The sequence below is a fragment of the Chitinimonas prasina genome (genome assembly GCF_030160395.1).
GTDB classification, from domain to species: Bacteria; Pseudomonadota; Gammaproteobacteria; order Burkholderiales; family Chitinimonadaceae; genus Chitinimonas; species Chitinimonas prasina.
Genome location: NZ_BSOG01000007.1, coordinates 173,014 through 230,684, shown reverse-complemented (window position 1 = coordinate 230,684; position 57,671 = coordinate 173,014). Strand labels below are relative to the sequence as shown.

Genomic DNA, 57,671 nt, shown 5'->3' with positions numbered 1-57,671 from the left:
ACTCCATACCCGATGACAGCACACCCCGCAGCGAGCATGCATGAGTAACCATACAAAGCTGACTATTATCGCCAGCGGCGCTGTCACGCCACTGGGCTTGAGCGCCGCCAGTACCTGCGCCGCCATTCGCGCCTGCCTCAATAACTTTCGCGAAACGCACTTCGTCGACGGACAAGGAGCTCCGCTGCTCGGCGCCACAGTGCCTGCGCACGCCCTGCTTGGCAGCGACGAGGATGCCGTACAAGGTGGGCCAGATAAGCTCGCCGCTATGTTCGTACGCGCCGTGCGCGAATGCCTGCAGCAGGTACAAGGCTTCAACGCCGCCCAGACGGCTCTGCTACTAGTCGGCCCCGAAAGCAGCCGGCCAGGCATCACTGCCGAAAGCCTGCGTGAAGTCTTTGATGCCTGTCAGGCCACGCTCGGCGAGCACTTCCACGACGCCAGCCGCATCACGCAGATCGGAACCCCTGGGCTCGCTGTAGCACTTAAATACAGCCGCGAGCTCCTGGCCGACCCGAATCAAAGTGGCGTTCACGCGGTCTTGATTGTCGGCCTGGATAGCCTGCTCAACACCAGCGACATCCTCGCAGGCCTCCAACAGCGCCGACTCCTTGCCCAGAACAATAGCGACGGTTTCATCCCCGGTGAAGCATGTGCCAGCCTATTCATTATTGGCGAGCGCAGCAATATCACAGCCCCCAGCGGCAACCTAGTCGTGCGCGGCCTTGGTATAGCCCAAGAGACCGAAACCCTGCTCGAGCAAAAACCCAGCCGAGGCCAAGGCCTGGCGGCCGCCATCCGGCAAGCGCTAGACGAAGCCGGCCTCGGAGCCCACGACATGCACACCCGGCTCTCTGACGCCACAGCCGAAAGCTACTTCTTTGAAGAAGCCAGCTTCGCCTGGACCCGGCTACTACGGCAGCGCTCACCGGAGGGCTACGGATTTTTCACCCTAATGAACCGCGTCGGCCACATCGGTGCCGCCATGGGACCACTCACCCTCGTCGTCACCCTTGACCAGGTGCGCAAGCAATGGGCCACCGGCCCCCACACGCTCGTCCACCTCAGTAGTGCGCATACGCCCCGAGCTGCTGTAGTCGTGACCGCTGCCTGAGCCACAGAATCGAGAATCCGCCGTCATGTCCCACAACGTCTTCGCCAACAACAACGAGATCTGTGCCAAAAGTGCATCGGGTTCGTCGAATCTCGCCACGGATACCTGCTTCTCGCCCGGCGCCCCCATGCCCGGCGTGCCCGTGCCCTACATGAATAGCTGCAAAGCCAGTGACATTACCAAGGGCTCCAAGACAGTAGCCATCAAGGGTATGGAAGTCTGCATGGAGGACAAGAGTTACTTTGCCACCAGTTACGGTGATGAAGCCGCTACCCAGGGGCTCAAGCGCGGTGTCGTCTCAACCAGCGTCCAGGGCAAATGCCGCTTCATAGGCTGGAGTCCCAACGTATTTGTCGAAGGCTTGGCCGTTACCCGCCATCTGGACATGGTGACGCACAACCACAACAGCCCGGCCAATACCCCTCCCATGCATTACATGTCCAATGCCGACCCTTCTAACCCATGCAAAAAAGACTACGAACAGATCGCCAAGCGTTGCGCGCCTGACGATCACAAGGACAGGGCCAAGCGTGGCAAGGGTGTACCTAAGGACAAGCAAGGGAAGGTCGATAAGGCCGGTAATTGGGTCATGGATCATTGCGGTCCGCTTATGGTCCATCCCGGCGACAATTTTGAGGACTGGAAGAAGGATTTTGGGGACTTGGGTAGCCTGATGAAGAAGGCTTCAGATCAGCTCAAGAACGATGTGATCGCCAAGATGGAAAAGGAGATCGCCGAGTTCGCGGCAAAGAAGCTGACAAAGATGGCTGTAAGGCGCGGCCTGACGGGTTGGATACCTGTAGTCGGCTGGGTACTGACCGCAGTAGATGTTGCAGCAACGGGATATGAGATTGCCACAACGGTCAGCACCATGAAGGATGAATTGGCTGACCTAAAGAAAACCGTCGACAACCTCAAAAAAGAGTCAGACAACGTTACCAAAGCATTCAAGGATTACGAAGATAAGCTCAAGAAATACGGCACCATGAGCGCCGATGAGAAGAACAAAGCTGAGCGTGAAGTCATGGCAGCCGTTCAGGGTGCCTATGGCGCGGCCAACCCTTGCTTGCGTGCCCGTAAATGTGCCTTAGTTCCCTACAATAAGGCAGATAAAGATAATGGCTGGCTAGGCAAGGGCTGCTGCCCAGGTCAAACTGGCCACCACCTTTTGCCTGATGCCATGTTCCGCAGTGCTGATAAGCAAGAACAGGCGAAGGCGTTCGAGACCTGGAAGAAATCCTACGGTGGCAAGAAAGATAAGTCCAAACTCACTGCCAGCGATATGCCGCGTGATCACAAGGCAAATGCAAAGTGCTGGGACAAATACAAGGAAGGCCCAGCCCCGACCATCTGCCTGGAAGGCACCGACAATACCAGCGGCTCGCACGGTCTAGTCCACAGCGCGACCTCAACGTTGCTTGCACCGTTCAAGAGCAGTCCGACTATGGATTACACCAAAGCCCGGAGCCTGCTTGCCAAGGAAATTAGCGTCGCCTACGGTTGCGATGCCGACTGTCTGGAAGCGCAATTGGATGAAGCCTATTGCAAGATGTATACCTGCGGCGGAAACAAACCCTGCCCAGAGAAGCTAAAGGATGCCAAGGTTGTCCCACATGACGGCATGCCAAATGGCGGACCGAAAACCGGCGACGGTACAGTAAACACAGACATGGATGGTTAATTATGTTCGACGCAAAAACTTGGGAAAGATTCGGTTCAGGCTTCTCGTTCTACGACTGTGCAATCAGCACCGCTACCCGTTTCTGGTTGCTAGGGTACGAAATTCAGGAGACTCCACACCGTGACCCTTGGCCGCGGATGCGTGTCCTGTCAGTCAGTCTTAAAAAAGACATGGCTGAGCGCTTTTCTTACGATGAGTTTGGCAATTTTGATTTTGCACGCATGGCCTTTTACAAAGGTGATCAAACAGAAATCGTCGCAGCTGATCTCGGCGGCTTGATTTACTCATTCAATGCCCTTGGTACGCGCGAGGAAGCACCGCACCCAATCGGCTTGGCAGGAACCGAGCTACGTGCCACCGTCACGCAAATCGTTCGCATCGGACAGCATGCCTACACTGTCGGCGGACCGCGTCGCATGCACAAGCGCCTAGGCATGAATCAATGGGAAAACATGACTCAAGACCTCCCCATTCCGCTTGCCTATGCCAACGGCGATGTCACTATGGGCGACTATGTCTGGAAGAGCGCTGCCGGTTTTAGCGAATCCGACATCTATACCGTGGGCGGTGCTGGTGATGTCTGGCACTACGATGGCAAGCACTGGACGCAATGCAGCTTTCCATCCAACGAAAGGCTCTACAACGTCTGCTGCGCTGACGACGGCAACGTCTATATCGGTGGCAATATGGGCTCCCTCTACGTCGGGAAAGGCAATCAATGGACCAAGCTCAGCGACAGCAATTTCAGCGTGCCTTGGAAAGACATCGCCTGGTTTGCGGGCAAGCTCTGGTGTGGTTCAGATTACGGCCTTTGGGTCCTGCAAGACAAGGAACTGGTACGTGCAAATATCCCCGCCAACGTCCAACTCGTCTCTGGCGCCATTGATATCTCCCCCGACAGCAAGTGGATGCTGACGGCCGGCCGTGATGGGGCGGCCTTATTTGATGGCACCAACTGGGAAGTCCTGTTCAGCCGCCACGACCTTGAAGACTAAGTACTTGCAGGCCGTCAGCCACAGGCGGCCTGGACTGCCATCGATTAGGTATCGATAGCGGCACGGGAGCAAACCTTTTGAGGTGCCCCCTTGATCCATTGACCAGCTACATCTAGCTAGCCTGAACTCAGAAAGTTGATTGTAATGTCCGTAGTGAAACATCTTGTTGCACGCCACGCCGAGGATGCCGCCTTTTATTGGGCGCGCTGCCAGGAGGGACAGTTCAGCGCTCAGCAGGATATCGCCACACTGAAACGATTTAGCCATTTGGTGGAAGCCAACCTGGAAGGCTTGCGGGTTGCACAGCAGGAGTGCCAGGCCTGCACCCCATCTAATGGTGCAGGCTGGCAAGCCACCTTCTCGCGCACCCAAAAATGGCGTACTGCGGATGAAGCCTTTGTAAGCGGCGTACTGGCTTTGGAGACCGCCTTGGCTGCAAGTGCGCCGACACAGGCACTACTCGATGCGATGGCGCAATTAGCCACGAATCAGTTTGCAGAAACGGGCGAGAGGGAAGTAGCTAAGGGGCTGGCACTGGCAGCTAGTTGGTTGGGCTTGCCAGCAATCAACCTTCTGTCCAATCTCTGGCAACAATCTGCCGACCCCATTCAACGCTACATCACCCTTGCCGCCGCTGCAAAACATGAAAGCCTCAGCGATACCGTGCTGACCGCTTGGCTGCAGGATACCCATCCACTTGTGCGTGCCCATGCCATGCGCTGCGTGGGTGAGCTAGGTCGTACCAAGCTTGGCGAAACCCTGGTGCCAGCCATGGATCCACTGCAGGAGGCTGATGCCGATTGTCGCTATTGGGCTGCCATATCTCGCTGCCTGCTAGGCTATGTCGATGGTGCTCCCTTGCTGGGCAAGTGGGCGTCAGAGCACCCTGAACAGCCAAGGAGCAGACATGCGCTAGCCGTGCTGGCGCAACTGCTCCCGCCCGACACGATGTTCCGAACACTCAGCAACGCGCTAGGTCTACCCACCCATCAGCGCTGTGCATTGGATGCAATACGCTACACCGGGGATCTCCGGTGGGTACCCTATCTGCTTGATCTGGTGGACGCCCATACCCAACCCGACGCGCTACGTAGCGCCCTGCTCGAACCGGCCAGCAACCTGGCTCGGCTGGCCGCCGACGTACTAGCCCACCTGACTGGCCACCCGATTGGCGGCAACATGCAACATGCGGCCTTGTGGCAGGACACACCCAGTGCAGAAGACCTATGGGAACCAGACGAGGCCGGTAACTATCCCGATCCAGCCTCCGACCCTGCAATCCCTGTACACCGCAAGCAAGATCCTGACAGCGGGCTTTTATGGCCCGACCCGCTCAAGCTGCGCCCAGCCATGAGTACTTATGTGTCCCATGCTACGTTTGGCGCAGAGCAACTCCCCATACTGGGCGGCCAGACACTTACATCTGAGAGGGCACAGATCGTATTCGCGGATCCGGAGGCCACCCAGCTACAGCGTCGCCACGCCGCCCTGTTTTTACGATGCAAAGGCTATAGTGCGACCTTGTTGAGTAGCGGAGTATAACCCCCGCCTAATTGCCTTCGTGCGCAAAGTACCGTGGCGACAGCGGAGGCGCAACGCAGCCTGCAATACCGTCAGGTAAGGTGGAAGCACAGCAAGGCCCAAAAACAAGCCGCAGTGACTGGGACAACGTAAACGTGCCAGGCCGCCATCAGGACGGCGGCCGTCGCTGCGTATGTCCTCACAAGAAGAACAATCCAAACAGCCAAATGCGGCACCATGTGGTACAGGATCGTTGCTTCAAGCAGCTTGACGAGGCTTTGTTGCACAACTCCTCGCACCTGAGCCCAGTCGATAAACTACGGCCATGACCCAACCCGCTCCCGCCCAGTACAAGACCACCAACTGGCGCGACTACAACTCCGCCCTCAAGGCCCGGGGATCACTGTTGATCTGGCTCGATCCAGCCATGCAATGGTATGCGCCGGCCTGTGGAAAGCCCGGTCGTCAGCACACCTTCTCCGACGCCTCCATCCAGTTCTGCCTGTCGATCAAGGTGCTGTTCGACCTAGCATGGCGGCAGGCCATTGGCTTGGTAGAAGGGCTGATCAAACTAGCTGGGCTAGACTGGCGCGTGCCGAACTACAGCACGCTGAGCCGGCGCCAGCAGACGCTAACGGTGCAGATTCCGGCCCGGCGCAGCACGGCTGGGCTGCATTTGCTGATCGACAGCACCGGTATTTAGTTTCTCGGCGAAGGCGAGTGGAAGCGCAAGAAATATGGCGCAGAATACCGCAGGCAGTGGCGCAAGGTGCATCTAGGCATTGACGCCGAAACACTGGATATCCGCGCCATTGAAGTCACGGGCAGCGACGCACCGGTGCTGCCGGACTTGCTGGGGCAGATTCTGGCTGAAGAGGGCATTGCCAGCGTGTGTACCGATGGCGCTTACGACACCAAGGATTGCCATCGCGCGATTGCCGAGCGGGGCGCCGAGGCGGTCATCCCTGTACGCAAGAACGGCCGGCCTTGGAAAGCCAATCAAGCTGGCGCCGCAGTGCGCAACGAAACATTGCGCGCGATGCGTCGGCTGGGGCCGGCGATCTGGAAACGCTGGAGTGGTTACCACCGTCGGAGTTTGGTCGAAGCCAAAATGCGCTGCTTCAAGTTGCTGGGTGAACGGGTAAAAGCGCGCACCTTCGAGAGGCAGGTGGCGGAGTTGCAGATTCGCGCCGCACTGCTGAACCGTATTACCCAACTGGGCACGCCGCAGACGGTGAGTGTGGCATGAATCCGTCTGGGGTTTGGGGAGGCTCAATCTTCAGCTGCGTTGTGCAACAAAGCCATGGCGGCCCCAAAACATCTGACGGCGATCTGCAAGAAAATTACAACTTCCAGAAAGGTAATCCTAAATGTCAATTGCTGACAAAGAGCGCTGGGACCGCTTCTTCAATGGCTTCTCAATATATGACTGCGCATATGGCTATGAAGACAGGTATGTTTTCCTGGCCTACGAAAAGACTGACAGCCCTCACCGCGACCCTCTGCCAGAGTTGAGGATTGTTGTTGCTCGCATGGAACGCCCGATGGACAAGCGCTTCTATCGTATGCAATTCCCCTATTTCGACTTCGCCCGTGTTGCGTACACATCCTCACCAGAATCCGAATTTGTTGCGGTCGATATAGTTGGACAAACCTACGGCTACAACCCCCCGCGTAGCGACGAAGAAGAGCGCCATCCGACACAACTGAAAGGCACAGAGCCGGGAGCCACGGTTACTCAGGTCGTTCGGATTGGACAGCATGCTTACACAGTCGGCGGCCCGCGTCGCATGCATAAGCGCCTAGGTGTGAGCCAATGGGAAGACCTCACCAAGGATCTACCCATCCCCCCCGCCTACGCCAATGGCGATGTCACCATGGGCGACTATGTCTGGAAAAGCGCTGCCGGCTTTAGTGAATCAGACATCTATGCTGTTGGCGGTGCTGGCGATGTCTGGCACTACGACGGCCAACGCTGGACTCAATGCAGCTTTCCATCCAACGAACGGCTGTACAACGTTTGCTGTGCCGACGACGGCAAGGTCTATATCGGCGGCAATATGGGCTCGCTCTATGTGGGCAAAGGCAACCAATGGACCAAGCTTGCCGATAGCAACTACAGCGTACCGTGGAAGGACATCGCTTGGTTCGGGGGCAAGCTCTGGTGCGGTTCTGACTACGGCCTGTGGGTGCTGCAGGGCCAGGAACTGGCCCGAGCAGACATCCCCGCCAACGTCCAACTAGTCTCCGGCGCCATTGATATCTCCCCGGACAAGAAGTGGATGCTGACCGCCGGCCCTGATGGGGCGGCGCTGTTTGACGGCACCACCTGGGAAGTCCTGTTTAGCCGCCGCGACCTGGAAGAATAAGTACTCACTGGGCCACCAGTCATAAGTGGCCTGATTTGCTGTCACATCCAAATCGACCGGCAATCTACGGCTACGTAATTGGCTACGCGGCGGCATGACCAGCTTTATCGGCGGCGATGTCGTGGCTACGGGCTATCTTGCCCGCGGGTGCCTCAAACCAGAAATCCCCCTCCACATCCAGGTAACCTCCGGGGTTCCACGCCACCTCCCACAGATAGCCGTCGGGGTCGCTGAAATAGCCATTACGGCCGCCCCAGAAGGTATCGTCGGCGGGCTTGGTGATCGTGGCGCCTCTGCTGGCCAGCTCCAGCAGCAGGCTATCGACTTCGTCCCGCGTCGCCACGTTGTGCGCCAGGGCAATCCGGGCATGACCGCCCTCGCCTGCCAGCCCGGCGTCATGTGCCAGGGCATCGGCGGGGAGCAAGGCCAGCACAAAGCCATTGAGCTGGAAGAAAGCCACACCGGCCTGGCTCTTGGGCGAGAGCGGCCAGCCCATGACCTCGCAATAGAAGCGGCGGGCCCGCTCAAGGTCGCGTACCCCCAGGGTGATGAAGCTGATACGGGCTTGCATGGCGCGGGCTCCCATAAAAAACGGCGGCCACTGGCCGCCGCGTGATCTGCCGTGGTAGACCCAAGTCTACTTGACGGAAACGTTTTCGAAGTTGTTATTGGTGAACGGGCTGGGCTTGAAACCCACGACGTTCTTCTGGAAGGCCACGGTCGTCAGCGGCTCCACCAAGGTGGCCCAGGGCATTTCTTCGATAAAGATCTTCTGGGCGGCTTCGTACAGCTTGGTGCGCTCCTTCAGATCGGTTACCCGCTTGGCCTGGTCGATCAGCTTGTCGAATTCCTTGTTGCACCAGCGCGAGCGGTTCTCGCCCGATTCGGCGGCAGAGCAGCTCAGGTTGGGGGTCAGGAAGTTATCGGGGTCGCCGTTGTCGCCTGCCCAGCCGTAGATGGTGACATCGTGCTCACCGGCCTTGGTGCGCTTTTGCAGTTCTACCCACTCCATCACCGTCACCTTGACGTTGACGCCCAGCTTTTTCCAGTCGGCCTGCAGCATTTCGGCGGCCAGCTTGGGGTTGGGGTTGGAACCACTGCTGCCGTTACGCACCAGGATATTGATGTCGAAGCCATTGGGGTAGCCGGCTTCCTTCAGCAGCTTCTTGGCCTTTTCGATATCGGTCTTGTAGGCAGGGATAGCCTTGTTGTAGCCCCACATGCGTGAAGGCAGCGGCAGGTGGGCGGGCGAGGCGTTGCCTTCCCACACGGCCTTGATCATGGCGTTCTTGTCCAATGCCAGTGCCAGTGCCTGGCGAACGCGCTTGTCCTTGAGCTGGGGCTTCTGGGCATTGAAGGCCACATAGGTCAGCAGCAGTGCCGAGGTTTGCAGCACGGTCAGCTTGGGGTCGGCCTTCAGGCCTGGGATATCGGCCGGCTTGGGGTAGACCATGAAGTTGCACTCGCCACGCTTGAGCTTCTGGGTGCGCACGGCACCGTCTTCGGTGATGGCGAAGATCAGCTTGTCGCTGCCGGGCTTGCCGCGCCAGAAGGTCGGGTTAGCGTCGTAGCGTATCTGCGAGCCCTTCTCGTAACGCTTGAAAACATAGGGGCCAGTGCCAATGGGCTTGAGGTTGATATCGCCGGGGCGGCCAGCCTTGTCCAGCTGCATGGCGTACTCGGCCGACACGATATCGGCAAAACCCATGGCCAGGTTTGCCACAAAGGGCGCTTCGGGCTTGCTCAGGGTGAACTTGACCTTGTAGGGATCGAGCTTCTCGATCTTCTTGATCAAGGTGGGGAAGCCCATATCGGCGGCATAGGGCCAGCCCTGCAGGCTGGCCTTGGCGCCGGGGTGCTTGTCGTCGATCATGCGCTGGAAGGTCCACAGCACGTCATCGGCATTGAAATCACGGCTAGGCTTGAACCACTCGGTGGTATGGAACTTCACGCCACGGCGCAGATGGAAGGTGTACTCCAGGCCGTCCTTGCTGGCTTCCCACTTCTCGGCCAAGGCGGGTACGACCTTGGTGCCGCCTTTTTCGAACTCAGTCAGGCGGTTATAGATGGCCTCGGTGGAGGCATCATGGGTTGCGGCAGCGGTAAACATGCCGCCATCGAAGCCTTCGGGCGAGGCTTCGGAACAATAGACCAGGGTCTTGGCCTGGGCGCTTGTTGCCAGGGCCAGGGCAATAGCCGTGTATTTGATCAGTTTCATCGTATTTGCTCCGTGGTGCATGCGTATGCAGCAGGTAATCATCGTCTTACGCAAAAAAGGACGGGCGTACCCGTCCTTTCCCGATTGCCGAGGCAGGCTTACTTGATCGACACGCCGTAGAAGGCGAAATTGCCGAAGGGGCTAACCTTGAAGCCTTCAACCTTCTTGTTCATCGGCACATACACGGTAGAGTGGGCAACGGTAGTCCAAGGCACTTCGCGCTTGAAGATTTCCTGGGCCTTCTCATACAGCTTGGTGCGTTCCTTCTGGTCGTTCACCTGCTTGGCCTTAACCACAGCATCGTTGAACTCCTTGTAGCACCAGCGGGAGTAGTTGTTGCCACCCACGGCGTCACAGGAGAGCAGCGTGCCCAGCCAGTTGTCCGGATCACCATTGTCGCCGGTCCAGCCGACCAGCAGGGTGTCGTGCTCGCCGTTCTTGGCGCGCTTGAGGTACTCACCCCACTCGTAGCTGGTGATCACGCCCTTGACGCCGATCTTGGCCCAATCAGCCTGGATCATTTCGGCCATCAGCTTGCCGTTGGGGTTGTAGGGGCGCTGCACTGGCATGGCCCACAGGGTGACGCTCAGATCCTTAACACCGGCCTTGGCCAGCATGGCCTTGGCCATTTCAGGATTGTAGGCAACGTCCTTCAGGTTCTTGTTGTAGGACCATTGGGTAGGTGGCATGGGGTTGCTGGCAACCTGGCCCGCGCCCTGATACACCGCGTCGATGATGGCCTTCTTGTTGATGGCCATATCCAGTGCACGGCGCACCACCACGTTGTCGAGCGGCTTGTGCTCAACGTTGTAGCTGAGATAGCCCACATTGAAACCAGCCTGGTTCATCAGCTTCAGCTTGGGGTCCGCCTTCAGGCCAGCCAGGTCGGCCGGCTTGGGATGCGCCATCAGGTCGCATTCACCGGCCTTCAGCTTCTGCGCACGCACGGCACCGTCGGTGGTGATGGCGAAGATCAGGCCATCGAGCTTAACGTCTGCCTTGTTCCAGTACTGCTTGTTGGCCGTGTAACGGATCACAGCGTCTTTCTGGTAGCTCTTGAAGACGAAGGGACCGGTGCCGATGGGCAGGGTGTTGATCTGGGTGGGCTTGCCTTCCTTCAGCAGCTGGTTGGCGTATTCAGCCGACAGCACCGAGGCGAAGTCCATGGCGATATTCTGCAGGAAGGGGGCATCCACCTTCTTCAGGGTGAACTTGACGGTCAGGTCGTCCAGCTTCTCTACCTTGGCGATGTTCTCGTCCAGACCCATGTCGGTGGCGTAGGGGAACTCGGTTGGATAGGCCTTACGGAACGGGTGTTCCTTGCTGATCATGCGCTCGTAGGTAAAGACGACATCGTCAGCGTTGAAATCGCGCGTCGGCTTGAAGTATTCGGTGGTGTGTACCTTCACGCCACGGCGCAGCTTGAAGGTGTACTGCAGGCCATCGGGGCTGATAGTCCAGGATTCAGCCAGGGCGGGGACAACCTTGGTGCCGCCACGCTCGAACTGCACCAGACGGTTGTAGATGGCCTGTGCAGTGGCATCAAACGTGGTGCCGGCCGTGAACTGACCGGGGTCGAAACCCTCGGGGCTTCCTTCAGAACAGTACTTGAGTACGGCCGCCTGGCCGGCAGTGGCGGCAAAGGTGGCGGCAAGTGCGAACGACAACACGGTAAGACGCTTCATGTAGTTCATCCTCGTGGGTGAGTTTTGCAGACCGGGTCGGGAAGCCCCTGGATAAATCCCCGGCACACCTTACGAGAGATTTATCCAGAGACTCCCTAGGGTTTTCCCTAAGCAGCAACCCGGCAATGCGGCGATTCCGCATGGCGCGAGACGGTAACACAGCCGTAAACGTGAAAACAGCGGGGCGAGCCCGCTGTTGTACCTATTGCTTCCTTACTACAACGCTTCCGACCGAATATCCGGCTCCGAAGCTCGATATCACTCCCACCTCGCCCGGTGGCAGATCGCCATGCAGATGGAAGGCAATAATCGAACCGGCGCTGGAGGTATTGGCATAGCGATCCAGAATCACCGGCGCTTCCTCGGCCGTGGGGTCGCGCTCCAGCAGCCGTTTGGCAATCAACAGGTTCATGCTGAGATTGGCCTGATGCAGCCAAAAGCGGCGCACCGCTACCGGCGCCAGCCCCAATTGGCCCAGGTGGCTGGCGATATGCTCGGCCACCATGGGGCAGACTTCCTTGAAGACCTTGCGGCCCTCCTGCACGAACAGCTTGTCGCGCAGGTCGCCCGTTTTGTCCTCGGCCCGATTCAGGAAGCCGGCATTGTTGCGGATATTGTTGGAGAACACCGTGGCCAGGCGTGTACCCAGTATCTCGTAGCCCTTTACCTGGGCCAGCTCAGCACGTTCCACCACCACCGCGGTACAGACATCGCCAAAAATGAAATGGCAATCACGGTCACGCCATTCCAGGTGAGCCGAGCAGATTTCCGGGTTGAGCATCAGCACTGCACGGGCGCTGCCGGTACGGATGGCATTGGCCGCCTGTTCCAACCCAAAGGTGGCGCTGGAGCAGGCCACGTTCATATCAAAGGCCCAGCCCTGTATGCCCAATGCCTGCTGTATCTCGACCGACATGGCCGGGTAGGCCCGCTGCATATTGCTGGCGGCACAGATCACGCCATCAATGTCGGCAGCCGTCCTGCCTGCCCTAGCCAAGGCCTCGCGCGCGGCGGCCACAGCCATCTCGGCCATGACCGACAGTTCCTCATTGCCGCGCGGGGCAATCTGCGGGCACATCCGCTCGGGGTCCAGGATGCCGGCCTTATCCACCACGTGGCGTTGCTTGATGCCCGAGGCCTTTTCGATGAACTCCACCGAGCTCTCTGCCATGGGGTCCATTTCGCCAGCGGCGATGCGCTCGGCGTTGGCCGTGTTCTGCAGGCGTACATATTCATTGAAGCTGGCCACCAGCTCTTCGTTGCTGATGACTTGCGGCGGCGTATAGAGACCGGTGCCGGTGATGACGGCTTGATGCATGGCGGTAACCTTTGCTGTGTCGGGGTCGTGCAGCTTGCCGGGGCTGATGGAACAGGCTGTCCAAGCTACCTAGCAAGCGATTGAATCTGCGCAGTTTAGCAGATGCACCGGCAGCACCGCCTACTCATGCGGATTGGCCACTTCCACCAGTTCGGCCTGCAGCAGGGGCAGCAGGGACTTGGGATCCAGCCCTACCAGGAAACCCCGCTTGCCGCCGTTGAGATAGATGCGATCCAGCGCCATGATGGTCTTCTCGACATACACCGGCATGGCCTTGCGCGTACCCAGCGGCGAGGTGCCGCCCACCAGGTAACCGGTGTGGCGATTGGCCACCTCGGCACTACAGGGCTCGATATGCTTGCGACCCGTCTGCCGCGCCAGATTGCGGGTGGACGTCTCGCAATCGCCATGCATCAGCACGATCAGGGGCTTCCTGGCCTCGTCTTCCATCACCAGGGTCTTGATCACTGCGTGCTCGGGCACGCCCAGCTGGCGCGATGACTCGGCCGTGCCACCTTTTTCCACATAGTCGTAAAGGTGTTCGGTATAAGCCACCTTGTGCTGGCGCAAGGCACGAATGGCGGCGGTGACGGGGGCTTTTTCCTGGCTCATGGGGGCGATTTTAACCACGCAGCACGGGGTATTTCCATGATAATTGCCACATGGATATCCTGACCGAACGCCTGCGCCTGAGGCCGCTGACAGAACGCGACATGGCCAGCTTCATGGCCTACCGCAATGAGCCCGAGGTGGCACACTGGCAGAGCTTTGCCCTGCCCTACTCGCTGGACGAAGCGCAATCACTGTTCCGAGAATGCGACGCCAGCCTACCGCTGATGCCGCGCGCCTGGCGGCAGATTGCCATCGCCAGCCGCCTGGACGACACCCTGTTGGGCGATTGCGCCGTGTGCCTGTCGGGCGATGGCCAGCAGGCAGAGCTGGGCATCACCCTGGCGCCCAAACACCAGGGCTGTGGCTACGCCAGCGAAGCCTTCAGGGCCTTGTTCGATTGGCTATTCACCCAGCAGGGCCTGCATCGCGTGCATGCCGCCTGCGACCCGGACAACCATGCCTCGGCCCGCCTGCTGCGCCGCGTGGGCATGCGCCAGGAAGGCCACTTCAAACGTAGCCTGTGGCTCAAGGGGCAATGGGTGGATGACCTGGTATTCGGCCTGCTGCGAGAGGAGTGGCAGGCTCAGCGATAGCGCGCGGCAAAACCGGCGGCGGTGCCGTCCTGCAGCACCGATTGCACGGCGTTATCCAGTTTCTGGAACAAGGCATCCGACATGCCTGGGTTGCAAGCCAGCCACATCTGGGTGTCACCAGGGTTGCCCATGGTGATCACCACCCGCACCTCGCCCTGATAGCCCTCGCGATTGGCCTTGTACGCCCCGCTGATCACCCCAGCCACCCACAGGTCTATACGCCCGCTCATCAACTTGGGCAGGTTGTGCCTATCGGCTGGGGCCCTGTCCAGTGTCACGCCCTGGCGCTCCACGTAATCGCCATAGGCATCGGCCAGATAGCCGCCCACCTTGTACTGTTTGGCATCCGCCACGCTATCGAGCCGTATGGCGCTGCCGGTAAGCGCGAACAGGGCTATCTTGTCGTCCACCAGCGGCCCAATCCATTTGAACTGCGACTCTCGCTTGGCGCTGCGCACGGCGGAATAGACACAGGTATCACTACGGCTGGCAGCCAGGGCCAGCGACCGCGCCCAGGGCAGCAGATCGAACTGGGCGGACAAACCGGCCCGGTTCACCGCCTCCCGCAGTATCTGGGTTGAGATGCCGCTGACTCGTCCATCTTCCAACATGTTGAATGGTGGATAGTCCTCGGTCAGCAACACCAGCGCGTTGGCTCCTGGCATGGCCAGCAACAGGCAGAACAAGGGCAGGCAACGCATGCTGCTGCTCCCACACTGACAGGCGCCCGACCAAGCGGGCGCCGCCTGCGCGGCTATTTGTATTTGGTACCCAGCTTGCCGGCCGTGCCATCCTTGGCAATGGACTGGATCGCGTCGTTGAGCTTCTTCACCGTGTCATCCGGTACGCCTGGATTACACGCCAGGTACATCTGGCTGTCCTTGGGATCACCCACCGCCAGCACCGGCTTGATCGCGCCCTTCAAGCCTTCGCGTGCTGCCTTGTACGGGCCACTGTTGGCACCCGCCACCCACAGATCTATGCGGCCCGAAGTCAGCTTGGGCAGGTTCTGGGTATCCGTCACCACCCGCTCCAGCTTCACCCCCTGCTTCTCCACATAGTCGCCATAGGCGTCACCGTTATAGGCGCCCACCTTGTACTTCTTGGCGTCGTTGATACTTGCCAGTGTGATGTTGCTCTTACTGGCCGCAAACAGCGTGATCTGGTCGGCCGTCAACGGCCCCACCCACTTGAACAGCTTCTCCCTCTCCGGTGTACGTACCGCCGAATAGACACAGGTATCGGCCTTGGTCTTGGCCATATTGAGCGCACGCTCCCATGGCAGCAGCTCGAAATTGGCCGTCATCCCCGCACGCTTCAACGCCTCCTGCAGCATCTCGGTGGAGATCCCGACCACCTTCTTTTCTTCGTACATATTGAACGGCGGATAGTCTTCAGTCGTGAAGGTCAGCGCCTGCACCTGCAAGGCGGCAAAGCCTGTCAGGGTGGCGCACAGAAGGCTGCGGCGTAGCATCATGGTGGTCTCCGAAGAACAAAGAAGGGCATCGCGACGGCAGGCGATGCTGCCTTGACCTTAGACCACCCGCCCCTCTCTGCGCCAGCCAGCTACGATATGCGGCCTGCCGGGGTAGAATCATCGCCTGTCCCTCTGGAATCACCATGCCTACCATCACGCTTGATCAAGCCGGTTTTCGCGGGCTGGGGCCGGACTTCTACAGCGAAGTCACCGCCACGCCCCTGCCTCAGCCCCGGCTGGCCGCCTACAACGCCAGCCTGGCTGCCGAACTGGGACTGCCTGCCCACGCGGGTGACTGGCCTGATGCCGCCGCCATGCTGGCCGGCAACCTGCCCGCTGCCGATAGCGCCGCCATGGCCACGGTCTATTCCGGCCACCAGTTTGGTGTCTGGGCCGGCCAATTGGGTGATGGCCGCGCCCTGCTGCTGGGCGAGGCAGGTGGCCAGGAAGTACAACTCAAGGGGGCCGGGCTCACACCCTATTCACGCATGGGCGATGGTCGGGCAGTGCTGCGTTCCAGCATACGCGAGTACCTCTGCTCCGAGGCCATGCACGGCCTGGGCATACCAACCACCCGTGCGCTGGCCCTGGTAGCGTCACCCGAGACGGTCTGGCGCGAGACGCCTGAAACCGCTGCCGTCGTGACCCGGGTGGCGCCCAGCTTCCTGCGTTTTGGCCATTTCGAACACTTCTTCTACCGCGATCAACAGCCCCAGCTGAGCCAGTTGGTGGACTACGCTGTCCGCCGCTATTTTCCCCACTGCAGCGAGGCCGCGCGGCCGGCCCAGGCCATGCTGGAGGAGGTCATCCGCCGCACCGCCGCCCTGATTGCCGATTGGCAAGCCGTCGGCTTCTGTCACGGCGTGATGAACTCGGACAATATGTCGCTGCTGGGCCTGACCATAGACTATGGCCCCTTCGGTTTTCTGGACGGTTTTGACGCCGGCCATATCTGCAACCATTCCGATCACAGCGGCCGTTACGCCTATGGCGCCCAGCCCGAGATCGGCCTCTGGAACCTGCACTGTTTGGCCCAGGCCTTGCTACCCTTGCTGGACCGCGATGAGGCCATCGCCGCTCTCAAGCAGTACCAGCCGCTGTTCGAAACCGAGCTGACCCACCGCTTCAGCCGCAAACTGGGCCTCGCCACCCAGGAAGACGATGACTGGAGCCTGCTGGTGCGGCTGTTCGACCTGATGCAGGCCAGCCGCAGCGACTGGACCCTGTTCTGGCGGCAACTCAGCCGCTTCGACAGCAGCCCGGACGCGCTCAACCCCGCTGTGCGCGACATGGTGCTGGACCGCGAGGCATTTGACGGCTGGGCACAAGATTACAAAACCAGGCTGGCACGCGAGGCCAGCGTGGATGCGGCACGCCACACCGCCATGCTGGCCACCAACCCCAAGTATGTGCTGCGCAACCATCTGGCCGAGCAAGCCATACGGCAGGCCCAGGCAGGAGACGACAGCGAAATCACCCGCCTGCAGCAACTGCTGGCGCAACCGTTTGACGAGCAGCCCGCCTTCGAGGCCTATGCCAGCCTGCCGCCGGACTGGGCCAAGCAACTCTCGGTAAGCTGTTCGTCGTAAGGGGATGGTATTCCTGTCCCGATAAGCTAAGACCCTTAGTAGAAGACAGAGCATCGACAGCGGCATAGTGCCGCTAGTCGTGCCTACTCAACTATGAAAAGGGCGAATGATGAAACTGTTTATCCTGAGTGCCGTCATGGCATGCAGCGCTGCTGCATGGGCCGAAACCGTGACCATAGGTGCCGAAGACGATTGGGCGCCGTATTGTTCCAAGGTGGGCAACGACGCCAAGGGCTTTGCTGTTGATGTGGTTCGCGAAGCTTTCAAGGCGGCGGGGGTGGAAGTGAAGTTCGCCTTGGTGCCCTACGCACGCTGCATGAGCGAAGCCAAGGAAGGCAAGTTGGTGGGCTGCTTCAATGCCGCCCGTAACAGCCTGCTGGAGAACGACTACCTGTGGCACGCCAAGCCCATGTTCAATGCCCGCATCAATATCTACGCCCCGGCCGACAGTAGCGAAAGCGGGCTGACGCCCAAGAGCCTGGAAGGCAAGGATGTGGCGGTCACCAACAACTATGAGTACGGCGACGACTTTGATCGCAATACCAAGATCAAGCGCAGCGTCAGCAACCAGGATGAGCAGGGGTTCCGCAAGTTGCTGGCCAAGCGGGTGCAGTACATGGTGGCTTACGAGAAGGTAGCCAATGCCATCTTCAGCAAGAACAAGGCCGAATTCACCGGCAAATTCAAGGCCGTGGGCATGACCGCCGAGCCGGGCCTGTATATCGCCTTCTCCAAGAAGCACCCGGACAGCGCCAAGTTCGTGGAAAAGTTCAACCAGGGCATGGAAGCAATACGCAAGAGCGGCAAGTACAAATCGCTGGAGACCGCCTGGCCTTGAGAGCCTGTATGGACTCAAGGCATTGATGGTTTTTTCTGACAGCGCAGGCGCCAGGGTAACCCTGGCGCTGGGCGTCCACGCAGCCTGAACTAATTAATAGGCTCTCCCTTAATTGAGTCCCCCCGTCCGCGCCGCCGCGAGGTGAGGAATCTGATCTCTCATGGCTCCCCTTGCTGGTGCTTGTGAACATGGCGCAGTTCGGACTTGATCAATGTGATGGCAGTCATGACCAGTGATAAGGGCCGAATCTCAGCCAAAACGGCCTTTCAGTTATGCAAACTGACGAAAACCGCTTTACACGAAACTTCGGACATGGCCGCTCTCCTGCCGAAAATCTAAGCGGGTGGATTGAACGTGGGTCAATTATCAATGCGCGCCAACGCCCTCCGAAAATTTATCTAAGTTTATGGTTTTTGGGCATTTATGGCGCTTCTTGCCGGTACGTTAGCTCACTTCGGATACCTCGGTTCATGTTTCCCTGACAAGTGCCATCGCTGGGTAGTCATACAACGATAGCAAGTCAGGCTCAGCCTCACTGCTTGCCGACACAGTTCATGATGCGATCAAAGATGGATTGGCGGTCTAGGGCATCGTCGAGTTTGTTCAGCGATGCCACGACATCGCCCGCCTCGGCATTCAACTCAAGGGCCGCTTGATCAAATGCCGCCCATATCGGCTGCAGCTCGGCGACCAGTTTCTTGCCTGCGGCGGTGAGCATGATCTTCTTCTTGCGGGCGTCAACGGGATCGAACTCTGACGTCACCATTCCGGCTTTTTCAAGCGACTGCCGTGTCTGGCTCACAGATACATGAGTGATCCTCAGCGTCGTCGCCAGTTCACCCACAGTGGCAGAGCCTTTGATGACCAATTGATTCAGGACGCCAAACCAGCGTTGCTCGAACGAAATCCCCAAGGCTGCGTACACCCGCACCGAATCGGCATCGAGGTTTTCCGACAAGCGCCTTAGCCTGGCGCCGATAGCCGCCCCTCCGGCAGCGCGTGAGTAATCTTGCTGGTTCATGAGCAGGACTCTTTCGGGTTGACATTTGCGTAGGCGCCTACGAATACTAGCACGTCTACCCAGGAGAGAACGAAGACATGAGATTCCTTGATCCCACTCCGACATGCCAGATTTCGCGGCGTACGTTCCTCGGCGCGGGGTTGTCAACGCTGCTGCTGCCAAGTGTTACATCGGCAGGCAATCTCCTGCCGCCATCCCTGGATCTGGAGTCGTTCATTCAAAACGAAATGCGCAAGGCGAACATTCCAGGCTTGGCTGCCGGTTACGCTCGTGACGGCGTTGTGCAGTTTGCGGAAGGCTACGGCATAGCCGATATCGCGAAGCGCAGGGCTGTGACCGCTAGCACCATGTTCCACATTGCCTCGGTGACCAAGATTGTCACAGCGACCATGATTATGCGTTTGGCAGAAAGAGGAAAACTCGCACTAGATGAGCCCATATCGCACCATCTGGACTTTCCCGTCGTGAATCCGCGATTTCCCGACATGGCAATCACGTTCCGACAGTTGCTGACGCACACATCAAGTATTTCCGACGCTCGGTATTATGAGATCGACTTCCGTGAGAACGATCGCGATGCCGACCTGTCCTTGACCGACTTCCTCAAACAATATCTCGTGCCCGGGGGGGGCCATTATTCAAAAACGGGATGTTTTTCAGCTGCGCGTCCAGGCGCTGCATGGGACTATTGCAACGTCGGCTTCGGCCTACTTGGACATCTTGCCGGGCGTATCGGGGGGGTGGATATGCGCGAACAAACACGCAGGGACATTTTTACGCCGCTCGACATGGAGCACACAAGCTGGACAGTCAAAAACACGCCTCAGTTACACAGCGCTGTTCCGTATGACCGTGTAGACGGCGCACTTACGCCTGTGAAGCCTGTAGGCTTTCCGGATTGGCCAGCCGGCATGTTGCGCTCGTCGATCAGTGATTTCATGAAGTTCGTCGCCGCCTCGGCAAATGGTGGCCGGGCAGGCGATGTCGAACTTTTGGGTACCGCCACCATGGCGCAAATGCTGGATATGCGCGCGCCGGCCGGTCTACCTGAATGGCTCAGCGGCCAGGGTCTTGGCTGGATGGCATCCCCGTTGGCTGGACAGGTGCGGCCCAACCACTGGGGGGGCGACCCGGGCGTATTTACCGCTGTCTACCTGGCCCCGGCTACGCGCAGCGGCGTGGCGATATTCACCAATGCAGGGGCGTCGGCAGAAAACAGAACTGCCCTGAAGAATATCGCCGATCGACTTTTTCAGGCTGCCGCTGAGTTGACACGACCCAGTCGCTAAGCGCAACGTATGTGCGGTAAATGTCTAAGGCTGAAAGATCGGAGTGCCGACTGCCGCTTAGTAGTTGGCAACGGACGTAATCTAACAACCTATTCCATGACTGCTTTGGCCGAGAAACAGACAATTGATTGCTGATCAGATAACCAGTAGGTCGCGCATAACAAGCAGCTGGGTGATCACGAGTTATCAGCAAGGATGGTCAGTGTCCGCAGCGACGAAAGTCCACGTTGCACGGTGCGTGGAGGGAGCTTAACCGGCGCTCACCCACATTTTGAATGGCCCTCAGCGCTTGTATGGATCCGAGGTATAGAAGGGTGTTTCCGACAGCACAGGCGCCAGGGCAACCCTGGCGCTAAACGCCTGCACCACCTGAACCAATAGGCTCTCTGATTAAACCGTCCCCTGCCGCCATTCGCCGGCGCGGTCTCGCGCCCGGTGCCCCTCAGGCATGGGCCAAACGCCACCGCCTGGGCGACATACCCGTCCAGCGTCTGAATGCCCGATTGAAGGCGCTCTGTTCCGAGTAGCCCAGTAGCAGCGCCACCTCGGGCAGGGCCAGGCGACGGTCGCGCAGGTAGTTTTCAGCCAGGCAGCGGCGGCTATCCTCCAGCAGTGCGCGGTAGCTCCAGCCCAGCGCTTGCAAACGCCGACGCAGGGTACGGTCCGACAGGTTCAGCGCCTCGGCGCAGGCCTGCAGCGCGGGCTCGCCCTGTATCAGGTGCTGCGAGATAAAGCCCCGCACCGACTGCAGCAGCGCCTCCCGGGCCGGCATGGCGGCGAATAGCGCGGCAACCTGCTGCTCCAGCATGGCTGCCAGCGCGGGGTCGGGCTGGCGCAAGGGCATAGCCAGCACGTCGGCCGGCAGGTGGATGCGGGCGGCCGTCTGGCCGAACAGCACCGGGCAGCCAAACAGCTCGGCATAGGGGCGCATATCGGCCGGCGCGGCCTCCACGAAGTGCACCACCAGGGGGCGCAATGGCTGGCCGGTGATGCAGCGGGCGAAATGGACCAGGGCTGCCAGCCCACACTGGTTGGCCAGCAGCCCGATGGCGCGGGCATCGTCGCCCCACTCCAGCACCACGGCACCTTCTGCCGGGAAGTGCCGCACCGGGCTAACGTCATGCACCAGCCGCTGATAGCGCAGATAACGTTCCAGCGCCGTGGCGGATGAACCCGATAACTGCAGCACATAACCCAGTGGCCCCAGGTGGGCCGGGGTAATGGTTGCCCCCAGGCGCAGGCCCAAGGCCGGGTCGCCCAGATGCAGCGCGGCCTGGGTCAGCAGCCGGCGCCAGTGGGCGGCTGCCACAGTGCCATCCGGCCCCGGTGGTGCGGCAGCCTCGCCCAGCACGTGGCCAACGTCCTGCCCCTGCGCGGCCAGATAGTCGAACAGCAGCCGCACATAGGTGCCAGGCACATGGCCGGATACCGGCAGCGGCGGGTTTGCACGTTCGATTTCCAGCTTGATCATGGCCTGAAGTGTCAAAAAGCTGGCCCGACAAGTCAAGCCCCGCCCCTGCTCCAAGCCCTAGCATGGCCTCCCTACTTCAAGACGGAGCCTTGCGATGATTGCCCCATCTGCAGCCCAAGCGCAGGCGCTGCTGCGCGACCCCAGCCACTTTCAGTGGTATGTCATTCCCCTGTTGCTGCTGGTCATCCACGCCTATGGCGAGCAGGCGGCCGAGAAGCGCTGGAACGTGGTGCTGGGCGGGATCGCCTTCTGGCTGATGGACTGGATCAACGAAATCTGGAACGGCCTGCTGCTGCACTTCTCCGGCTACGCCCCCGCCTGGGCCACCCCGGGTGGCTCGGCCTACGTGATCCTGGTGGGGCTCAACATCGAGATCTGCCTGATGTTCGCCATCATGGGCCTGTATGCCGTGCGTACACTGCCGGCCGACCGCTCCCTCAAGCTGCTGGGCATCAACAACCGCTGGTTGCTCGCCGTGGTGAGTTCGGTGCTATGTGTGTTGGTCGAATACGGTCTCAACCATATCGGCGCGCTGACCTGGGAATGGCGCGGCTGGAATACCCAGGCGCCCTGGCTGATCTGGCTGATAGGCTATCTGCCTTTCTTCCTGGTAGCCTACTGGGTGCACGACATGCCCTCGCGCAAGCGCCAGTTGGCGGTGGTGGGCGGTCTCGCCACCACGGTGCTGTGCGCCCTGGTCTTGTTTATTGGGGTATTGGGCTGGATCTGATCCCCATATCACGCAGAACCTGGGCTAGCCTGACGGCTGCCAGCATGAGGCTGGCATCGTCCACCCCGGCATAGCCCAGCACCAGGCCTGGGAACGGTGGCTCAGCCGCGCAGTAGGCCGACAAAGGTGGCGCAGCGATACCTTGCTGCGCCAGGATGTTACTGACCCTGGCATCATCCCAGCCTGCGGGCAGGCGAGCCGTCACATGCATGCCAGCCTCGCCCCCCAGCAGGGGCAAGGCCTCTCCCAGCTCGCCCTCCAGCACCTTGCGCAGTTTGGCCTGGCGCCGGGCATAGACACCCCGCATGCGGCGCAGATGACTGCCAAAATGGCCCTCCTGGATAAAGCTGGCCAGGGCCGCCTGGGTCGTATAGTCCCCCTCGCGATACAGGCGCGCCTGCAGCTGCCGCAACGGCGCCACCAGCGCAGCCGGCACCACCAGATAGGCTAGCCGCAAGGCAGGGAACATGACCTTGCTGAAGGTGCCCAGATAAATCACCCTGCCGCTGCTGTCCAGGCCCTGCATGGCCGCCAGCGGCCGGCCAGCATGGCGGAATTCGCCATCGTAGTCATCCTCCACCACCCAGGCCCCCTGCCGTGCGGCTTCGGCCAGCAAGGCCTGCCGGCGCGCCAGGCTCATGACACTGCCCAGTGGATACTGGTGCGAAGGCGTCACATAGACCAGCCGTGGCACCGGCAGCGCCCGTCCTTGCCAGTCCAGGCCCTCCTCATCGACCGGCACAGGGCAAACCGACAGACCGGTTGCCAACCAGGCCATGCGCGCCCCCCGGTAACCCGGCTCCTCCATCCAGACGGTGTCACCCGCGTCAGCCAGGGCGCGTCCCAACAAATCCAGCGCCTGCTGCATGCCGCTACAGACCAGCACCTGCGCCGGTTCGCACACCACGCCCCGGGATAGCTGCAGATAGCCTGCCAAGGCCTGCTTGAGCGCCGGGTGGCCGCCTTCCTCGCGGTAGTCAAAGTCGCCCGCCTGCGCCCCGCGTTGCTGTGTTTGCAGCAAGCGCCACCAGACAAGCCAGGGGAAAGCCGCCAGGTCGGGCTGCCCCGGTGCAAATGCAGCGGAGGCCGATTCCACCCGCTCGCCCATCACGTCCAGCCAGGCGGCAGCCCGCCGCGATAGTGGCAGCGCCTCGCTGATCGCCGTCTGGCGGGTCGGCCAAGCCGCGGGCTCGGGCAGGTGCGCTGCCACGAACGTGCCTGCGCCCACCCTTGTTTGGCAAAAACCTTCGGCACAAAGCTGCTCGTAGGCATGCAGCACCGTATTGCGCGCCACCGCCAAGGACTGGGCCAGCACACGGCTGGCCGGCAAAGCGGTATCGCCCGCCAGCAGCCCCTGCTGTATTGCCTGCCGCAAGGCACGGTAGAGCTGGCGATGGAGCGGCTCCGCCACCTGGCGATCCAGCCTGGCCGCCAGGTAGTCCAGCAATGCTGGCAGATTGGTTCCATTCAACATTGTTCAATCGGCACCTTTAAAGGAACCAATATAGCTTTACGCTTTGCTGCTATCCCGTCAACACCGCCAATCCAGCAAGGACTCTCCATGCGCATTGCCCTAAACCAGCCTGTACGCCCCGAGCAGTTGTCCGATCTCTATCGCCGCGCCGACCTGGCCCGCCCCGTCGACGATCAAGCCCGTCTGGCGCGTATGCTGGAGCATGCCAATCTGCTGGTCACCGCCTGGGAAGGCGAGCGGCTGATAGGGGCAGCACGCTGCTTCTGCGACTACGGCTGGGTTTGCTATCTATCCGATCTGGCCGTGGATGCCAGCCTGCAGCACCAGGGCCTGGGGCGCGCGCTGGTGGCCGCCGTGCAGGCAGAGATAGGTAGCGAATGCCAATTGGTGTTGTTGTCGGCACCCACGGCAATGGATTACTACCCCAGGCTGGGATTTCAACGTGCCAACCATGCCTTCTATATCCCTCGCCCCGTCCACTGAACCTGATACAAGCCGACAAGGATCACGCCATGAGCCACTTCACGCCTACCGACCTGACCCGCGTACGCCGTGTTGCCCAGCGAGCCAACTATGACCAAGCTACCGTGCATGCCATCGTGGACCATGCCTGGATCTGCCACATTGCCTTCAGCCTGGATGGCCAGTCGCACTGCATTCCTACCGCTCACTGGCGGGTGGGTGAGGCCATCCATATCCACGGCAGTAATGGCAGCCGCCTGTTGCGTGCGCTGGCCACCGGCATCCCTGCCTGCGTCTGCATCACCCACCTGGACGGCCTGGTGCTGGCACGCTCGGCATTCAACCACTCCATGAACTATCGCTCCGCAATGGTCTACGGTCGATTTGCACCCCTGACAGCAGCAGAGCGTAGCGCTTCACTGGATGCCTTCATGGACAAGCTGGAACCCGGCCGCCGTGCCCAGGTACGCATGCCCGACGCCAACGAACTGGCCGCCACCACGGTGCTGGCCCTGCCCATCATCGAGGCCGTAGCCAAGATACGGCAAGGGCCGCCTGAAGACGATGAAGCAGATCTGTCGCTGCCGGTTTGGGCCGGAGTGTGGCCACTTGAGACCCGCTTTGGCGAACCCATCACCCACCATGCCAGTGCAGCACTGGCCTGATGCAAACTCTGCAGGGAAGTCCACCATGTACCAACCCAAGCACTTCCGCGAAACACGGGCCGAACCGTTGCAGTTGTTGATCGCCAGCTACCCGCTGGCCACCGTGATCGCCAACCAGGAGTCAGGCCTGGAAATCAACCTGCTGCCCATGTTGCTGGACGCCGCAGCAGGCGAGCACGGCACCTTGCTGGGCCATGTCGCCAGCGGCAACCCGCTGGCGCAACTGGATGGATTCCCGGCCACCGTGCTGTTCCATGGCCCTGACGCCTATATTTCGCCCAACTGGCTTCCCATCAAACAGCAGCATGGCAAAGCCGTACCTACCTGGAACTTTGCCGTGGTACAGGCACGCGGGCGTATTCAAACCTATCGCGACCCCGCCCGTCTCACCGCCCTGCTGACACGCCTGACCGATCGATTCGAGGCCAGCCAACCCTCCCCCTGGCAGGTCAGCGATGCACCGGCCGACTTCCTGGCCCAGATGCACAAGGCCATTGTGGGTATAGACATCGTGCTGGATAGCCTGGAGGGCAAGTTCAAGCTCAGCCAAAACCGATCGCCGGCTGATTTTGCCGGCACCCTGCAAGGCCTGCGCGCCACCGGCAATGCCGGCGATGCCACCCTGGCCGACTGGATGGAGAAAATCGCCCCAGCCCGCAGCACCACGTAGCAAGCACGGTCAACAAAACCTGTGTAGCCCAAATCGCTGCTCGCAAAAACGTTCTGGCGTTGTTGGCAGCCCCCAGCCTCAGCTTGTCTGCACGCAAACCAGCAAATCAACCAAGCACTTGCTATGCTCCACCGCAATAACAAGGGAGACATACCATATGGCCACACCCCTCACCGGCCTGACCGTGCTGGATTTTTCGCCGCTGCTGCCCGGCCCCTTTGCCACCCGCATGCTGGCCGACCTGGGCGCCCAGGTCACCCGCATCGAATCCCCCAACCGACCCGATCTGGTCAGGCATACACCGCCCTTTGTGCAGGGTGTGGCCACGGCCCATGCCTACCTCAATCGGCACAAGCAGAGCCTGAGCCTGGATCTGAAATCGCCCGCCGCGCTGGCTCAGGTGCTGGCGCTGGTCGCCACCGCCGACGTATTGGTCGAGCAATTCCGCCCCGGTGTCATGAGCCGCCTGGGGCTGGGCTATGAGGCGCTGGCCGCAGTAAACCCACGGCTGGTGTACTGCTCCATTACCGGTTATGGCCAGACTGGCCCACTACGGGACCGGGCAGGCCACGATATCAACTACCTTGCCCTTTCGGGCCTTGCCGCAGGCTCGGGCCGCCGAGCCGATGGCCCTCCACCGCTGGGCATACAGGTGGCCGACGTCGCCGGCGGCTCGCTTCATGCCGTGATCGGCATCCTGGCGGCCTTGTACCAGCGCGAACGCGACGGCCTGGGCCAGCATATCGATATCGCCATGACCGACTGTGCCTTTCACCTCAACGCCCTGGCCGCTGCCGGCCAATTGGGGGCGGGAGAGGACACGCCGGCCGAGGCTGGGCTGCTGAACGGTGGCTGCCATTACGACTACTACCGTTGCCGCGATGGCCGCTGGCTGGCCGTGGGCAGCCTGGAACCCGTCTTTCTGCAAGCCTTGTGCCAGGCGCTAGGAGAGCCGGCCTTGCTGGAACAATTCCGCCAGGCACCCGTGGCCGCCAAGCAGACTTTGGCCCAGCATATTGCGGCGCAGGACTTTGCACACTGGCGGGCCGTGTTTGCGGCGGTGGACGCCTGCGTGGAACCCGTGCTGACCCTGCCCGAAGCCCTGGCCAGCGAACTGGCCCAGGCCCGAGGCTGGACCGTGACCGTGGAAACCGAAGCCGGCCCCATCAGGCAACCCGCCATGCCCATACGTTTTTCACGTAGCGACAGGCGATAGGCGCCGGTGTTGAATTGAAAGCGTAGGACGCAAAAAACGGGCAGCCTGCGCTGCCCGTTTCTCCTGTCCCAGTTGCCTGGATAGCCACCTAGGGTTTAGTTACCGCAGCCCTTGTTGTTGATGCGATCGTAAGCTGCCTTGGCTTGTACTAGGCCATGGCCATACTTGTCATCGCGGCCTGGTGCGCCCAGGTCCAGTGCACTCCGCTCGAGCGAGCTACGCACCTTGGCAGCGGTACAGTGGGGGAAGTAGCTCCACACCAAAGCCCCCACGGCCGCCACATGCGGTGTTGCCATGGAAGTACCGCTCATGGTGCTGTAGTTGGTCACCGCCACGCCCACGGTGGTGTTCTGGCCCAGTTGTGCCTTCAAGGCCGCACCATCCACATCGCTGGTCGATACGGAAGGAATAGTGGTAACCGCCCCACCCAGCGTACCGTTGAAGCTACCTGGTGCGTTGTTGTAGATGATGGCGCCAACGCCACCGCTGGTCTCGCAGTTGCCCACTTTCACCGCAAAGCTCACGCTGCCGCGGGCAATCAGGCAGACCTTGCCAGCGACTGCAGCATCGACCTTGTCGCCCAGGCCGAAGTCAGCCAGTGCTGCGGTGGCCGTGATCTTGGGCGAACCGTCGATATCGTTCGCTGCGTAGGCAGTGCCTGCCGCCGACAGGACGGTCTCGCTGCCGGTGCCCATGGGCACGGTCGAGAGCACATCCACACCCGGACCGGCAATGGAGACCTGCTTGTTGTATTGCGAGAAGGGAGCCCACTCCTTGTTCTGGTCCACCGCCGCCACCGACATCACGCTGGGATAGGAGGCCGGGTAGGACAGCGCGGTATTGCCGCTGTTGCCAGCAGCCGCCACCAGCAGGATGCCGCCAACGTGGAGCTTATCGAATGCACGCTCTTCGGAGAGGCTCCGGCCAGCGCCGCCCAGCGACATGGAGATCACATTGGCGCCCATGGTCTTGCACTTGTTGGCGGCCGTAATCAGGGTGGAGGAGTAAGCCCAGCCATCGGCGTCAAATACCTTGACGATATGCAGGCGCAGGCGCTTGTTGGGGTTCACACCCACCACACCCTTGCCGCTGTTGTTGACGGCAGCGATGGTGCCGGCGACATGCGTGCCATGGCCGTTCTCATCGGTGTACCACCAGCGGGTATTGTTGTCGAACTCGCCGGCCACGGTGTTGCCAGTCAGGTCTTCGTGGTCGCGGTTATAGCCGGAATCGATGATGCAGACCTTGCGGTTGCTGGTCAGCGAATCCGCACCGGGCAATAGGTCGGCCTGCACCTGCTTGATACCGTAAGGCACCTGCTGGCCGCTCAGGTAAGGGCTGCCAGTCGACGGTGAGGAGAGTGCCATCGTGCGACGGACCAGGTCTTCCTCGACATATTCCACATTGGGATTGTTGCGCAGCGCGGCAACTGCATTGACAGGCACTTCAACTGCCATGGCGCGCGAGCCGGCAATCTTCAGCTTGACCTGACCACGTGCTGCCAGCACGGCAGTCTCGGCTTGCAGTGCGGCATTCACGCCTGACTTGTAGGCCACGATAACGCGGACATTCTCAGCAGCCGAAGCGCTGGCCATACCGACGACAGCGGTAGCAAGACCCAGGCTGACAGCGCGGCTGAGTCGGGACATCTTGAAACAGGACTTCTCCATACAGCGAATCTCCCCTATTGAGATTTGGATTGAAGCCGGTCGGCACGGCAATCCGCATGGGCCCGGTAGACGGTACCGAAGGCGCTGCGCCTGCAATGATCCTGACTGGCTGGCCATCAAGTGACGGCGAGTTCATGGTGATCGAAGCGCAGCGCAACAAGCAAGCAAAGGGGGCTGTATTTTCTTGCAGGTAAAACTTTAAAGATGGTTTATACCTACCAATTCTGACATAAGGGATAACCCCAATCAGCCAGCAATACCGGTCTTATGCGCCGGTCGGTGTCACGTCGGCGCAAGCTTGGTCAGGAGCTTTTTCGCCTGACGGAAATGCGTTGTGAATTTGTCACAAAAATTGATCAAACTCTGCAAGCACACATCCCATACCCTTGATGGATATAGCCAATTCGGGTAACTGGGCCGATCAACCCTGGCCATAAAGTTGTTCTGCCCGATTGAACAATATCCAGCTGGTCAGTATGTATTTGTCACCGGAGATTGGCGTGCAGCCGCGGTGGGTATGGGTGAAATAGGCCGGCGCAATCACCATGCGGCCGCGGCGCGGCGCAATGGCCTTGTCCTGATAGTAGAACTCGGTCTGCCCGCCCTCGGTCACGTCGTTGAGGTAGAACATGAACAGCAAGGTGCGGTGCAGCGGCTCATTGGCCGGCAGTTGCGGGTAGACCTCGCAATGCCAGTAGTTGTAGTTGCCCTCGCCCGCCCGGTACTTTTGCGCCTGTATCGGCCCCAGGCGGTACAGGCTGCGCATCAACGTATCGGTCTGCCCGGCAGCCAGCTCGGTATAGTTCTCGTGCGTCAGCGCTACCGGCGCCCCCGTGTCCGGATCGGCCAGGGTCAAGGCCACCGGGGCAATCAGGGCAAAATGATATTTGCGGAAATACTCAGCGGCGTAGTGGCTGGTCACTTGGCTGACCTGCTGGAGGAAGCGCTGGTATTGAGGGTGCTGGTTAAGGTGCAGATCGGTACTGTGCTTCTTGCTGATATCCACCCCTGCACCGGTGCGGCCTGCCACCGTATGGGGGCTGGCCTCGAAGGCCTTGATCAGCTCGGCGCAGAACTCGGCACTCAGGGCGTCGTCGTAAATCTCGATAAAGTCGGGCATGGCGTGGGCAGGCATGGGTGGCAGGGCCGCCATGGTAAACAGTTTGCCGCGCTGTCCGCCAATCCGCCCACGCCCTGGCTACTGCAACATGGGCTTGAGCTTGGCCATCACCTCGGCGGCATCGGGCTCGGTACGGGTAGAGAAGGGGTAGACCGTCTTGCCGTCCGGCGCAATCAGGTACTTCTGGAAGTTCCACTTGGGCGCCTGCCCGCTGGCTTGCGCCAATGCCTTGAAGAAAGGGTTGGCCGTTTCACCCGTCACGCTGCTGGCCTCCGCCATGGGAAACTCGATGAAATAGGTGAGCTTGCAGAAATCCGCGATCTGCTTGTTGTCCGCCAGCTCCTGCTTGAAGTCGTTGGAGGGAAAGCCCACCACCGTCAAACCCTGCGCCTTGTACTGCTTATACATGGCCTCGAGCTTCTCGAACTGAGGCGTATAGCCACACTTGCTGGCGGTATTCACCACCAGGATGGGCTTGCCCGCCAAGCTGCACAGATCGAGCGGCTTGCCCTGCAGGGTCTTGAATTCGTGCTTGAGCAAAGCCGGACAATCTGCTGCATACAACGAGGGTACGGCCAGCAGGGCAATGAGTGCGGTGAGTCTACGCAGCATGGTACGGCCTCCACAGTGAACAGTGGCGTGACCATATCCCCGCAACTACCCAAGGTCAATCAACACGCTTTGCTTATATGGCGTATAGCCTAGACAGCAAGCTGCGCTGCCAGCTTGACTACTTGGGGCGCAATCTCCTCGGCCCAGCGTGCGGGCGTCAGCCGGTAGGCAGGGCCGCTGCAATTGATGGCCATGGCCGGTGCGCTGCCGGCGATGGGCACAGCCACCGCATGGATGTCGGGCTCAAACTCACCGTAAGAGGCGCAGAAGCCAGTCTCGCCGTAAGTTGTTTGCGCAACCTGCAGCCGCGCCGCAACCTCGGGCCAGCGAGCGCCGTACTCGTCGGCCAGCAGGCACGCCACCTCCTGCTGCTCCGCCGGCGCCAGCGCCATGTACAGCGCCCTGCCTATGGCGGTGGTCGCCAGCGGCACGGTAGAACCCACCTCCAGCCTGATCCCCACCCTGGTCAGTGCCCGACAGGTTTCGACATAGACCACCCGGGTTCCCTGCCGCACGCCCAGCGTCACGGACAAGCCAGTCTCCTTCGACAGGCGCCGCATGGGCTCGCGCGCGCGTTCTCGCAGGTCCAGCCCCGACAAGGCAGCAAAACCCAGGGTCAGTACAGCTGGCGCCGGGCGATACTTGCCTGATTCGTCCTGGCTCAGGTAACCCAGCTTGCACAGGGTGTAAGTCAGCCGCGAAACCGTCGATTTCGGCAAACCACAACGCTGCGCCAACTCAGTATTACCCAGCGCACGGTCGCCAGCCTGGTAGGCCGCCAGTACATCCAGACCACGCGCCAGCGCGGTGACAAACAATCGGTCCTGATCCTCGTTCACGTCGCTCTACCCTTGGGTTCGATGATCACCAGCGCAATACCGGCAACCAGCAGGCCTGCACCCAGCCAGAACACCAGCGCGGGCACCTCGTTGAAGAACACATAGCCCAATGCCGGGCTGAACAGCAGCAGTGAGAAGCTGCCCGCCTCCACGGCCGAAGCATCGCCCGCGCGGTAGGCATGGAAATACGCCAGATAGATGCCCGAGGCGGACAGGGCAACCAGCGGCAGCAACCACCACAGATCCAACGGCACCGTGGGTAGGCTGAAGCCGGTGAACAGGCCAAAGGTCAGCCAGCAGGCCACCTGGCTCCAGGTCAGCACCGCGATAGCTTTTTCATCAGCCGAGTACTTTTTCAGCACCACCCCCAGCATGGATTCCATGAATGCCCCCAGCAGCGCCACCAGGGCCGCCAGACGGAAAGCATCAACCCCTGGCTGCAGTATCACCAGTACGCCACAGAAACCGACCCCGACACCCAGCCAGCGCAGCACATGTGGCCTCTCTCCCAGTAGCATCACGCCCAGCGGCAGCATGAACAGCGAGCCTGTCATCAGATAAGCGCTCGCCTCGGCCAGTGGCAGATGGGCTACTGCCCAGGCAGCACACCAGGCCGAGGTGACGATGAACAGCGCGCGTATCAGATGCAGGCGCGGATTGCGGGTGGCCATGGCGCGCCCACGCGTCAGGACGGCCAAGGGCAGCAACAGCAGCAGCACCAGGGTGGCCTGCAGAAACAACACCTGCTTGGGGGCCAACCCCTGGCTCATCAACTGTTTGTTGCAGCTATCGAGCACGGCCCAGCACAACATGCCCAGTATCACCAGCAGCACCCCACGGGTATTGCCACTGAGCGCATCCCACCGATTCTTAAGGCTTTTCTGCATCCGTGCTTTCTGATTTCGGCTCGCCGCCCGACTTTACACCCCGCCCGGCAAACGGTATTCTGTTTCGCATGGTGAAATTATGTTCCGCAATGCGGAACAACTCAAGCTTTGCGTGATACGGCCAAGGTGCCGTCGTGGCCGGCGGCCTTCAGGAGCTGCAGCAGGCCTGACAAGACCGCCCCGCCGTATCGGGCAAACCCAGCAACGCAGTAGATGGAGACAGACATGGCCAAGCCGCACTTTCAATGGGACGACGCACTCTTGCTGGACGAACAGCTGACCGACGACGAGCGCATGATTCGCGACGCAGCACGCGATTACTGCCAGGGTCGCTTGCAGCCCCGCGTACTGGAAGCCAACCGGCACGAGCGTTTCGACCGCGAGATCATGACTGAGCTGGGCGAACTGGGTTTCCTGGGTTCCACCATTGAGGGTTACGGCTGCGCCGGCGTCAGCCATGTGGCCTACGGCCTGGTGGCGCGTGAAGTCGAGCGTGTCGATAGCGGCTACCGTTCGGCCATGAGCGTACAAAGCTCGCTGGTGATGTACCCCATCTACGCCTACGGCACCGAGGAACAGAAGCAGAAGTACCTGCCCAAGCTGGCAACCGGCGAATGGGTGGGCTGCTTCGGCCTGACCGAACCCAACCACGGCTCCGACCCCGGCAGCATGATTACCCGCGCCCGCTCGGTTGACGGCGGCTACTCGCTGTCTGGCGCCAAGATGTGGATCACCAACTCGCCCATCGCCGATGTGTTCGTGGTGTGGGCCAAGACTGACGATGGCGAAATTCGTGGCTTCGTGCTGGAAAAGGGCATGAAGGGCCTGTCCGCCCCCAAGATAGAAGGTAAGTTCTCGCTGCGCGCCTCCATCACCGGCGAAATCGTGATGGACGAGGTCTTCGTGCCGGAAGCCAACCTGCTGCCCAATGTGCGTGGCCTCAAGGGCCCGTTCGGTTGCCTCAACAAGGCCCGCTACGGCATAGCCTGGGGCGCCATGGGTGCAGCCGAGTTCTGCTGGCACGCTGCCCGCCAGTACACCCTGGATCGCAAGCAGTTTGGCCGCCCCCTGGCAGCCACCCAGCTGATGCAGCTGAAGCTGGCCAACTTCCAGACCGAGATCACCCTGGGCCTGCAAGCCGCCCTGCGTGTGGGCCGCCTGATGGACGAAGGCCGCGCTGCACCCGAGATGATCTCGCTGATCAAGCGCAACAACTGCGGCAAGGCGCTGGAAATCGCCCGCATCAGCCGTGACATGCACGGCGGCAACGGCATCAGCGACGAGTTCCATGTCATCCGCCATGTGATGAACCTGGAGGCCGTCAATACCTACGAAGGCACCCACGATGTGCACGCCCTGATCCTGGGCCGTGCCCAGACCGGCATCGCCGCTTTCGGCAGCTAAGTCCCCTCCCTCCCCGGCCTGCGCAAGTGCGCCGGGGATCAGTTTGCAATCGCATCTACCCGGTGCGACGCCGGGCAGGCGGGCCTGTTTATACGATAGGTCCGGCCTGCCCTCGTTATATAAAGGGCAGCCATGTCTGCACTACAGCATCTCCGCATCCTCGATCTCTCCCGCGTACTGGCCGGCCCTTGGGCCACCCAGCAACTGGCCGATATGGGCGCCGAGGTCATCAAGATAGAAAAACCAGACGGCGGAGACGACACCCGCGGCTGGGGGCCACCCTTCCTCAAGGACAGCGCGGGTCAGCCTACCCGCGAATCGGCCTATTACCTGTGCGCCAACCGGGGCAAGAAATCCGTCGCCATCGACATGGCCAGCCCGGAGGGCCAGGCCCGACTGCGCGAGCTGGTAAAGGACTGCGATGTGGTGGTGGAGAACTTCAAGGTCGGCGGCCTAAAGAAATATGGCCTGGACTACGACAGCCTGGCTGCCATCAAGCCCGACCTGGTGTACTGCTCCATCACTGGCTTCGGCCAGCAGGGGCCGCGCGCAGACCAGGCTGGCTACGATTTCATGATCCAGGGCCTGGGTGGGCTGATGAGCATCACCGGCGACCCGCAAGGCGAACCACAGAAAGTGGGCGTGGCCGTCACCGACCTGTTCACCGGCATGTATGCCACGGTAGCCATCCTGGCAGCCCTGGCACACCGCGACCGCACCGGCATCGGCCAGCATATCGACCTGGCGCTGTTCGACTGCCAGCTGGCCATGCTGGCCAATGTGGCAAGCAACTATCTGGTCGGCAATGTACAGCCACCCCGCTACGGTAATGCCCACGCCAATATCGTGCCTTACCAGGCGTTTGCCGCCAGCGACGGCCACGTTATCGTCGCCGTGGGAAACGATGGCCAGTTCGGCCGCTTTGCCGAGCTGTGCGGCCATGCCGAGTGGGCGCAAGACGCCCGTTTTGCCACCAACAAGGCACGGGTGGAAAACCGCCAGATACTGGTGCCCCTGATCAGTGACGCCCTGGCTAAACAGCCACGCGGCCACTGGATCAGCGGGATGGAAAGCCTGGGCATACCAGGCGGCCCCATCAACACCATACCCGAGGCACTGGCCGAGCCCCAGGCGCTGGCCCGTGGCGCCGTGGTGGAGATTCCCCATCCAGCAGGCAGCGTCAAGATGGTGGCCAATCCGATCAAATTCTCCAAGACACCGATCTGCTATGACACCCCGCCGCCCACCCTGGGCGAGCACACGGCGTCATATTGAGACTGGGCCGGGGCCACACTGGCCGGCTAGCAAGAAAACAAGGAATACCCATGAGCACAAACGACAAGATCAGTGAATTTCTCGACCAGCATGGCATACGCGAGGTGGAGTGCCTGGTGCCCGACATCAACGGCGTACCGCGTGGCAAGGGACTACCCGCCAAGGCGTTTGCCAGCGGCGCCGAGCTGCGGCTGTGTCGTGCCGTGGCCATACATACGGTAACGGGCGAGTGGGCAGACTACCAGTATTCTGGAGAAGGCGACCCGGACATGAAGCTGGAGCCGGTGCTCGATACCCTCAAGCCCGTGCCCTGGGCCAGCCGCCCCCGTGCGCTGTGCATACACGATTGCGTCGACCTCGATGGCACCCCTACCCCCATCGCCCCCCGCACGGTATTGAAGAATGTGTTGGCACGCTACCAGCAGCATGGCTGGTCGCCCGTGGTTGCGCCCGAGTTGGAGTTTTACCTGCTGGCCGCCGGCAACACCCCAGAGGCGCCGTTCCAGCCTTTTTCCGGCCCGCGCGGTCGGGCCGAGATCGGCAACCAGGGCTTTACCTTGGGCGGCCTGAATGATCTGGCCGCATTCTGGGACGAGGTCTACGCCGCCCTAGAGACGCTGGACGTCCCTGCCGATACCTTTGTGCATGAACTAGGCCCGGCCCAGTACGAAATCAACCTGCTGCACGGCAATGCCCTGCAACTGGCCGACCAGACCCTGCTGTTCAAATACGCGCTGCGCGAGATCGGCTTCAAGCACGGCCTGCAGGTGGTATTCATGGCCAAGCCGCTGGCGGGCGAGCCCGGCAGCTCCATGCATATCCATCAAAGCGTGGTGGATGCCCATGGCAACAATATCTTCAGCGCGGCAGATGGCCAGCCCACCGAGCTGTTCTACCAGTTCATCGCCGGCCAGCAGCAAGGCATACCCGAGCTGATGCCGCTGTTCTGCCCACACGTCAACAGCTACCGCCGCTTTGCCAAGCACATGGCGGCGCCAGTGAACCTGAGCTGGGGCTACGACAACCGCACCGTGGGCATACGTATTCCCCGCTCTGGTGCCGCCGCCCGCCGGGTGGAAAACCGCATTCCCGGCTGCGACGCCAACCCTTATCTGGCACTGGCCGCCAGCCTGGCCTGCGGCCTGCATGGCATCGAACAGCAGCTCAAGCCCACCGCCGAAGCCGAAGGCACGGTCTTTAACCAGGAAGGTGAGACCGGCCCCAGCCTGCCGCGCACGCTGGACAGTGCGCTGGAGCGCATGGGCCAGAGCAAGCTGGCGCGCGAGTGGCTGGGCGCCGAGTTTGTCGACAGCTATATTGCAGTCAAGGAAACCGAAATGGCCAGCTTCTGGCACGAGGTCACGCCTTGGGAGCGTCGCTACTTGGGCAATCTGGTCTGATACGCCCAGACTTGGCTGACTAGGCGCCCCCTGGGGCGCCTTTGTTTTGCGCACGCGCCAAATAATACAATCAGCGCTCGACGTCACGATTGATCGCCGCCGCTTGGCACGGCACAATCAGATCGACGCCCAGATAGGGTAAAACAGGGATCACTATGGCAGCGCTGGGCTTACGTGGTAAATCCTTGCTGGCACTCGTGCTGGCCTGTCTCATCGCTCTGATACCTGCCGTGTTGATCGGCTGGCAGCTGGTCGACAATATCCGCAACCACTTCGGGCTGGCCTATGCCCGCAATTTCACCCAGCTGAACCAGCAGAAGATACTCGCCCCCATCTCACGTGAACTGGCGCTGTCCATGCGCCTTGCTGATTCCGAAGTCACCCGCCAATGGCTGCAGGACGAGACCAATCCTGCCAAGTCCGCCCTGTTCTTCCGAGAGGCCGAGGGCTACCGACGGGATTTTCGTGATCACTCCTATTTCGTGATCAGCAATAGCAGTCGCCGCTACTTTCTAAACGAGGCCGGAAAGCCCGCCAGTACCGAGCCGCGCTACACCCTGGACCCTGCCGACAGCAACGACGCCTGGTTCTTCAATACCATGCGCAGCACAGCGCCCTACAACATCAATATCAACCACGACCATAAACTCAAGGTCACCCGGGTTTGGTTCAACGTGGTGGTGAGCGTCGGCGACCGCAAGCTGGGCCTGGCGGGTACAGGCCTGGACCTGAGCAATTTCCTGCGCGACTTTATCGTCAGCGGTGAGAAGGGCGTCACGCCCATGATTCTGGACAGGCACGGTGCCATCCAGGCCCATCCCGATGAGACGCTGATCGCCTTCAATTCCGGCACCCAGCAAAACGCTGGCGGCAGCACCCTGTTCCGCCTGCTGAAGCCCGATGACGAGAACGCGGTCCGCCAGACCATGCAGGCCGCCGAGGCAATGCCTAATGGCGTACATACCACCTGGATCAGCCTAGGGGGCAAGCAGCAATTGCTAGCCATAGCCTATCTGCCCGAGCTGCAATGGCATGTCGCCACGGCTGTCGATCTGCATACCGCGAAAGTGCTGGATGCTGGCTGGCTGGCACCTGCCGCGATTGCCCTGGGCATGCTGCTGGTGGCCCTGCTGCTGGGCTTTGGCTACGCCGCCGAGCATCTGGTGCTCAAGCCCTTGCGGCGCCTGCATCAATCCGCCCGCGCCATTGCAGCGGGCGAGTACGACGTCGCCCTACCGCATGGCAGCCAGGACGAGATCGGCGAACTGAGCCGTGCTTTCGGCATCATGGCCGACAAGGTACGCAGCCATACCACCGAGCTGGAGAGCCGGGTGCGTGAGCGCACCCAGGCACTGGAGCGGGCCAACCGCGAAATGGTGGCCGCCCACAAGAAGATAGACGACTCCATCGACTACGCCAGCCTGATACAGCGCGCCATCCTGCCCAACCGGCAGCTGGTGAGTGCCTTGGGTGAACGCCATGCCGTGCTATGGCGCCCGCGTGATGTGGTGGGCGGTGATTTCTATGTCTACCGCGCCGCCGACGACGCCTGCCTGTTCGGTGTGGTCGACTGCGCCGGCCACGGCGTACCTGGGGCCTTGATGACCATGCTGGGCCACGCCGCCTTAGACCAGGCCATACTGGACGTAGGCCTGGATGACCCTGCCGGCATACTGAGCCGGGCCGACCAGATCATCCGCAGCATGCTACGGGACGAGCCAGAGCGGCAGGCCCTGGCCACCAATATGGATGTCGGCCTCGCCTATGTGGATCTGAAGCAGCGGCAGGTGACTTTTGCCGGCGCCAAGATTGCGCTCTATTTCAGCGATGGCGATGTGGTTGACGAGCTGCCTGGCGCCCGGCGTGCCATCGGTGACAAGCGGGTAGGCCATTACAGTAACGAGCATGTGCCCCTGCTGCCTGGCCGCACCTTCTACCTGAGCACCGACGGCTTTCTGGACCAGGCCGGCGGCGAGCTGGGGTTTGGCTTTGGTACCAGCCGTTTTGCCGAGATGCTGGCACGCCATGCCCGCCTGCCGCTGGCGGAGCAGGGCGAAGCATTCGCTGCTACCCTGGCAGCCTATCAAGGTGAGCACGCCCAACGCGACGACATCACCATGCTGTGTTTCCGTTTTGACTGATTCCGCTACCTGACCCTGGAGCCATGATGGAACCATTCGATCTCTTCAGCATGCGGGAGGCTTACAACCGGCAGCAGATCATGCTCTGCTTCAACGGCCCCATCTCGCGCAGCCTGATCGAAGAAATAGGCAACGCATTGCGCAACTACCTGGAAGCCGACCACGCACACCCTTCCGCCGCGATGGATGTCTTCTCCGTCTATATCGAGATGACGCAAAACATCCGCCATTACGCCGCCCAGAAAGGCTGGCAGGAGCAGGAAGCAGCCGCCACGGTGGTCATAGCCCGTGATGAGGCTGGCCGTTACGTGGTATCAGCTGGCAATATGGTGGACGCTGCCGACGGCGCCGGCTTGCTGGCTAAGGTGGAGTCACTCGCTGGACTGGACAAGGCCCAGCTCAAGGCCATCTACAAGGAACAGCTGCGCAAGCCGCGTGATGGCAGCGCAAGCACTGGCGCAGGCCTGGGACTGATTGACATCGCCCGCAAGGCAAGCGAGCCGCTGCTCGCATCCATGCGGCCATTGAACCAGGACCGGGCGTTCATCAGCCTGCGCGCCGTTATCTGAATACCCAGCAAGAGCCAAGACCATGAGTGATTTTTCCATCCCCCGCAGCCAGTCCACTCCCGCCATACAGGGCAAATGGAGCGAGGGTGTGTTGTCCATGCAGGGTGACTCCTACCCGGAGAACTCCTACGAGCTGTTCCACCAAGTATTCGAATGGGTAGAGCGGTTCCTACAGGATGCCGGCCGCCCCTTGACGCTGGAACTGCACCTGCTCTACCTCAATACCAGCAGCATAAAAGCCATGATGGATATCTTCGACCTGCTGGAAGCGGCCCACCATGCCGGCCAGCCAGTCGCAGTAAACTGGCATTACGACAAGCGTAACGAGCGGGTAGCCGACCTGGCTGAGGAGTTCAAAGAGGACTGTACCTTCCCCTTTGCCATAGTAGGATTCTAAGGCGGCCACATCCGATGACACCCGATCAACGCGATCTGGACGAACTGGTCAAACGCCTGCTGGCCGACCCTGCCAACAGCGACCACCCCATGCACTATGCGCTTAGCCAGCTATGGTTGGCGCATCGCGAGCTGCTCAACCGCATAGAACGCATCACCCACGTCTCCGACGCCTACCAGAGCATCGCTCGGGAGCGTGAGATGAGCCTGGCTGAACGCTTCGATAAGCAGCTGCGGCAACTGGAGAAAGTCGCCCGCATCTCCGACCGCTACCAGCAGATGATGCGCGAACTCAATATTGCGCTGGAAGAAGCTTCCACCCACGATGTGCTGACCTCCCTGGCCAACCGCCGCCTGCTGATGGAAAGGCTCAAGGCCGAGACGGAGCGCGCGGGCCGCCTGCAGCACGACTTCTGCGTCGCTATGGTGGATATCGACCACTTCAAGCAGGTCAACGACCAGCATGGCCATGACACCGGCGACCGGGTACTGATCGAGATTGCCCGCGTCATGCAGGCCGAAGTACGCGAGTACGATCTTTGTGGACGATGGGGGGGCGAGGAATTTCTGATCCTTCTGCCAGAGCTTGATCTGGCTTCCGCCCAGGTGGTGGTGGAGCGCGTGCGCCTGGGCATACGCAATCTGGCCATTCGCCAGGGCACCGAGGCACTCACCATTACCGTCAGCGCCGGCCTGGCTGCTCACTTGCCGGGCGAGAGCTATTCCGACACCATCAACCGCGCCGATGCCGCCCTGCTGCGCGCCAAACAGCATGGTCGCGACTGCCTGGTGCTTGCCAGTTAGCGCGCCAGCGTAGCGACCGTTTTACAGGTTTTTCAGGATCATCCCAGCGGGTCGGCACAAGGCGGCAGGCATCATCTACACACCGTGCAAGGTGGACTTCCGTTGTAGCGGCGAGGCGGTGATGGATTCCATCAGGCGTGAACCCAAGGTATCAGGCTGCGCAGGCATCCCGTGCCTTGGCTGCCCTGTCGCCGGCCCCATCACTCAGCACCCAGCGATGGCTTGAGCCCAGGGCAGGCTCTCAGAGCCACCCCTTATCCCGCGCCAATCTTGCAGCCTCTACCCGGTTGGCCGCACCCAGTTTGCCTATGGCCTCGGACAGATAGTTGCGCACTGTCCCCTCGGACAGATGGATCAAGCCCGCAATCTCGGACGACGATTTACCCTCACCAGCCCAGCGCAGCACCTGCCGCTCGCGGTCGGTCAGCGGGTCATCCCCATCCCAGCCAGCCAAGGCCAGTTCGGGGTCTATCGCCCTGCCACCGCTCGCCACACGCCGTATGGCCGATGCTAGTTGCTCGCTGGGCGCATCCTTCAGCAGATAGCCACCCACGCCAGCAGCCATGGCCCTGCGCAGATAACCAGCCCGGCCAAAGGTGGTCACAATCACCACCCGGGTAGGCAGCTGCAGGGCTTTTACCTGCTGCGCCAGTTCCAAGCCTGTCATCAGCGGCATCTCGATATCCGTCAGCAAGATATCAGGTCGTAGCGTTTCGACCAGCGCCAGCGCAGCGCGGCCATCGCCTGCTTCAGCAATCACCGCCAGGTCGGGCTCCAGCCCCAGCAGCGCCGCCAACGCGCCGCGTACCAGCGCCTGATCTTCAGCCAATACGATACGCAGCTTGCTCACACCCTCTCCCAACTTGTCTCTCACACCATCAACTGGCCGTGGCAAGCGGCACACTGGCACGCAAGCACGTACCAGGCTGCAGCATTGACCAATCCAGTTGCCCCCCCACCGCCACCAGTCGCTCGCGCATACCGGCCAGGCCATTACCAGGCACGATATCGTGCTGGCCTCGGCCGTCGTCCTCTACCTGCAGCACCAGCTGGCTAGCGTTGATTGACACCGCTATCCTAGCCTTGCTGGCACCGGCATGGCGCACAATATTGGTACTGGCTTCCAGCACGGCCTGCGCCAATGCATGCTCGCTGGCAGGGCTAAGACTGGGCAGGCTGGCAATGGCCAGCTCGGTCTTGAGACCAGCCGCACGCAACATGGTGTCCGCCGCCTGTGTTGCATCCAGCAAACCCACGCTGCGCAGGCCGACGATGGCCTGTCGCACCTCGGAGAGTGCCGAACGGGCCACCTCTGCCACCTCCTGCATCTCACTACTGGCCCGTGCCGGTTCCGTCGCCACCAGCTTGTGCGATAGCTCTGCCTTAATGGCGATGAGGCTAAGGGTATGGCCCAGCAGATCATGCAGGTCACGTGCGATACGCTCGCGCTCCGCCAACTGCGCCAGCCGCTCTATCTCCTCGTCCTTCTGCGCGATGGTCCGGCGTGAAGCACGGCCGGCGCGCGCGCCCAGGGTACCAAACCCCACCCCCAGCAGAATGGCTGAGAGCACGCCATAATAGGCGCCGCCCATATCGTGCCAGCTGAGGTAGGCAAACGACGCCACCGTCGTGATGACAATCATGGCAGCCGCCTCCCGCATGCTTGCCCTGATGGCTGGGAAACCGGCATAGATGAACAAGGTATGGGCAAACGGGTTGTAGGGAAACAGCGCCACCCCGATGAGGAAAATCAGCGCACTACAGAGCCACAGCCGCGGGCCGGTGGCGTAGAAGCTCCCGAAGTGCAGCGGCAGGAACGCCGCTATCGCCAGGGCCGTCGCCAGCCAGCCCTCACTCTGCATGCGCTGTAGCGGCAGGAATAGAAAGACAAGGTAGATCAGGTTGAACCAGGGGCCGTCGTAGAAGCTTTCGTCCTCCCCCTGGTCTGCCTGGATCGCACCATCTTGCCTGCACTGCAATGGATTCATCTTCATATGCGTCTCCTTGAGCCTCCGACCAGACGGCACCGACCACAGCCGGCGCCGTCAGCTTCAGTTCGGAATCAAACCTACATCAGCCAGCTCGAACTGGAATGGGCCAGTGCGCATGGCCGCAACCAGCCCTAGCCAGGTTGTGGTCTTGGGATCAAAGCCCTTGAGGCTGGCCCACTCCAGTTTCACCTCGCGCCATTCGGGCTCCGCCTTGAAGGTGGCGGCAGCGGGCTGGTAGCCACCGGCTTGCCAGAAGGCCTGCAGTGCATAGGTCGCACCATCGCCTCGCACCTTGAAGCGTATGCCCTTGGCGGCGGACAGATCAGTCGGCGCAAAGGGCTGCTTGCCGGGATTGAACGCCACGCCCGCCCAGGGATAGGCAAAGCCGGGTTTCAGCTCACCGTCCAGCTTGAGGCTGACCTGGCCCGAGGGTCCGGCACCCGCACTAAGCACCACCTGCGATTTGCCACTCATCACGCTATCGACGTTCTGCTGCCAGCTGCCGAAGGGCGCTGCCATTACCAGTTTGCCAGCATCGCTGCTGAACAATCCCAGCTTGCCATCCGCCGGCAAGACCGTCTGCGGCCTCGCAGCAGCCTTCGCCGCAGCCTGCTGCAGTGCCAACTGGCGCGCCTGCCGCAGTGGGCTGACAGCCACGCCCGCCTTCCAGATTTCAACAATATTGCGGGTAGCGCGGATATCCATGCTGGGGTCGCCCTTTACCAGCAACAGATTGGCCTTCATTCCCTTGGCAATGCGACCGCTGTCATGCAGGCCGAAGGCCTTGGCGGGCACCGAGGTCGCGGCCGCCAGGGCTTCGCTGGCGCTCAGCCCTGCCTGGGTCAGCAGTTCCAGTTCACGATGCAGGCTGGCGCCATGCAGGGTCCCTGGGTTACCCGCATCCGTACCAGCCAGAATAGGCACACCGGCTGCCTTGAGCTTGCCCAGGCTGGCGCGCATCAGGGCATCGAGACGCGCACTGCGGTCAACTGGCCGCATCACCTGCTTCAAGACGCCTTGCTGGCCAGCATCCAGCATGTCGGCAATGGCGGCTTGCGCCAGCAGGCCGGTGCCGCCAGCACGGCCATAAACGCTTTCATTCACCGCGTAGGTAGGAATGATGAATATCTTCTTCTGCTTGGCCAGCTGCACAAAGGCATCGTCCACCTCGCTATCGGTAAACTGGTGCACAAGGCCGTCTGCGCCTGCTGCCACTGCATCTTTGGCGGCAGCCTGGGTGGACACATGCACCACGGCCAGTTTGCCGCGTCGATGGGTGGCCTTGATCGCCGCCGTCAGGGTGGCCAGGTCCAAGGTCGTGAAGTTGACGCCATAGTGCTTACCGTCGTCGTAGACCAGCTTGATAAAGTCCGAACCTTCAGCCAGCCGCGCGTCGATAAACGCATCGGCATCTTCCGGCCGGTTCAGCGTGGGGATGGTGAAGCCGTACTCAGTCCCATGGCCGCCTGGCGTCGTCACCAACGTGCCTGCAGTATAGAGGTCGGCCTGATCCAACAGCTTGCCAGCCGCCATGCGCGCCTTGATGTCGCGTGCCATATCCAGCGGCATGAACATATCCAGCTGGGTGGTGACCCCCAGCAACAGCGGCAGCTCATGGTTGGCATAGGCATGCACATGGCTGTCCACCAAACCAGGGAGCAGGGTACAGCCGTCGCAGCGCACCTCGGTGGCGCCATCTGGGGTAGCCCCCCTGAAATCCGCATCGGCAATCTTGCCGTCTGCCAGCAGCACATGCCGTGCTGGCAGACGCTGGGTGCCGTCGAACACGGCCACATCGCGTATCAATACCGGTCCAGCCGCCAGGGCTGTGCCAGACAATGCCAGGACACTGGCGATGACAAGGGGGAAAGCAGACATCTGTGACTCCTCTTTGTAGGCAACGTCACCATTATTCGGCCGCCACCTTGCCTGTCCCAGTGTCCCCTGTCACGACTTGTAGCTGACAAATGTCACATCCGGCAGCCCGCCGTGCGCTGCATGCAACAGGCGTAAAAAAAGCACCCGCAGGTGCTTTTCCTAACCGAAGCGACTACCTATCAGAAGCGGTAGTCTGCACCGAAGGTGAGGGTCGAGATAGCCACGTCGTCCATCTTGGCGTAGCGGATGTATTCGCTGCGCAGGCCGACATTCTGGGTGACCGAGTAACGAACACCAAAACCCAGCATGCCCCTGTTCTTGCTTTCCGATTCCACTTCGATAGTCGAACCGTCCACTATCGAGTTCTTGGCTTTGACATGCACCACACCCACGCGGCCAAACAGCGCGAACTTATCGGACAGCGGGAAGGAACCGACTGCCGATGCTTCCACAGCGCTCAACTTGTGCTTAACGCCCCAGTTACCGTATTGCTGATTGAACTTGCTCAGACTGCGATAGCTCAGCTCTGCTGCAATATGGTCATTGAATTGATAGCCACCAGACAGCGCCCAGCTGTCGTCATAGCGATGGCCACCGATCATGTCGTCGGAGACTTCCAGCTTGGTGCGGCCCATGTCAGCCCCCACATAGAAGCCATTGGCGAAGGCTGGCGCAGCCAGAGCGGCGGACAGTGCGATCAGGGTAAATTGTTTCTTCATAGTTATGCCTCTTTTTTGCATAGGTATAGGTAGGTGCCTGACGAGTACCAGCATCTTCGCCATTGCGTAGACCTAGCCCCGTCGGGGGCGGCGATTCTATCGCGCTGCAACAAATAGTCAAACGAGGCCGGCCTGTGGTTGCCCTTGGTGGCTCGCAGAAAAGCAGATAGCCGCAATCTGCGGCTATCTGTGGGCAGTGAACGCTGGCAGGCAGATCAGTTGGAGAAGAAATCCTTCACCTTGTCCATCCAGGAGTTGGCTCGTGGATTGTGCTTGGCGTCGTCCTCCAGGCTGATGTTCTCGAACTCGCGCAGCAGCTCGCGCTGTCGTTCGGTCAGCTTGACCGGCGTCTCCACCACCACATGGCACATCAAATCGCCGGTAATGGCGCTACGCACGCCCTTGATACCCTTGCCGCGCAGGCGGAAGACCGCGCCAGTCTGGGTCTCCGCTGGTATCTTGAGCTTGACCGCACCATCCAGCGTGGGTATCTCGATCTCGCCGCCCAGCGCGGCAGTCGCAAAGCTGATCGGCATTTCGCAATGCAGATCGTTGCCTTCACGCTCGAACACGCCGTGCGCCTTGAGGTGAATAACCACATACAGGTCGCCCGGTGGGCCGCCATTGACGCCAGGCTCACCCTCGCCGCTCAGGCGGATACGGTCGCCCTCATCCAGACCGGCCTGTATCTTCACGTTCAGGGTCTTGTAGGTCTTGACCCGTCCCTGACCATTACAGGCACGGCATGGATCGGGTATGACCTTGCCACTGCCGTGACAGGTGGGGCAGGTCTGCTGCAGGCTGAAGAAACCCTGCTGCACCCGAACCTGCCCATGACCGCCGCAAGTACCGCAGGTCTTGGCCTGTGTGCCGGGCTTGGCGCCGGAACCATGACAGGTATCGCATTCCTCGTGCGAAGGAATCTTGATCTTGGTCTCGGTGCCGCGCGCGGCCTCCTCGAGGCTGATTTCAAGGTTGTAACGCAAGTCAGAACCGCGATACACATTGGATCGGCCACCACGGCCGCCGCCACCGAAGATATCGCCAAAGATGTCGCCAAAGGCATCGGCAAAGCCGCCGCCGCCAAAGCCACCACCACCCATGCCGGCCTGCGGGTCTACCCCGGCGTGGCCATACTGGTCATAGGCAGCCCGCTTCTGGCCGTCGGACAGTATCTCGTAAGCCTCCTTGGCCTCCTTGAACTTGTCTTCAGCATCCTTGCTGTCGGGATTGCGATCTGGGTGGTACTTCATCGCCAGCTTGCGATAGGACTTCTTGATGTCCTCATCGCTGGCGTCCCGGTTGACACCCAGAATCTCGTAAAAGTCTTTTTTTGCCATGATCAGATTTGCATAACGTGAAGTGTGAAACTAAAACAGCCAGAAATCCGGCTGCTCTGCGGCTGACAGTACCCGGCGCACCCAGGACAGCGCTACGCCTCTTCGGCACTTTGCCGTGTCCACCAGCCCAGATTATCGGGCGGTGGGACACGGCAGCATGCCCTATCCAGAAGGTAAGGCCAACTGCACCCCACCCGGAAAAGTACCAGCGGTAGCCTGGTTCAGGCCAAGCGTCGGCAAACCACTGCCAGCCCCTGGCCCAGCACCCTCGCCGGTCTCTTCCACTTCACGCTTACTGCTTGTCGTCCTTCACTTCGGTGAACTCGGCATCCACCACATTGCTGTCGTCCTTCTTGGCCTCGCCAGCCGGTGCTTCGGCACCTTCTGCGCCTTGCTGGGCGGCGTACATCTTCTCGGCCAGCTTGTGCGAGGCGCTCATCAGCGCTTCGGACTTGGCATCAATGGCGGCCTTGTCATCACCCTTCACGACGCCTTCGGCTTCGGTCAGGGCGGTTTCGATGGCGGCCTTCTCATCGGCGGCAATCTTGTCACCGAATTCGCCCAACGATTTCTTCACCGAGTGGATCAGGCTTTCCAGCTGGTTGCGTGCACCCACCAGTTCGGTCAGCTTCTTGTCTTCTTCGGCGTTGGCTTCGGCGTCCTTCACCATGCGCTGAATTTCTTCTTCGCTCAGGCCGGAATTGGCCTTGATGGTGATGTTATTGGCCTTGCCGGTCGCCTTGTCCTTGGCCGACACATGCAGAATGCCGTTGGCGTCGATGTTGAACTCCACCTCGATCTGCGGCACACCACGGGCAGCGCTGGGGATACCCTCCAGATTGAACTGGCCCAGCGACTTGTTGGCAGCCGCCTTCTCGCGCTCGCCCTGCAGCACGTGAATGGTCACAGCGCTCTGATTGTCATCGGCGGTAGAGAACACCTGCGACGCCTTGGTCGGGATGGTAGTGTTCTTCTGGATCAGCTTGGTCATCACGCCGCCCAGAGTTTCGATACCCAGGCTCAGCGGGCTCACATCCAGCAGCAGCACGTCCTTGCGGTCGCCCGACAGCACCGAACCCTGGATGGCTGCACCCACAGCAACGGCTTCGTCCGGGTTCACATCGCGGCGGGCTTCCTTGCCGAAGAATTCCTTCACCTTGTCGATGACCTTGGGCATACGGGTCTGACCGCCAACCAGGATCACGTCATCAATGTCGGTCACCTTAAGGCCGGCATCCTTCAGCGCAATACGACAAGGTTCGATCGAACGCTCGACCAGATCTTCCACCAGGCTCTCGAACTTGGCGCGGCTGATCTTCATGGCCAAGTGCTTGGGGCCGGTGGCGTCCATGGTCACATAGGGCAGGTTGATCTCGGTCTGGCTGGTCGACGACAGTTCGATCTTGGCCTTTTCGGCAGCTTCCTTCAGGCGTTGCAGCGCCATCACGTCGTTCTTCAGATCGATGCCTTGTTCCTTCTTGAACTCGGTCACGATGTAGTCGATCAGGCGCTGGTCAAAGTCTTCGCCACCCAGGAAGGTATCGCCATTGGTCGCCAGCACTTCGAACTGCTTGTCGCCGTCCACATCGGCAATCTCGATGATGGAGATATCAAAAGTACCGCCACCCAGGTCATAGACTGCAATCTTGGTGTCGCCCTTTTCCTTCTTGTCCAGGCCGAAAGCCAGCGCAGCAGCGGTAGGCTCGTTGATGATGCGCTTCACTTCCAGGCCGGCAATGCGGCCGGCATCCTTGGTGGCCTGGCGCTGGCTGTCATTGAAGTAGGCCGGCACGGTAATCACGGCCTCGGTCACTTCCTCGCCCAGATAATCTTCGGCGGTCTTCTTCATCTTGCGCAGCACTTCAGCGCTGATCTGCGGCGGCGCCATCTTCTTGCCCTTCACCTCCACCCAGGCATCGCCGTTGTCGGCGCGCGAGATGGTGTAAGGCATCAGGTCGATGTCCTTCTGCACTTCCTTCTCTTCAAACTTGCGGCCGATCAGGCGCTTCACGGCATACAGCGTGTTGCGGGGGTTGGTCACCGCCTGCCGCTTGGCCGGAGCGCCAACCAGAATTTCGTCGTCATTGGTGTAGCCGATGATGGACGGCGTGGTGCGAGCACCCTCTGCGTTTTCGATTACCTTGACGTTGCCACCTTCCAGCACGGCCACGCAGGAGTTGGTGGTGCCCAGGTCAATACCGATGATCTTGCCCATTTTGTAGTCCTCTCAATAACTTGCCGGCTTGGCCGGCTGGAATTTGTATAACCTTGTTAGCTAAGTGGGGATGGTGCAGCAGGTTTCAAGTGAGATTGTCTGCACACCGGCACATGGCCAGTCCTTCCCGACTCAGGCCTTACTCGGCCTTGGCCTTGGCGACCACCACCATGGCGGGCCGCAGGATGCGATCGGCAATCACGTAGCCCTTTTGCATCACGCTCACCACGGTATTGGCTTCCTGCTCGGCCTCCACGGCACTCATGGCCTGGTGCTTGTGCGGATCCAATTTGTCACCGGCCTGCGGGTCGATTTCCTTGACCTGGAACTTGTCGAACGCACCGCTGAGGTTGCGCAGCGTCATGTCCACGCCCATCTTGATGTTCTCTATGCTGGAGTTGTCCTTCAGCGCCATCTCCAGGCAGTCCTTCACGATCAGCAGTTCGCTGGCGAACTTGCCTACCGAGTACTTATGCGCGGCGGCCACATCTTCCTGGGCACGGCGGCGGATATTTTCGGTCTCTGCCTTGCCATACAGCAGTGCAGTCTGCAGTTCAGCCACCTTGGCCTCCAGCGCTGCCACCTGGGCCTCCAGGCTCTCGGCAGCGACGGGCTCTTCGCGCTCAAGCGCTGCAGCATCCTGCTCAAACGCCTGATCCTGCTGGCTTTCGATGGGGTTTTCGGTCTGGTTTTCCTGTTGCATAGTGCTATCTCCTGAAGCGATAGCCCACAAGATGAGGATGGTTATTGGGATTTCAAGCCCTCTCATGCAAGCCGCTTGCACCCCGAACAAGGCTCGCCGCCCATCGCCCCCACCAGCCGGCTGCCCAGGGCGCTGCGCAGCATGCGCAAACCCACAACAGCTGTCTCCTCACCACCACGCTGCTGTTGTGATTTCATATAAATCAGACGCTCGTTTGAAAAATATGGTGCACTGCACATGAAACTCCTTATAATCGACTACACAAGTAACGGAATACCCTAGCTGGCCCACCCCATGCCAGACCCGGGTCCATATCGCCCCAAGCAGCATCCAGCCGGGGCGCCGGCAGACAAAACATCTGTCTGCCCCTCCCGAGCTACTCCCCAATGATTTGCGCGCCACCGGCTCGCCGGGGCCGCCGCCCAACGAGGTAAGAGATATGTCGACTCGCGAACAACGCATCGCCGCTATTCAACATGACTGGGACACCAACCCACGCTGGAAGGGTATCAAGCGCGGCTACACTGCTGCCGACGTCGAGCGCCTGCGCGGCTCCGTCCAGAACGAATACAGCCTGGCCCGCCGTGGTGCCGAAAAGCTGTGGGATCTGGTCAACAACGAACCCTATATCAATTGCCTGGGCGCCCTGACCGGCGGCCAAGCCATGCAGCAGGTCAAGGCTGGCGTCAAGGCCATCTACCTGTCCGGCTGGCAAGTGGCTGCCGACAACAACGAATACGCCGCGATGTACCCGGACCAGTCCCTCTACCCAGTAGACTCTGTGCCCAAGGTCGTCGAGCGCATCAACAACGCATTCAGCCGCGCCGACGAAATTCAGCACTCCAAGGGTATTGAGCGCGGCGACAAGGGCTTTATTGATTACTACGCCCCTATCGTGGCCGATGCCGAAGCCGGTTTCGGTGGCGTACTGAACGCCTACGAACTGATGAAGTCCATGATCCGCGCGGGCGCCGGTGGCGTGCACTTCGAGGACCAACTGGCCTCGGTGAAAAAGTGCGGCCACATGGGCGGCAAGGTGCTGGTTCCCACCCAAGAAGCCGTGCAAAAGCTGATCGCCGCCCGTATGGCGGCTGACGTCTACGGTGTGCCCACCCTGGTGATCGCCCGTACCGACGCAGAAGCCGCCGACCTGCTGACCAGCGACTACGACGAGAACGACAAGCCCTTCCTGACCGGCGAGCGCACTGCCGAAGGCTTTTACAAGACCAAGAAGGGCATGGAGCAGGCCATCAGCCGCGCCGTCGCCTACGCCGACTACGCCGATTTGGTGTGGTGTGAAACCGGTACGCCTGACCTGGAATTTGCCCGCAAGTTTGCCGAGGCCGTCCACGCCAAGCATCCGGGCAAGTTGCTGGCCTACAACTGCTCGCCCTCCTTCAACTGGAAGAAGAACCTGGACGATGCCACCATCGCCAAGTTCCAGCGTGAGCTGGGCGCCATGGGCTACAAGTACCAGTTCATCACTTTGGCCGGTATCCACTCCATGTGGTACAACATGTTCGATCTGGCCCAGGACTACGTGGCCCGCGGCATGTCGGCCTATGTGGAGCGCGTGCAGGAGCCCGAATTCGCCGCCCGCGACCGTGGCTACACCTTCGTCAGCCACCAGCAGGAAGTTGGCACCGGTTACTTTGATGACATCACCACCGTCATCCAGGGTGGCCGTTCTTCGGTGACTGCGCTGACTGGCTCGACCGAAGAAGAGCAGTTCCACTGACCTGATTGCAAGGCTGGTGTGGGCATGGCGCATGCCCGGCAAAGCCGGGTTGGATAGACCAGCGCAGCTGGGCTGATCAGTCCCCCCTCCCGCCGGAGGGGAGCCTTGCTCAACTCGCCAGTGGATTGCCCACGATCAACGCCGCCCCTGCTCACCGAGTTCGGGCGGCGTATCTCCATCGGCAATCGCCCATCAACAGTCGCCATCGACAATCAGGCAGCGCACCACGCAATGGTTTTCTTTATCGTCACCCGCAAGGGCCTGGATAACTTTCTTGCACACAGCGACGGCACACCGTGCGAGCTCTGGCTGGGCGGAGATATCCTCGACGATACCGTAGAGGCACGTATTCCGAAGTCCATGTCGCTCAACTGGTTCTATGATGCTATCGACCCAGCGGACGAGGCCAGGATGGCGGAATGCGTAGAAACCATACAACTGCATCATCCCGGTGAAGCCATCACGATCGAACCCTCGACAGGACCGCTTCCAAGCCACAGGGAAGGACTCTCCAGCATGACCGAACGTATCCAGCACGGCAGCCTCGCCATCGCCCGCGAGCTGCACGAACTCGTCAACAACGAGATCATCCCCGGCACCGGTATCGCACCGGATGCCTTCTGGTCGTCCTTCGAGCAGATCGTTGCCGACCTCACCCCCAAGAATCGCGCCCTGCTGGCCCGCCGCGATACCTTGCAGGCGCAGATTGACGCATGGCATCGCGCCAATCCCAAGGCTGACTTTGCCAGCTACAAGGGCTTTCTGACCGAAATCGGCTATCTGCAGCCGGAAGGCCCGGACTTCGCCATCAGCACCACTGGGGTCGATGAAGAGATCGCCACCCTGGCCGGCCCGCAACTGGTCGTGCCGGTGAAGAATGCCCGCTACGCCCTCAATGCCGCCAACGCACGCTGGGGGTCGCTGTACGACGCCTTGTATGGCACCGATGTGATCCCCGAGGCCGACGGCGCCGACAAGGGCAAGGGTTACAACCCTATTCGTGGCGCCAAGGTGATTGCTTTTGCCCGCCATTTTCTGGATGAGACCTTCCCGCTGGCGCTGGGCAGCCACAAGGATGCCACCCTATATGCGGTGGCCGATGGCAAGCTGGCTGTCAGTCTAAAGGGCGGCGAGGTGACCGGACTGCAGAATACTGGTCAGTTTGTCGGCTACTGCGGTGATGCCTCAGCCCCCACCACGGTCCTGCTCAAGCACCACGGCCTGCATGCCGAGATCCAGATCGATGCCAGCCACCCCATCGGTTCCACTGATGCCGCCAGGGTCAAGGATGTCTGCCTCGAAGCCGCCGTCACGACCATACAGGACTGCGAAGACTCGGTCGCGGCTGTCGATGCCGAGGACAAAGTCGAAGTCTACCGCAACTGGCTAGGCCTGATGTTGGGCACCCTGGAAGACACCTTCGACAAGGCTGGCAAGCCAGTGACCCGCCGCATGAACGGCGATCGCAGCTACACAGCAGCACACGGCGGTGAGTTGAAGCTCCACGGCCGCTCGCTGATGCTGCTGCGCAACGTGGGCCACCTGATGACCAATCCGGCCATCCTGCATCAGGGCGAGGAAGTGTTCGAGGGCATCATGGATGCCGCTATCACTGCCCTGATCGCCAAGCACGATATTGAGGGCCGTGGCAGCCTACGCAACTCACGCACCGGCTCCATGTATATCGTCAAACCCAAGATGCACGGCCCCGACGAGGTGGCCTTTGCCGTTGAGCTGTTCAGTCGGGTCGAAACCGCCCTGGGCCTCAAACCACTGGCGCTGAAGATCGGCGTGATGGATGAGGAGCGGCGCACCTCGGTCAACTTGAAAGAATGCATACGCGCTGCCCGCGAGCGCATCATTTTCATCAATACCGGCTTCATGGACCGTACGGGCGATGAAATCCACACCGCCATGGAAGCAGGCGTCATGGTGCGCAAGGAAGCCATGAAAGCCACCAAGTGGATAGGCGCCTACGAGAACAGCAATGTGGATGTCGGCCTGCTCTGCGGCCTGCAAGGCAAGGCACAGATCGGCAAGGGCATGTGGCCCAAGCCCGACCTGATGGCCGAGATGCTGGCTGCCAAGCTGGGACACCCCAATGCCGGCGCCAACTGTGCCTGGGTGCCGTCGCCCACAGGCGCCACCCTGCATGCCCTGCACTACCACAAGATCAATGTGGCGCAGCGCCAGGCCGAGCTCAAGCTGCGGCCGCGTGCCTCGGTGGACGATATCCTTACCCTGCCGCTGGCCCCCAGCACCGATTGGCATCCCGACGAAATCCGCAGCGAACTGGAGAACAATTGCCAGGGCATATTGGGCTATGTGGTGCGCTGGGTAGATCAGGGCGTGGGCTGTTCCAAGGTGCCTGACATCCATAACGTGGGCCTGATGGAAGACCGTGCCACCCTGCGCATTTCCAGCCAGCATGTCGCCAACTGGCTGCGCCATGGCGTCGTCAGTGAAGCACAGGTACGCGAGGCAATGGAACGTATGGCCGCCGTGGTTGACGGCCAGAATGCTGCAGACCCGCTCTACCACCCCATGGCGCCGGATTTTGCCGGCAGCATTGCCTATCAGGCGGCGTGCGAGCTGGTGTTTGAAGGCTGCAAGCAACCCAACGGCTACACCGAGCCGGCACTGCACCGCGCCAGGCTGGCGGTCAAGGCGAAGCTGGCAGGCCGCTAGCCGCCATGGCTGGGATGCGGGCCGCCCAGGCCCGCACACCTGCCCATGCAAGGCGAGACCGGTAACGACAAAGCGCCGATGGCAACATCGGCGCTTTGTTATTTGTAACCATTCCGCCCGCACCCACTGGTCTCGGCCTACAGCAAGGCTTGGCGCCGCCCAACTGCCACACCGCCACAGCCTGACGCGAAAACGGGCTGTATCACCAGCAGCCAAGGTGATACATTTCATGCAATTGTCATTGCAGGAACCACCTTGATGCTTGCCACCGTACTGTTACTCAGCACGGCGAACGCCGCTACGATCGCTGTCCAGCCCGCACCTGCCGATTACCCCGCACCGCGCTTTCCTGCCTCCATCGCCGAGATGGAACATACCGTGCGCATCCAGTCGGCGCAGGCGGGAACAGGCTATAGCGTCGACCCCACCAGCCGGGCGATGTCGCGACTGTTCTACCGTACGGTATTTTCCTCTTCCAACGGTGTGCCCAGTGGCTGGAATGGCAACTTGGCGGCCTGCAATGCCGGCGACACCACTGCCGATTTCAAAGGCGCCATACTGCGCCGTATCAACTGGTTCCGCGCCATGAGCGGCATACCGGCGGCAGTCTCCTTCGATCCCAGCTTCAACGCCAAGGCACAACAAGCTGCACTGATGATGGCAGCCAACAAGTCGCTGAGCCATTCCCCCCCCACCAACTGGCTGTGCTACACAAGCGGGGGGGCTGATGCAGCCGGCAATGGCAATATCGCCCTGGGCAACTTCGGCCCCGGCGCCATTGCCAACGGTTATATCAGCGATGGCGGCGGCAACAATGCAGCCGTGGGCCACCGCCGGTGGATACTGTATCCACAAACACAGTTCATGGGCACCGGCGATGTGGATGGCAGCATTGCCGGCACCAGCAGCAATACGCTGTGGGTGTTCGACGGCAATATGTGGGGCGCCCGCCCCGCCGTGCGCGATGACTTCGTAGCCTGGCCACCCAAGGGATATGTGCCCTACACCACGGTGTATCCTCGCTGGTCGTTCTCTTATCCCAAAGCCGATTTCTCGACAGCCACCGTAACCATGACCCAGAACGGCAGTGCCATGGGGCCGGTCAAGCTGGAACCCGTGGCCAATGGCTATGGCGACAACACCCTGGTTTGGTTCCCTGCTGGCACCCGCGATGGCGTCAACCTGCCCAAGCCGACGGCCGATACTACCTACAACGTGACCATAGGCAATGTGAAGGTGGGCGGTGCGACGCGCACCTTCAACTATGCCGTCACCGTCTATGACCCCGATGTGGCAGGCACGGGTGACATAACGCCCGTACCCACGGGCAGCGCCTCACCCTTCGTCGGGCAGGCCACGCCCTACCAGTTCGAGGCCGTACCGGGCGCCACCGCCTACCAGTGGCGGCCAATCTCGCTCACCCCCTTCAGCCTGAACGATGGAGCCGAGTCCGGCAGCGGCAACTTCAGCCTGTCCACTTCAGCCGGCTACAACGTGGTGCAGGGCGATCTGGTTGCCAGTGGTGCGGCATCGTTTCACCTGGCCCATCTCAAGGCCACCGACCAGACCATGACGCTGACGCAGCCGTTCTACATAGAGCGCGGCGCCAGCCTCAGCTTTGCCAGCCGCCTGGGCCTGGCGACCAGCGACCAGCACGCCAAGGTCGAGCTCTCGTTGGACGACGGCGCCAGCTGGACTGCCGTGTATCAACAGGCCGGCAACGGCAAGGCCGAGAGCAGCTTCACGGTGCGCGATATCTCGCTGGCCCAATATGCCGGCCGTACTGCACAACTGCGCTTCCGCTATGCCTTCTCGGTGGGCAGCTTCTATCCGCAGGCCAGCAAGGGCACCGGCTGGTACCTGGACAACATCGCCCTCAGCGGCGTCGCGGCTTCATCGCCCGGCAGCCCCGCCACAGTCGCCAGTAATGCCTTCAACTACACCCCGCCCACCATCGGCAAGGCACTGTTGCAGGTACGGCCCGGCATGTACAACACCTTCGGCGACTGGGGCCCTGGCCTGGAAGTAGCCGCAGTGGGCGGCACCAAGCCCACGCCGTCTGAGGCCGAGAGGCTGATGAACTGGGCCGAGCGTACCTACCCGCAATATTTCAGTCCGGCAGCGACCAGCCAGCAGATCGACATCTACACGGCTCGTGCCTATGCCAAGGGCTACTACCTGGGGCTGGCTAACGGCATCGTGTATGTCTATGGCCCTGACTTCGGTCCAGATATCCTGGCGGTGGGCCCAGCCAGCAGCTTCCTGGCGACCTGTGGTTGTTAGAGTCTGGTATTCATAGGCAGGCGGTAGCGTGTGCTTAAGCGCAGCGCAGGCACCCGGGTAACCCGGGTGCTGACCATTGCAGCAACTCAAACAGCAGCTCTCCCTTGATTGAACCCCACCCCTACACCCCGCCCGCCGGCGGGGCACCTCGCTGACGCTCGAGGTGGCCTGCTCAAGGTTTCTTCGCAGTATCGTTCGCAACCTTGCCGAATGAAGGGCAAGGCGCCCAGGTCATTGACCCTGTTGGTCCACCACCCAGGCGGTAAAGTCCTCAGCCGGCATGGGGCGGGCAAAGAAATAGCCCTGTATATAGTCGCAACCCATATCCTGCAACATGCGCCACTGGGCATCCTGCTCTACCCCCTCGGCCGTTACCTGCGCGCCCAGGCCGCTGGCCATGGTAATCATGCTGCGCACCAGCAAGCGGGTGCTGTGGTCATGCAAGCCATCGATGAACAGCTTGTCCAGCTTGATCTTCTGCACCTTGTAGCGCCGCAGGAAACTGAATGTGGCGTAGCCCGTGCCAAAGTCGTCTATGGCGATATCGATGTCCGCCGCCTGAAAAGCCTGCAGATTGGCCGTGATGGCGGTCGATGTCTCGAGTGCCAGCCCTTCGGTCACCTCGAACTCCACGGCGGAGCAAGTCACCTGATGCCTGGCCATGGCGGCAAATAGCCGGATGGCCAACTTCTCGTCTTCCAACTGCCTGGGCGAGAGATTAATCGCCAGCCGCAAGGGAACCGGCAGCTGGCTCTGCCACTGCTGCAGCTGCGCCATGGCGGTCTCCATCACCCAATCACCCAGTTCCAGTATCAGCCCACCTTCTTCTGCCAGCGGGACAAACTCGGCTGGTGACACCACGCCGAACTCGCTGTCGCGCCAGCGCAGCAACACCTCGGCGCCCACCGGCTGGCGACTGGCGGCATCGACAAAAGGCTGGTAAGCCAGGCTCAAGCCCCCCTGCACCAACGCACGGCGCAGCGCCTGCAGCAAAGCCAGCCGTCGCTCCGCCAGCGCTCGCAGCGTCTGGTCATACCAGACCAACCTATCTCGTCCGCCCTGCTGGGCCTGGTCTAGTGCCAGGCAGGCCTCCTGCAACCGTGCCGCACCCAGCTCCTTTGCTTCGCACAACACAGCGCCCACCCGGCATTGTGGCCTGAACTGCTGGGTGCCCACCATGATGGGCTCGGTCAATTGCACTAACAGGCTGCTAAGGCGTGCATGCCCGGACGCAGCTTGGCCTGCGTAAAGCAACAGGTCAAAACGCTTGCCGCCGCTGCGGGCCGCCAGTTCATCGGCTTGCAACACAGCGCTCAGGCGTGCTGCCGTGGTGCGCAGCACCGTATCGCCTGCCTCGCGACCATACAGCAGGTTGATATCTTCCAGTTCTTCCAGCCGCAGCACAGCCACCACCACCATGCCACTCCAGTCCTGCCGCCGCAGCAACAGTTCCTCGCTAAGGCGCAAGGCGCTCGAGAGTCCGGTTAGCGGATCGAAATACACCTGCTTATGCAGATGCCGCTCCACATCCCGCCGACTGGAGGTTTCCAGCGACAAGGCCACCAATGCGGCCGCGGCCACCAAAAAGTTACCCTCGTCTTGCAACCACTGTGTTCCGGCCTCGCGCTCCACCAGCACCTCGCCCACCAGGCGACCACCACGTATCACGGCCGCGCGGGCGCGCGCCTGCGGTGCATCCTCCAGCATCAGGTATTCCTGCGCGAGCAGCCTGGGGTTGTTTGTCCGCTGCGGCCCTGCCGGCCCCGGCCAAGCAGACTGGCTGGCGATATCGATATCGGCCAGCGCCGTATCCACCTGCGCATCATGGCGCAGCAGACTGACCCGCTGCGCACGGATGGCCTTACCCAGAGTAATGGCAAAGCGCTGCCAGTAATCTGCGTCAGTGGCATCCGAGCCATGGTGGTGGGCATAGGTCAGCGCAACCAGGGCGACATTGGCGGCGCGCATCTGCGCCTGACTGGCCATTGCCC

Annotated in this window: 48 protein-coding genes and 1 pseudogene (2 of these 49 only partly in view); 26 read left to right on the top strand and 23 right to left on the bottom strand. The window is 61.0% G+C overall.

Annotated elements, in window-relative coordinates:
- The 7 genes and pseudogenes from QQK16_RS20435 to QQK16_RS20405 form a co-directional block, all read left to right on the top strand.
- On the top strand, nucleotides 1-44 hold the final stretch of the coding sequence (locus tag QQK16_RS20435; protein WP_284198342.1) for a DUF2169 family type VI secretion system accessory protein. Its footprint begins 1,144 nt before the window's first position; the window shows 44 of its 1,188 coding nt (coding positions 1,145-1,188); its start codon lies beyond the left edge, outside the window; its stop codon occupies nucleotides 42-44.
- Nucleotides 41-1,114 (top strand): hypothetical protein, encoded by a 1,074-nt coding sequence (locus tag QQK16_RS20430; protein WP_284198341.1) that lies wholly within the window; start codon nucleotides 41-43, stop codon nucleotides 1,112-1,114. Before QQK16_RS20435 ends, QQK16_RS20430 begins: the two co-directional genes overlap by 4 nt.
- Nucleotides 1,115-1,139: 25 nt before the next feature.
- A complete protein-coding gene (locus QQK16_RS20425) occupies nucleotides 1,140-2,795 on the top strand; it encodes a PAAR-like domain-containing protein (RefSeq protein WP_284198340.1) in 1,656 nt (551 codons plus the stop codon).
- Nucleotides 2,796-2,797: 2 nt separating this feature from the next.
- Nucleotides 2,798-3,790, top strand: coding sequence for a hypothetical protein (locus tag QQK16_RS20420; RefSeq protein WP_284198339.1), 993 nt, complete (start codon nucleotides 2,798-2,800; stop codon nucleotides 3,788-3,790).
- Nucleotides 3,791-3,934: 144 nt separating this feature from the next.
- Nucleotides 3,935-5,332 carry a hypothetical protein gene (locus QQK16_RS20415; protein WP_284198338.1) on the top strand — a complete coding sequence of 466 codons (1,398 nt, stop codon included), beginning with the start codon at nucleotides 3,935-3,937 and terminating at the stop codon, nucleotides 5,330-5,332.
- 304 nt (nucleotides 5,333-5,636) lie between these two features.
- Nucleotides 5,637-6,560, top strand: a pseudogene (locus QQK16_RS20410) (IS5 family transposase).
- A gap of 121 nt (nucleotides 6,561-6,681) precedes the next feature.
- Nucleotides 6,682-7,680 carry a hypothetical protein gene (locus QQK16_RS20405; protein WP_284198337.1) on the top strand — a complete coding sequence of 333 codons (999 nt, stop codon included), beginning with the start codon at nucleotides 6,682-6,684 and terminating at the stop codon, nucleotides 7,678-7,680.
- A gap of 82 nt (nucleotides 7,681-7,762) precedes the next feature.
- Here QQK16_RS20405 and QQK16_RS20400 read toward each other — a convergent pair whose 3' ends face one another.
- The 5 genes from QQK16_RS20400 to ybaK form a co-directional block, all read right to left on the bottom strand.
- A complete protein-coding gene (locus QQK16_RS20400) occupies nucleotides 7,763-8,251 on the bottom strand; it encodes a VOC family protein (RefSeq protein ID WP_308447093.1) in 489 nt (162 codons plus the stop codon).
- 66 nt (nucleotides 8,252-8,317) lie between these two features.
- Entirely contained in the window at nucleotides 8,318-9,898 is a 1,581-nt protein-coding gene (locus QQK16_RS20395; RefSeq protein WP_284198336.1) for an ABC transporter substrate-binding protein, read from the bottom strand.
- A gap of 98 nt (nucleotides 9,899-9,996) precedes the next feature.
- A complete protein-coding gene (locus QQK16_RS20390; RefSeq protein ID WP_439954245.1) occupies nucleotides 9,997-11,592 on the bottom strand; it encodes an ABC transporter substrate-binding protein in 1,596 nt (531 codons plus the stop codon).
- Between the two features lie 193 nt (nucleotides 11,593-11,785).
- The gene (locus tag QQK16_RS20385; protein WP_284198334.1) at nucleotides 11,786-12,901 is read right to left on the bottom strand and encodes a beta-ketoacyl-ACP synthase III; all 1,116 of its coding nucleotides are present in this window, start codon (nucleotides 12,899-12,901) and stop codon (nucleotides 11,786-11,788) included.
- Nucleotides 12,902-13,021: 120 nt separating this feature from the next.
- On the bottom strand, nucleotides 13,022-13,513 hold the full coding sequence (gene ybaK / locus QQK16_RS20380) for a Cys-tRNA(Pro) deacylase (protein ID WP_284198333.1): 492 nt from the start codon (nucleotides 13,511-13,513) through the stop codon (nucleotides 13,022-13,024).
- Between the two features lie 50 nt (nucleotides 13,514-13,563).
- On the opposite strand from ybaK, the gene QQK16_RS20375 reads away from it, so the two are divergent.
- Nucleotides 13,564-14,106, top strand: a complete 543-nt coding sequence (locus QQK16_RS20375) for a GNAT family N-acetyltransferase (RefSeq protein ID WP_284198332.1) — start codon at nucleotides 13,564-13,566, stop codon at nucleotides 14,104-14,106.
- Here QQK16_RS20375 and QQK16_RS20370 read toward each other — a convergent pair.
- Nucleotides 14,097-14,807, bottom strand: a complete 711-nt coding sequence (locus QQK16_RS20370; RefSeq protein WP_284198331.1) for a substrate-binding periplasmic protein — start codon at nucleotides 14,805-14,807, stop codon at nucleotides 14,097-14,099. The genes QQK16_RS20375 and QQK16_RS20370 overlap by 10 nt on opposite strands.
- A 53-nt stretch (nucleotides 14,808-14,860) precedes the next feature.
- Nucleotides 14,861-15,583, bottom strand: coding sequence for a substrate-binding periplasmic protein (locus QQK16_RS20365; protein WP_284198330.1), 723 nt, complete (start codon nucleotides 15,581-15,583; stop codon nucleotides 14,861-14,863).
- A 143-nt stretch (nucleotides 15,584-15,726) separates the two neighbouring features.
- Here QQK16_RS20365 and QQK16_RS20360 point away from each other — a divergent pair, with 143 nt between their 5' ends.
- Together QQK16_RS20360 and QQK16_RS20355 are read left to right on the top strand one after the other, a co-directional pair.
- Nucleotides 15,727-17,172 (top strand): protein adenylyltransferase SelO, encoded by a 1,446-nt coding sequence (locus tag QQK16_RS20360; RefSeq protein ID WP_284198329.1) that lies wholly within the window; start codon nucleotides 15,727-15,729, stop codon nucleotides 17,170-17,172.
- 106 nt (nucleotides 17,173-17,278) lie between these two features.
- A complete protein-coding gene (locus QQK16_RS20355; protein WP_284198328.1) occupies nucleotides 17,279-18,010 on the top strand; it encodes a substrate-binding periplasmic protein in 732 nt (243 codons plus the stop codon).
- A gap of 532 nt (nucleotides 18,011-18,542) precedes the next feature.
- Here QQK16_RS20355 and QQK16_RS20350 read toward each other — a convergent pair.
- Nucleotides 18,543-19,031, bottom strand: coding sequence for a MarR family winged helix-turn-helix transcriptional regulator (locus tag QQK16_RS20350; protein ID WP_284198327.1), 489 nt, complete (start codon nucleotides 19,029-19,031; stop codon nucleotides 18,543-18,545).
- Nucleotides 19,032-19,108: 77 nt separating this feature from the next.
- On the opposite strand from QQK16_RS20350, the gene QQK16_RS20345 reads away from it, so the two are divergent.
- Complete coding sequence (locus tag QQK16_RS20345; RefSeq protein ID WP_284198326.1) at nucleotides 19,109-20,320, top strand: serine hydrolase domain-containing protein; 1,212 nt, start codon at nucleotides 19,109-19,111, stop codon at nucleotides 20,318-20,320.
- A 442-nt stretch (nucleotides 20,321-20,762) separates the two neighbouring features.
- Here the strand turns inward: QQK16_RS20345 and QQK16_RS20340 are convergent, their stop codons facing one another.
- Nucleotides 20,763-21,791 carry an AraC family transcriptional regulator gene (locus tag QQK16_RS20340; RefSeq protein ID WP_284198325.1) on the bottom strand — a complete coding sequence of 343 codons (1,029 nt, stop codon included), beginning with the start codon at nucleotides 21,789-21,791 and terminating at the stop codon, nucleotides 20,763-20,765.
- Nucleotides 21,792-21,885: 94 nt separating this feature from the next.
- Between QQK16_RS20340 and QQK16_RS20335 the strand changes: the two genes are divergently transcribed.
- Nucleotides 21,886-22,521 carry a hypothetical protein gene (locus tag QQK16_RS20335; RefSeq protein WP_284198324.1) on the top strand — a complete coding sequence of 212 codons (636 nt, stop codon included), beginning with the start codon at nucleotides 21,886-21,888 and terminating at the stop codon, nucleotides 22,519-22,521.
- Here QQK16_RS20335 and pdxR read toward each other — a convergent pair.
- Nucleotides 22,496-23,995: a MocR-like pyridoxine biosynthesis transcription factor PdxR gene (gene pdxR / locus QQK16_RS20330; RefSeq protein WP_284198323.1), complete on the bottom strand. Its 1,500-nt coding sequence runs from the start codon at nucleotides 23,993-23,995 to the stop codon at nucleotides 22,496-22,498. The two genes, QQK16_RS20335 and pdxR, sit on opposite strands and share 26 nt — an antisense overlap.
- A gap of 87 nt (nucleotides 23,996-24,082) precedes the next feature.
- Between pdxR and QQK16_RS20325 the strand changes: the two genes are divergently transcribed.
- The 4 genes from QQK16_RS20325 to QQK16_RS20310 all read left to right on the top strand — a co-directional run bounded on the left by QQK16_RS20325 (nucleotide 24,083) and on the right by QQK16_RS20310 (nucleotide 27,008).
- Nucleotides 24,083-24,478 (top strand): GNAT family N-acetyltransferase, encoded by a 396-nt coding sequence (locus QQK16_RS20325; protein ID WP_284198322.1) that lies wholly within the window; start codon nucleotides 24,083-24,085, stop codon nucleotides 24,476-24,478.
- Between the two features lie 29 nt (nucleotides 24,479-24,507).
- A complete protein-coding gene (locus QQK16_RS20320; RefSeq protein ID WP_284198321.1) occupies nucleotides 24,508-25,122 on the top strand; it encodes a pyridoxamine 5'-phosphate oxidase family protein in 615 nt (204 codons plus the stop codon).
- A 25-nt stretch (nucleotides 25,123-25,147) separates the two neighbouring features.
- Complete coding sequence (locus tag QQK16_RS20315; protein WP_284198320.1) at nucleotides 25,148-25,792, top strand: FMN-binding negative transcriptional regulator; 645 nt, start codon at nucleotides 25,148-25,150, stop codon at nucleotides 25,790-25,792.
- Nucleotides 25,793-25,949: 157 nt separating this feature from the next.
- A complete protein-coding gene (locus tag QQK16_RS20310; protein WP_284198319.1) occupies nucleotides 25,950-27,008 on the top strand; it encodes a CaiB/BaiF CoA transferase family protein in 1,059 nt (352 codons plus the stop codon).
- 95 nt (nucleotides 27,009-27,103) lie between these two features.
- On the opposite strand, the gene QQK16_RS20305 is transcribed toward QQK16_RS20310, so the two are convergent.
- From QQK16_RS20305 to QQK16_RS20285, 5 genes are all read right to left on the bottom strand, one after another.
- Nucleotides 27,104-28,678: a S8 family serine peptidase gene (locus QQK16_RS20305; RefSeq protein ID WP_284198318.1), complete on the bottom strand. Its 1,575-nt coding sequence runs from the start codon at nucleotides 28,676-28,678 to the stop codon at nucleotides 27,104-27,106.
- A gap of 421 nt (nucleotides 28,679-29,099) precedes the next feature.
- Entirely contained in the window at nucleotides 29,100-29,831 is a 732-nt protein-coding gene (locus QQK16_RS20300; protein WP_284198317.1) for a 2OG-Fe(II) oxygenase, read from the bottom strand.
- Between the two features lie 45 nt (nucleotides 29,832-29,876).
- Nucleotides 29,877-30,410: a glutathione peroxidase gene (locus QQK16_RS20295; protein WP_284198316.1), complete on the bottom strand. Its 534-nt coding sequence runs from the start codon at nucleotides 30,408-30,410 to the stop codon at nucleotides 29,877-29,879.
- An 89-nt stretch (nucleotides 30,411-30,499) separates the two neighbouring features.
- Nucleotides 30,500-31,249 (bottom strand): IclR family transcriptional regulator, encoded by a 750-nt coding sequence (locus tag QQK16_RS20290; RefSeq protein WP_284198315.1) that lies wholly within the window; start codon nucleotides 31,247-31,249, stop codon nucleotides 30,500-30,502.
- Complete coding sequence (locus QQK16_RS20285; RefSeq protein ID WP_284198314.1) at nucleotides 31,246-32,136, bottom strand: DMT family transporter; 891 nt, start codon at nucleotides 32,134-32,136, stop codon at nucleotides 31,246-31,248. The genes QQK16_RS20290 and QQK16_RS20285 overlap by 4 nt, the downstream gene beginning before the upstream one ends.
- Nucleotides 32,137-32,361: 225 nt before the next feature.
- Here QQK16_RS20285 and QQK16_RS20280 point away from each other — a divergent pair, with 225 nt between their 5' ends.
- From QQK16_RS20280 to siaD, 7 genes are all read left to right on the top strand, one after another.
- Nucleotides 32,362-33,540 (top strand): acyl-CoA dehydrogenase, encoded by a 1,179-nt coding sequence (locus tag QQK16_RS20280; protein ID WP_284198313.1) that lies wholly within the window; start codon nucleotides 32,362-32,364, stop codon nucleotides 33,538-33,540.
- A 132-nt stretch (nucleotides 33,541-33,672) separates the two neighbouring features.
- Nucleotides 33,673-34,815, top strand: coding sequence for a CaiB/BaiF CoA transferase family protein (locus QQK16_RS20275; RefSeq protein WP_284198312.1), 1,143 nt, complete (start codon nucleotides 33,673-33,675; stop codon nucleotides 34,813-34,815).
- A 50-nt stretch (nucleotides 34,816-34,865) separates the two neighbouring features.
- Complete coding sequence (locus QQK16_RS20270; protein WP_284198311.1) at nucleotides 34,866-36,215, top strand: glutamine synthetase family protein; 1,350 nt, start codon at nucleotides 34,866-34,868, stop codon at nucleotides 36,213-36,215.
- Nucleotides 36,216-36,370: 155 nt separating this feature from the next.
- Nucleotides 36,371-38,356, top strand: coding sequence for a biofilm regulation protein phosphatase SiaA (siaA, locus tag QQK16_RS20265; protein WP_284198310.1), 1,986 nt, complete (start codon nucleotides 36,371-36,373; stop codon nucleotides 38,354-38,356).
- 23 nt (nucleotides 38,357-38,379) lie between these two features.
- Nucleotides 38,380-38,925: a biofilm regulation protein kinase SiaB gene (gene siaB, locus QQK16_RS20260; RefSeq protein WP_284198309.1), complete on the top strand. Its 546-nt coding sequence runs from the start codon at nucleotides 38,380-38,382 to the stop codon at nucleotides 38,923-38,925.
- A 22-nt stretch (nucleotides 38,926-38,947) separates the two neighbouring features.
- On the top strand, nucleotides 38,948-39,322 hold the full coding sequence (gene siaC / locus QQK16_RS20255; RefSeq protein ID WP_284198308.1) for a biofilm regulation phosphoprotein SiaC: 375 nt from the start codon (nucleotides 38,948-38,950) through the stop codon (nucleotides 39,320-39,322).
- Between the two features lie 14 nt (nucleotides 39,323-39,336).
- Nucleotides 39,337-40,125, top strand: coding sequence for a biofilm regulation diguanylate cyclase SiaD (gene siaD, locus QQK16_RS20250; RefSeq protein ID WP_284198307.1), 789 nt, complete (start codon nucleotides 39,337-39,339; stop codon nucleotides 40,123-40,125).
- A gap of 241 nt (nucleotides 40,126-40,366) precedes the next feature.
- Here the strand turns inward: siaD and QQK16_RS20245 are convergent, their stop codons facing one another.
- From QQK16_RS20245 to grpE, 7 genes are all read right to left on the bottom strand, one after another.
- Entirely contained in the window at nucleotides 40,367-40,975 is a 609-nt protein-coding gene (locus QQK16_RS20245) for a response regulator transcription factor (protein WP_284198306.1), read from the bottom strand.
- Between the two features lie 28 nt (nucleotides 40,976-41,003).
- The gene (locus QQK16_RS20240; protein WP_284198305.1) at nucleotides 41,004-42,119 is read right to left on the bottom strand and encodes a sensor histidine kinase; all 1,116 of its coding nucleotides are present in this window, start codon (nucleotides 42,117-42,119) and stop codon (nucleotides 41,004-41,006) included.
- A gap of 57 nt (nucleotides 42,120-42,176) precedes the next feature.
- A complete protein-coding gene (locus QQK16_RS20235) occupies nucleotides 42,177-43,994 on the bottom strand; it encodes a CIA30 family protein (RefSeq protein ID WP_284198304.1) in 1,818 nt (605 codons plus the stop codon).
- A 179-nt stretch (nucleotides 43,995-44,173) separates the two neighbouring features.
- Complete coding sequence (locus QQK16_RS20230) at nucleotides 44,174-44,713, bottom strand: outer membrane beta-barrel protein (RefSeq protein WP_284198303.1); 540 nt, start codon at nucleotides 44,711-44,713, stop codon at nucleotides 44,174-44,176.
- A gap of 215 nt (nucleotides 44,714-44,928) precedes the next feature.
- A complete protein-coding gene (gene dnaJ / locus QQK16_RS20225; protein WP_284198302.1) occupies nucleotides 44,929-46,053 on the bottom strand; it encodes a molecular chaperone DnaJ in 1,125 nt (374 codons plus the stop codon).
- A 292-nt stretch (nucleotides 46,054-46,345) separates the two neighbouring features.
- The gene (gene dnaK, locus QQK16_RS20220) at nucleotides 46,346-48,268 is read right to left on the bottom strand and encodes a molecular chaperone DnaK (RefSeq protein WP_284198301.1); all 1,923 of its coding nucleotides are present in this window, start codon (nucleotides 48,266-48,268) and stop codon (nucleotides 46,346-46,348) included.
- Nucleotides 48,269-48,407: 139 nt separating this feature from the next.
- The gene (gene grpE, locus QQK16_RS20215) at nucleotides 48,408-48,971 is read right to left on the bottom strand and encodes a nucleotide exchange factor GrpE (protein WP_284198300.1); all 564 of its coding nucleotides are present in this window, start codon (nucleotides 48,969-48,971) and stop codon (nucleotides 48,408-48,410) included.
- 439 nt (nucleotides 48,972-49,410) lie between these two features.
- Here grpE and aceA point away from each other — a divergent pair, with 439 nt between their 5' ends.
- The 3 genes from aceA to QQK16_RS20200 all read left to right on the top strand — a co-directional run bounded on the left by aceA (nucleotide 49,411) and on the right by QQK16_RS20200 (nucleotide 55,680).
- Nucleotides 49,411-50,709 (top strand): isocitrate lyase, encoded by a 1,299-nt coding sequence (aceA, locus tag QQK16_RS20210; protein ID WP_284198299.1) that lies wholly within the window; start codon nucleotides 49,411-49,413, stop codon nucleotides 50,707-50,709.
- A gap of 516 nt (nucleotides 50,710-51,225) precedes the next feature.
- Nucleotides 51,226-53,397 (top strand): malate synthase G, encoded by a 2,172-nt coding sequence (locus tag QQK16_RS20205; protein WP_284198349.1) that lies wholly within the window; start codon nucleotides 51,226-51,228, stop codon nucleotides 53,395-53,397.
- A 258-nt stretch (nucleotides 53,398-53,655) separates the two neighbouring features.
- Nucleotides 53,656-55,680 carry a CAP domain-containing protein gene (locus tag QQK16_RS20200; protein WP_284198298.1) on the top strand — a complete coding sequence of 675 codons (2,025 nt, stop codon included), beginning with the start codon at nucleotides 53,656-53,658 and terminating at the stop codon, nucleotides 55,678-55,680.
- Nucleotides 55,681-55,911: 231 nt separating this feature from the next.
- On the opposite strand, the gene QQK16_RS20195 is transcribed toward QQK16_RS20200, so the two are convergent.
- A protein-coding gene (locus QQK16_RS20195) for a bifunctional diguanylate cyclase/phosphodiesterase (protein WP_284198297.1) crosses the window boundary here: on the bottom strand, nucleotides 55,912-57,671 show its 3' portion. 805 nt of this gene lie beyond the right edge of the window; only the last 1,760 of its 2,565 coding nucleotides appear in the window; its start codon lies beyond the right edge, outside the window; its stop codon occupies nucleotides 55,912-55,914.

Coding starts and splice junctions, on each gene's coding strand:
- QQK16_RS20430 (WP_284198341.1), top strand. CDS start 41: ATGAGTAACCATACAAAGCTGACTATTATCGCCAGCGGCGCTGTCACG.
- QQK16_RS20425 (WP_284198340.1), top strand. CDS start 1,140: ATGTCCCACAACGTCTTCGCCAACAACAACGAGATCTGTGCCAAAAGT.
- QQK16_RS20420 (WP_284198339.1), top strand. CDS start 2,798: ATGTTCGACGCAAAAACTTGGGAAAGATTCGGTTCAGGCTTCTCGTTC.
- QQK16_RS20415 (WP_284198338.1), top strand. CDS start 3,935: ATGTCCGTAGTGAAACATCTTGTTGCACGCCACGCCGAGGATGCCGCC.
- QQK16_RS20405 (WP_284198337.1), top strand. CDS start 6,682: ATGTCAATTGCTGACAAAGAGCGCTGGGACCGCTTCTTCAATGGCTTC.
- QQK16_RS20400 (WP_308447093.1), bottom strand. CDS start 8,251: ATGCAAGCCCGTATCAGCTTCATCACCCTGGGGGTACGCGACCTTGAG.
- QQK16_RS20395 (WP_284198336.1), bottom strand. CDS start 9,898: ATGAAACTGATCAAATACACGGCTATTGCCCTGGCCCTGGCAACAAGC.
- QQK16_RS20390 (WP_439954245.1), bottom strand. CDS start 11,592: ATGAACTACATGAAGCGTCTTACCGTGTTGTCGTTCGCACTTGCCGCC.
- QQK16_RS20385 (WP_284198334.1), bottom strand. CDS start 12,901: ATGCATCAAGCCGTCATCACCGGCACCGGTCTCTATACGCCGCCGCAA.
- ybaK (WP_284198333.1), bottom strand. CDS start 13,513: ATGAGCCAGGAAAAAGCCCCCGTCACCGCCGCCATTCGTGCCTTGCGC.
- QQK16_RS20375 (WP_284198332.1), top strand. CDS start 13,564: ATGGATATCCTGACCGAACGCCTGCGCCTGAGGCCGCTGACAGAACGC.
- QQK16_RS20370 (WP_284198331.1), bottom strand. CDS start 14,807: ATGCGTTGCCTGCCCTTGTTCTGCCTGTTGCTGGCCATGCCAGGAGCC.
- QQK16_RS20365 (WP_284198330.1), bottom strand. CDS start 15,583: ATGATGCTACGCCGCAGCCTTCTGTGCGCCACCCTGACAGGCTTTGCC.
- QQK16_RS20360 (WP_284198329.1), top strand. CDS start 15,727: ATGCCTACCATCACGCTTGATCAAGCCGGTTTTCGCGGGCTGGGGCCG.
- QQK16_RS20355 (WP_284198328.1), top strand. CDS start 17,279: ATGATGAAACTGTTTATCCTGAGTGCCGTCATGGCATGCAGCGCTGCT.
- QQK16_RS20350 (WP_284198327.1), bottom strand. CDS start 19,031: ATGAACCAGCAAGATTACTCACGCGCTGCCGGAGGGGCGGCTATCGGC.
- QQK16_RS20345 (WP_284198326.1), top strand. CDS start 19,109: ATGAGATTCCTTGATCCCACTCCGACATGCCAGATTTCGCGGCGTACG.
- QQK16_RS20340 (WP_284198325.1), bottom strand. CDS start 21,791: ATGATCAAGCTGGAAATCGAACGTGCAAACCCGCCGCTGCCGGTATCC.
- QQK16_RS20335 (WP_284198324.1), top strand. CDS start 21,886: ATGATTGCCCCATCTGCAGCCCAAGCGCAGGCGCTGCTGCGCGACCCC.
- pdxR (WP_284198323.1), bottom strand. CDS start 23,995: ATGTTGAATGGAACCAATCTGCCAGCATTGCTGGACTACCTGGCGGCC.
- QQK16_RS20325 (WP_284198322.1), top strand. CDS start 24,083: ATGCGCATTGCCCTAAACCAGCCTGTACGCCCCGAGCAGTTGTCCGAT.
- QQK16_RS20320 (WP_284198321.1), top strand. CDS start 24,508: ATGAGCCACTTCACGCCTACCGACCTGACCCGCGTACGCCGTGTTGCC.
- QQK16_RS20315 (WP_284198320.1), top strand. CDS start 25,148: ATGTACCAACCCAAGCACTTCCGCGAAACACGGGCCGAACCGTTGCAG.
- QQK16_RS20310 (WP_284198319.1), top strand. CDS start 25,950: ATGGCCACACCCCTCACCGGCCTGACCGTGCTGGATTTTTCGCCGCTG.
- QQK16_RS20305 (WP_284198318.1), bottom strand. CDS start 28,678: ATGGAGAAGTCCTGTTTCAAGATGTCCCGACTCAGCCGCGCTGTCAGC.
- QQK16_RS20300 (WP_284198317.1), bottom strand. CDS start 29,831: ATGGCGGCCCTGCCACCCATGCCTGCCCACGCCATGCCCGACTTTATC.
- QQK16_RS20295 (WP_284198316.1), bottom strand. CDS start 30,410: ATGCTGCGTAGACTCACCGCACTCATTGCCCTGCTGGCCGTACCCTCG.
- QQK16_RS20285 (WP_284198314.1), bottom strand. CDS start 32,136: ATGCAGAAAAGCCTTAAGAATCGGTGGGATGCGCTCAGTGGCAATACC.
- QQK16_RS20280 (WP_284198313.1), top strand. CDS start 32,362: ATGGCCAAGCCGCACTTTCAATGGGACGACGCACTCTTGCTGGACGAA.
- QQK16_RS20275 (WP_284198312.1), top strand. CDS start 33,673: ATGTCTGCACTACAGCATCTCCGCATCCTCGATCTCTCCCGCGTACTG.
- QQK16_RS20270 (WP_284198311.1), top strand. CDS start 34,866: ATGAGCACAAACGACAAGATCAGTGAATTTCTCGACCAGCATGGCATA.
- siaA (WP_284198310.1), top strand. CDS start 36,371: ATGGCAGCGCTGGGCTTACGTGGTAAATCCTTGCTGGCACTCGTGCTG.
- siaB (WP_284198309.1), top strand. CDS start 38,380: ATGATGGAACCATTCGATCTCTTCAGCATGCGGGAGGCTTACAACCGG.
- siaC (WP_284198308.1), top strand. CDS start 38,948: ATGAGTGATTTTTCCATCCCCCGCAGCCAGTCCACTCCCGCCATACAG.
- siaD (WP_284198307.1), top strand. CDS start 39,337: ATGACACCCGATCAACGCGATCTGGACGAACTGGTCAAACGCCTGCTG.
- QQK16_RS20240 (WP_284198305.1), bottom strand. CDS start 42,119: ATGAAGATGAATCCATTGCAGTGCAGGCAAGATGGTGCGATCCAGGCA.
- QQK16_RS20235 (WP_284198304.1), bottom strand. CDS start 43,994: ATGTCTGCTTTCCCCCTTGTCATCGCCAGTGTCCTGGCATTGTCTGGC.
- QQK16_RS20230 (WP_284198303.1), bottom strand. CDS start 44,713: ATGAAGAAACAATTTACCCTGATCGCACTGTCCGCCGCTCTGGCTGCG.
- dnaJ (WP_284198302.1), bottom strand. CDS start 46,053: ATGGCAAAAAAAGACTTTTACGAGATTCTGGGTGTCAACCGGGACGCC.
- dnaK (WP_284198301.1), bottom strand. CDS start 48,268: ATGGGCAAGATCATCGGTATTGACCTGGGCACCACCAACTCCTGCGTG.
- grpE (WP_284198300.1), bottom strand. CDS start 48,971: ATGCAACAGGAAAACCAGACCGAAAACCCCATCGAAAGCCAGCAGGAT.
- aceA (WP_284198299.1), top strand. CDS start 49,411: ATGTCGACTCGCGAACAACGCATCGCCGCTATTCAACATGACTGGGAC.
- QQK16_RS20205 (WP_284198349.1), top strand. CDS start 51,226: ATGACCGAACGTATCCAGCACGGCAGCCTCGCCATCGCCCGCGAGCTG.
- QQK16_RS20200 (WP_284198298.1), top strand. CDS start 53,656: ATGCTTGCCACCGTACTGTTACTCAGCACGGCGAACGCCGCTACGATC.